Source organism: Acinetobacter sp. BD54, assembly GCF_044778325.1.
GTDB lineage: Bacteria > Pseudomonadota > Gammaproteobacteria > Pseudomonadales > Moraxellaceae > Acinetobacter > Acinetobacter baumannii.
Map to the genome: position 1 here is coordinate 345,814 of NZ_JANJEP010000001.1, position 57,671 is coordinate 403,484.

Sequence of the window (57,671 nt, forward strand, 5' to 3'; positions counted from 1 at the left end):
GATATTGTTTTATGGATGAGCAGGCTGAAAATTTAACACCTCTTGAATTGAAAATTATGCGCTGTTTACAAGAGAATGGACGTTTAAGTAATGCTGAACTGGCAAAACTTGTTGGCATTAGTACTTCGTCATGTTGGAACCATACTCAGCGTCTTTTTAAGATTGGGGCCATCTTGGATGTACGTGCTCGAATCAATCCGGGTATGGTGCAACGTGAGACTATTGTTTTGGTCGGAGTAGTGCTGGATCGCTCGACACCTGATAGCTTTCAGGCGTTTGAACAAGCAGCAGGTGATTTGGAGAATGTTCTAGAATGTTACTTGGTTGCCGGAGAAGTCGATTACTTTCTAAAAATTCGTGTTAAAGATTTGGCTGCTTTTAACCGTTTTCATAGTGAAAAAATTATTGCCTTACCTGGGGTAAGACAGGTGAGGACATTTTTTGTGCTCAATGAAGTTAAAACAGATGGCATGCTGGCATTTTAACAACTTAATAAATTCTGACTTCCTTGACTCGGCAGCTTACATTGTTGAAGTTGCCAGCTTTAAGCCAAATCCGAAAAATAAAATGCCAACTAAGAAAATTCCGCTTGCTGCAATTTTATGGTTTTGTTTGAAAAAAGTTGAAAGTTTAATTCCAGAGAAAATAAGCGCAGTTAAATAACTAAAGCTAATAATTTGCAAAATCACCGCTAAAATTAAAAAGCTTAAAGCTGGATAGGCATAATCCGGTTCAACAAACTGCACAAAGAAAGACAGGAAAAATAAAATCGCTTTAGGGTTGAGTAAACTAATACTTAAGGCTGTTTTATAAGGGTGAACTTTATCTAAAGCAGGTAAATCAGCCATTTCTGCTTGGGGTTGATTCCGTAATTTCCAGCGTTGAATGCTGCCTTGTAAAAGCTTAAAACCTAAATAAGACAAGTAAAGTGCGCCGACGAGTTTGAGTACGATAAAAACCCAAGGGAATGCTTTTAATAAAGAAGCTGCACCAAGTACAGTACAGAGCATTAAAATTAAGTCACCGGTAAAAATACCAAGTGCACCCATATATCCGGTTTTAATACCATAGCGTGAAGCAATAGACATCACATAAAGAGAATTGGGTCCTGGCAATAACACAATTAGGAATGTACCAATAATATATGTTGTTAAGTCTGTTATGCCGAACACGAGAAACCCAATAAAAAACCGATTTTTGTCATGATAACAAAAATCGGTAATTTTGTATGAAAAGTGCAGTTTTTAAGATTTAATTTCTGCATCAATTCCAAAAGATTGACGTAATAAAAGACTTAATTGATCCCGCGCTTTAATAAAGCCATCAACACCACCTTGTAAAAGTTGGAATGCCATTAAGTCATGGTTAAGTTCATCTTTAAAACTTTGCTCATTTTGAGCTGGTCTAACAATCGCTTCTGCCTGTTTTGCTTTGTTTGCATCAAGTGCTGCATCGACTGTACGCGTATCTTGCTCAAGCTGCGTTAGCAAGCTTGGAGAGATCGTAAGCAAATCACATCCTGCAAGGCCTAGCACTTGGTCGATGCTACGGAAGCTCGCACCCATGACTTGAGTTGGAATATTTTGCTGCTTGTAGTAAGTGTAGATTTTCTTAACTGAAACCACCCCTGGATCTTTCTCGATTGGGTAAGAATCTACACCTTCAGCTTTTTTGTACCAGTCTAAAATACGGCCTACAAAAGGTGAGATTAAAGTAACTTTGGCATCTGCACACGCTTGGGCTTGATGTAAACCGAAAAGGAGAGTGAGGTTACAAGCAATACCTTCAGCTTCTAACACTTTAGCCGCTTGAATACCTTCCCAAGTCGATGCAATTTTAATCAGAATACGTGACTGATCAATCCCATAACCTTTATAAAGCTCACATAATTCATGCGCTTTTTGAATGGTCGCTTCGGTGTCATATGAAAGTGCAGCATCGACTTCTGTAGAAACACGGCCTTCAATAAGTTTTAAAATTTCTACACCAAATTTTACGGTTAAAATATCAATGGTTCTTTCAATCAGTTCATCATTTTTATAGCCTTCTTCTTTGGCTTGATAATAAGCATCTTCAATGAGCTCTTTACTTTCTGGTTGTTCTGCCGCAGCGGTAATTAACGAAGGATTCGTTGTAGCATCTAAGGGACGAAATTTACGAATTGCTTCAAGGTCGCTACTGTCAGCAACAACGGTCGTTAATGTTTTTAATTGGTCAAGTGCTGTATGAGTCATTGATATTCAACATCTTCAATAAAAAATCTTATGTTTTCTTTATAGCACAAACTCTATCCATACTGTCGATATATCAATTGTTATGTTTCAAAGAAAAACGTTTAGGTTCTGCATCTAAATTGAAATGATTTTACGGAGCCGGTTGCATTCGCTTATTACGAATATAGTCAATCAAAAACCGTGCAGCAGCACCGAGTTCACTTTCGCGGCTCCAGACCAAATCAACGTAATATTCAAATCGAGGCGTAAAATCAAATACATCTAATGCTTTAAGCTTGTTGTTTAACTCAGGATTTTCTTTAAACATCTCTTGTGGCAGTACACCCCAACCTAAATTACGTAAAATCATTAAGCAAGCAGAGTGGTGGTTATCTGTACGCCAGTAATGTTTTGAAAATAATAATTCGGGTTTTAATGTTTCATCTCGACTTGCCACCACAATTTGTCTTGTACCTAAAATCTGCTCATATGAAACATGCTCTTGGCTTGCGAGCGGATGGGTTTTTGAAATAACTGGAATTAAGGCTTCACGTTTGAGTTCAACAAACTGTTCTCTATTGTCTAAATGCTCACGTTCAAACATAAGGGCCAGTTGGGCGGATCCATCTAACAACATTTGAAGCGCATCTTCTTGAGGGGCAGACACAATATTAATTTGTAGATCGGGAAAGCGACTTTCTAGCAGGCAAACATAGTCGGTCCAATTGGTATGTAGCAGCTCAGACACCACAACAATAGTAAGATTAGGTTCCAGCCCAGTACTTAATGCATGCGCGTGCTGTTTCCATTGATTCATTTCAATCAATAGTTGCGCCGTTTTTTCATATAGCACTCGTGCTTCGGCTGTAGGAGTAGGTTCGCGGCCTTTACGTTCAAATAAAGTCAGATTCAGATCAATTTCTAAATTAGCAATCGACATACTTACAGCAGAGGGGACTTTACCGAGTTTCCTTGCTGCTGCTGAAAATGAACCTGTTTCCATAACGGCTTGGAACATGAGAAGCTGTTCTTGATTAATATTCATCTGTCAAAAAAATTGAAAGAACCTGATTGGATTAATCAAAATTATAAAAATAAAATGCACATTATCCAAGTTATTATTGAGTATTTAAAAATGTTGATTTCCAAGAGAAGACTCATTCATGCAATCAGTTATGAAGGAATTTTGTTGGTCATCATTGCGATTGCATTAAGTTTTATTTTTGACATGCCGATGGAAGTGACCGGAACACTTGGTGTGTTTATGGCAGTGGTTTCAGTTTTCTGGAATATGATTTTTAACCACTATTTCGAAAAAGTAGAACATAAATTTAATTGGGAAAGAACGATCCCTGTGCGGATTTTACATGCGATTGGTTTTGAGGGTGGTTTGCTGATTGCGACTGTTCCAATGATTGCATATATGATGCAGATGACACTGATTGATGCATTTATTTTAGATATAGGTTTGACCTTATGTATTTTGGTTTATACCTTTATTTTCCAGTGGTGCTATGACCATATTGAAGATAAGTTTTTCCCAAATGCTAAAGCAGCATCACTTCATTAATTCACATAGATTGAAATGAAATAAGCACCCAGATGGGTGCTTATTTTGTTAGGTCGATAAATAGAAATTATTTTTCTACAATCGCAACCACACCTTCACCACCTGCTGTACAGATCGAGATTAATGCGCGGCCTGAACCTTTTTCATTAATTAATTTAGCTGCAGTAGCCAAGATACGACCACCAGTGGCAGCAAATGGGTGGCCCGCACCTAAAGATGAACCATTTACGTTCAGTTTAGAGCGGTCAATTGAACCTAAAGGTGCATCTAAGCCAAGACGTTCTTTACAGAATTTTTCATCTTCCCAAGCTTTTAGGGTAGAGAGTACTTGAGATGCAAATGCTTCATGGATTTCGTAGAAATCGAAGTCTTGAAGCTTAAGGTTAGCACGCTTAAGCATACGAGGTACTGCATAAGCAGGAGCCATCAATAAGCCTTCTTTAGGACCGTTCTTGCCAATGAAGTCAACAGCTGCTGTTTCAGAGAAAGAAAGATAAGCTAAAACTTCATGTCCGTTTTCTTTTGCCCATTCTTCAGAAGCAAGCAATACCACAGAAGCACCATCAGTCAACGGAGTTGAGTTACCCGCTGTCATTGTTGCAGTTTCGCCTTTACCGAAAACTGGTTTTAACTTAGCAAGTTTTTCAACTGTACTGTCAGGACGTAAGTTGTTGTCACGGTTAAGACCTAAGAATGGAGTCATTAAGTCATCAAAGAAACCACGCTCATAAGCAGCAGCAAGTTTTTGATGGCTGCTTGCAGCTAGCTCGTCTTGTGCTTCACGAGTGATACCCCATTCTAAAGCAGTGATTGCTTGGTGCTCACCCATTGAAAGGCCAGTACGTGGTTCACCATTGCTTGGAGCATCAAGAAGCTTTTTAAAATCAATCTTTGTTAGAGCTTTAAGACGGTCTTTACCTGTTTTAGCAACATTAAGCTCAAGTAAAACTTTACGTAAACCATCACCTACAGCAATCGGTGCGTCAGAAGTTGTATCTACGCCACCTGCAATACCTACGTCGATTTGACCAAGCGCAATTTTGTTAGCAACAACAAATGCTGCTTGTAAACCTGTACCACATGCAATTTGGATGTCGTAGGCAGGAGTTTCAGGAGCAAGATCTGTGCTCAATACAACTTCACGAGTCATGTTGAAATCACGGCTATGTTTTAAAACAGCGCCCGCAACAACTTCGCCAATACGCTTACCTTGTAAGTTAAAGCGCTCAACCAAACCATTCAATGCTGCTGTCAGCATGTCAGAATTAGACGCTTTAAAATAAGCAGTATTTGAACGTGCAAATGGAATACGGTTGCCACCAAGGATTGCAACGCGGCGAACAGTGTTTTGACTCATGGTTTTATCCTGTTGAACAGAAGTTTTGGTTTTTGTTGCTTTTGGTGCTGCAGCTACATTTGAAGATGTAGACGGGGTTGCTGAAGCAGCGCTCTTACTACGAGGGCTACGTGCAGGTGCAGTCGTTGAACGAGTACGTGTCGTTTTTGGTGTATTAGTTGCTGCTTTAGGAGTAGTGTTGTTACGCTTAGCCGTGTTAGAGGCCGACTTTGATGTATTTGACACTTTTTCCTGAGCAGAATTCTCGACTGCTGGATTTTCTTGAGTTGTTTTGCTCATAAGGCTTTTCCAAGCATAATAACGATATTCTTGTTAGCTACCTTAACACAATTCAAATAGACCTGTATTGACTAGAATGACATTGTAGATAGCATTCAGGTCAAGACATCCAAAGATGAACTCAAGTATGATTTGGAGTAACTCTAATGAACGACTGCTTTCATATTGTTTCTATCCATCTCATAACATAATGAAGCCTGTCGTAGAAAATTCATTTCTTTGAGAGATAATAATCATGACTGATCAATACCAAGCATTTACACAATCTCCTATTGGTAAATTCGTTGTTAAAAATCTGGGTTTACCATCGCCAGTTGTATTAGAGCGTTTTGAAAGTGCTCAGCCAGTAGTGAATGGTGCAGTATTGGTTGGCGCAGCGCCGTCAAGTGTATTGTCTGGTGCGATTGCACAAGTACTTAGCAATATTCATGCAGATAGCTATGTAGGCAATAATGTTGCGTTACAACAAGAAGCTGCAAAAGTTGGTTTAAATTTACGTCCATTCAATGCAGGCGATAAAGAATCAAAATTCAAAGCAGTTGTATTTGATGCATCTGGTATTCAAAACTCAGAACAGTTAAACGAACTTTATAAATTCTTTAATCCGATTGCACGTCAAGTTGCGACTTCTGGTCGAGTGATTGTTATTGGTACAACGCCTGAAACTGCGAAAACTGTGAAACAGGCGATTGCTCAGCGTGCACTTGAAGGTTTTATCAAATCTGTAGGTAAAGAATTTAAAAAGGGTATTACTGCTCAAGTTGTGTATGTAGACGAAGGTGCTGCTGCAAACCTTGAATCAACATTACGTTTCTTGCTTTCTCCACGTTCAGCTTATGTATCTGGTCAAGTGATTCGTGTTTCTAAAGCAGAGGTGGTTGATGTTGATTGGGCAAAACCGCTTGCTGGAAAAACTGCATTAGTAACTGGCGCAAGCCGTGGTATTGGTGAGGCAATTGCACATGTATTGGCACGTGACGGCGCGCATGTTATTTGTCTAGATGTACCACAACAACAAGCTGATCTTGACCGTGTAGCAGCTGACATTGGCGGTTCTACATTGGCAATTGACATTACAGCTGCTGATGCGGGCGAAAAAATTAAAGCTGCTGCGGCAAAACAAGGTGGTTTAGATATTATCGTTCATAACGCAGGTATTACACGTGACAAAACTTTGGCAAACATGAAGCCAGAGCTTTGGGACTTGGTCATTAACATTAACTTGTCTGCTGCTGAACGCGTAAACGACTACTTGTTAGAAAACGATGGTCTAAATGCAAATGGCCGCATTGTTTGTGTATCATCAATTAGTGGTATTGCTGGTAACCTTGGTCAAACCAACTATGCTGCATCTAAAGCAGGTGTAATTGGTCTAGTGAAATTTACTGCGCCTATTCTAAAAAATGGTATTACCATTAACGCAGTAGCACCTGGCTTTATTGAGACTCAAATGACTGCTGCGATTCCATTTGCAATTCGTGAAGCTGGTCGCCGTATGAACTCAATGCAACAAGGCGGTTTACCTGTTGATGTAGCAGAAACAATTGCATGGTTTGCATCAACTGCTTCTACAGGTGTAAATGGCAACGTTGTACGCGTGTGCGGTCAAAGCTTGTTAGGCGCTTAAGCACTTTTAGCTAAATAGGGGTGCTTGTGCATCCCTTTTTTATTCAAAAATCTATAAATTATAAAAGGTTAGGTATGAATACTCGTCATTTTAGCCAGCTACCAAAAGCGGCATTGGCTTATCCAAAAGTAGTGCAAGGTTTAATTTTTAAAAAACCGAAAGGCCCAAAAATCTTACCGCAAGTTGAATATGTGGTAGATACCCTAGAAATTGATCAGAATCATTTGAAGGCTTATAACGAAGTATGTGGCTTTCAAAATAATGGCTTTGTACCAGCAATTTATCTAGCGGTACTTTCTCAAAGCCTGCAAATGCATATGATGACGGCAGAAGCATTTCCATTTCCAATTTTAGGTTTAGTTCATATCCGTAACCAGATTAAACAAACCAGACCAATTGGTGTAACTGAAAAACTTACTTTGTCATGCAAATTTGGGGAACTAAAACCGCATGATAAAGGTGTTCAGTTTGACTTTATTACCACGGCTAAAGTTGGCAATGAAGTGGTGATGGAAGGCTTAACGACTTATTTATCTCGCCAAAAAGTCGAGAAAAGAGTGGGTGAGAAAGCCAAAGAAGAACAAGCACCAGCTTATGTTCCAAAGGCAGAGTGGAATATTTTAGAAAACACTGGTCGCCGTTATGCGAAAGTGTCTGGTGATTTTAACTTAATTCATATTCATGCCATTACTGCAAAAGCATTTGGTTTTAAGCAAGCAATTGCGCATGGTATGTGGAGCAAAGCTAAAGCATTAGCAAACCTTGAATTACCAAATGCTTATGAAGCAGATGTATGGTTTAAGCTGCCAATGTTCTTACCGTCAAAAGTTGAGTTTTTAACTGCAAATGCAGATAAAAAGACTGATTTCTTGATTCGTAATGCCAAATCACAAAAACCGCATGTTGCAGGAACTGTAAAAGCGTTATAAAAATATCAGCAGCCTGAACAGAGGTTTGGGCTGCTTTTGAGCAAAATAACAAAAAATGCAAGGAACTTCATGTGATTAAAGAGATTTTACTGGCCGATACCCATAACTATCATGGTATTTTGGATGAACGTTTTATTGATTTAGCTCACCAGTTTAGCCGTCTTCAAGATGCTAGAACCGGACAAGGTGGAGCTGCTTTAGCGGTTTATTTTAGAGGCCAAAAAGTTGTAGATATCTACACCGGTCTAAAATCACAAACTGAAGCTTGGCAACCTGACACATTGGCAGTTTGCTACTCTACGGGTAAAGGTGTACTTGCAACTTTAGCGCATATTTTGGTAAGTGAAGGGTTTTTAGAATACGACAAACCGATTGCGACCTATTGGCCTGAGTTTGCTCAAAATGGAAAAGAGCAAATGACTTTACGTCATGTGCTAAGCCATCAAAGCGGCATGTTTGATGTTCGAAATATCATCGAAAGTGCGAGAGAAATGCTCGACTGGTCACATATGTTAGAGGTGGTCGCGGCGACTAAGCCAAGATTCCTTGCAGGAGAGGGCAATGCTTATCAAGCTTTAACATTCGGTTGGCTAGTCGGTGGCGTACTTGAAAAAGCAACTGGTCAATCTCTAGATCAGCTCATGCAAAAATATCTTGTTGAGCCATTACAGTTAGATGGTGCCTATTTTGGAACGCCTGCAAGTGAGTTGGATCGTGTAGCACGTTTAATTATTCAACCAAAACCAGAAAAACCAGCATCTACTCAAGTTGAAAAACCTAAAAAGCCACAGACGCGTAAGAGTTCACTCTCTGAAAAAGTGATTACATGGACGGGTCAAGACCCGCAAGATTTTCAGGATGCCATGATTCCAAAAGGAATGAAAAATTTTAGTTTCTTTAGTGATGAGGGACTGCAAGCAGTCATTCCGGCAGCGAACGGGACATTTACTGCAAATAGCCTTGCTAAAATTTATGCGATGCTAGCAAATCAAGGTGAATGGGATGGACAGCAATTGATTCGCCCAGAAATATTTAAAGAACTTAGTACTATTCAAAGTTATGCACGTGATCGTGTCATGCCAATACCGATGAATTGGCGTTTAGGCTATCACCGCATTATTACCATGGGTAAACGAGCTAAAAATGGATTTGGGCATATTGGTTACAATGGTTCAGGAGCGTGGTGTGATCCTGAGCGTGACCTCAGCTTTGCCTATGCCCATAACTTCCAGATTGGTTCAATTACAGGCGATTATCGTTTGTGGGGGCTGACTCAAGAAGCTTTACGTTGCACCGACCAAATTTTAAAAGGCCGTAAAGGCTGGTTCTAATATTAGTATTTTAAAGCTGGTATTTTTAAGCAATGCCAGCTCAACATTTATAATAATTCTAGGCGAATAATTGCTTCGGTATGACGCTTAAAATCTTCTTCAACTAAACCTTGTAAACCAAGTTTATAAATCCCTTCTAATCCACACACAAAGGCAATGAGTCGCCACGCAATATCTGTGGAATTAGACCTATTTTTAAATTCGCCTTCTTTTTGACCGCATTCAATCGATTGCACAATAGCTTGGTGCCAACTTTGCATGGCGAGGTTATACGCTTTTTGTATTTCAATATCTTGTTCAATTAAGAGTTCAGCTTCATTCCATAATCTTAAGTAGGGCTGAAGTCTGTCTATGTTTTCTGCACCTAATAAAATGAAGAGTCTTTGAAATTGGCTAGTTGTTTTGAGAGTTTGTTCAATTTCATCAAGCTGTTCCATCAGCTTTAAAAAAGCTTCAGCTTTTAAATGAGATGCCGAAGAAAAGTGGTGGTGAACTTGTCCGGTTGATGTTTGTGCTTCTGTTGCGATTCGGCGTACCGTCATGGCTGTAAAACCTTCAGCCAAAGCAATTTGCATGGCAGCTTGCAGAATCATTTCTCTGCGTTGATCGCGATTAAGATAGGCCATGTTTTTTCACCTGACTGAATTCGACACAAATTACATTAAAACTAAAAGTTGGACAAGTGTCCAATTGTGTATATAATAACCATGATTTGAACACATGTCCAAGTTTTGGATATTGAAGAGCGTTATGCAAAAAAAATGGTTAATCCTGACAATTATCGTCCTCATTTATTTACCTGTTACGATTGATGCAACGGTGATGCATGTTGCAACACCATCTTTAAGTGCAGCATTGAATTTAACTGCCAATCAGCTTTTATGGGTCATTGATATTTATTCACTGATTATGGCGGGTTTGATTTTGCCGATGGGTGCACTCGGTGATCGTATCGGCTTTAAAAAATTATTATTTATTGGAACCGCAGTTTTTGGTGTTGGTTCTTTAGCTGCGGCTTTTTCTCCAACAGCCTATGCCTTAATTGCTTCTCGTGCTGTCTTAGGTCTAGGGGCAGCTATGCTTATTCCTGCCACTTTATCCGGTATCCGTAATGCCTTTACCGAAGAAAAGCAGAGAAATTTTGCACTTGGTCTTTGGTCTACAGTAGGTGGAGGTGGAGCAGCTTTTGGTCCATTAGTCGGTGGTTTTGTATTAGAGCATTTCCATTGGGGAGCTGTATTCCTCATTAATATCCCGATCATTTTAGTCGTTCTAGTTATGATCGTGATGATCATTCCTAAACAACAAGAGAAAACTGATCAGCCAATTAACTTAGGGCAAGCTTTAGTTTTGGTTGTAGCAATTTTAAGCCTCATCTATTCAATTAAATCGGCTATGTATAACTTCTCGGTGCTCACGGTTGTGATGTTTGTGGTGGGTATAAGCACATTAATTCACTTCATTCGAAGCCAAAAAAGAGCTATGACACCAATGATTGATCTGGAATTATTTAAACATCCAGTGATTTCTACCAGTATTGTTATGGCAGTTGTGTCCATGATTGCTTTGGTTGGCTTTGAATTATTACTGTCTCAGGAGTTGCAATTTGTACACGGGTTTTCTCCATTACAGGCGGCGATGTTTATTATTCCATTTATGATTGCAATTAGTTTAGGTGGTCCATTAGCAGGTATTTGTTTAAATAAATGGGGTTTACGTAGAGTATCGAGCCTAGGTATTTTAGTGAGCGCGCTCAGTTTATGGGGGCTTGCTCAGCTCAACTTTTCAACCGACCACTTTTTAGCATGGACGTGTATGGTCTTTTTGGGCTTTAGTATTGAGATTGCCTTACTGGCCTCAACTGCTGCCATTATGTCATCTGTGCCCCCTCAAAAGGCGAGTGCAGCAGGTGCCATTGAGGGAATGGCCTATGAACTTGGCGCTGGCTTAGGTGTCGCTATTTTTGGTTTAATGTTGTCTTGGTTTTATAGCCGCTCAATTATTTTGCCAGCCGAGCTTCCGTCAAACTTAATTGAAAAAGCGAGTATCTCGATTGGAGAAACCATGCAATTAGCCTCTAACCTTGAAAATCCTTTAGGAGGGCAATTAATTGTAGTGGCGCAGCAAGCTTTTAGCTATGCCCATAGTTGGGTACTTACCCTCTCAGCGATCTGTTTCTTCCTTTTAACTGTATTTGTCTGGTTTAGTTTTCCGAAGAAAGTAAATTAATATTTTTCACAGTATTTAAAGTTTCGGTAGAGAACCTTTTCTTCGAAACTTTAAAATTCACTGATAGTCCAGACAAATGATGTAGTTCGCAGTTTATCTGTACGGATATGAGCTTTATACGTTCACACTCTTTTAAAAACAAAGTATGCTTATGCCTGTAACAAGGAGCATACATGTATCAAGTACTTGCTAGAAAATACCGTCCACGTAATTTCAATGAGTTAGTGGGACAAAACCATGTTTCTCGTGCATTAAGTAGTGCATTGGAACGCGGTCGTCTTCACCATGCTTATTTATTTACAGGAACGCGTGGTGTAGGTAAAACTACAATTGCACGTATTTTAGCCAAGTGTTTGAACTGTGAAACAGGTGTAACTTCTACGCCATGTGAAGTTTGTGCCACTTGTAAGGCGGTAAATGAAGGCCGTTTTATTGACCTAATCGAAATCGATGCTGCTTCAAGAACAAAAGTAGAAGATACGCGTGAACTTTTAGACAACGTTCCTTATGCACCAACGCAAGGCCGTTTTAAAGTTTACCTGATTGATGAAGTACATATGCTCTCTACGCATTCTTTTAATGCGTTATTAAAAACACTAGAAGAACCACCAGAACACGTTAAGTTTTTGTTTGCTACGACAGACCCACAAAAGCTACCGATTACGGTTATTTCACGTTGTTTGCAATTTACTCTACGACCTTTAGCTGTCGATGAAATTACCAAGCACCTCGGTGCTATTCTTGAAAAAGAACAGATTGCTGCTGACCAAGATGCAATTTGGCAAATTGCCGAATCTGCTCAAGGTTCATTACGTGATGCATTATCTTTAACTGACCAAGCCATTGCTTATGGGCAAGGTGCTGTACATCATCAAGATGTTAAAGAAATGCTTGGCCTGATTGACCGTACGATCATATATGATTTGATTTTAGCGGTTCATCAAAACCAACGTGAAAAAGTGAGCCAGTTATTACTCCAATTTAGATATCAAGCCTTAGATGTCTCGTTAGTACTGGATCAGCTCATTTCAACATTGCATGAGTTGGCTTTATTACAATATTTACCAGAGCTCGGCTTAAAGTATAGTGAAGAAATTAATGCCAAAATTCTTCAGCTTTCTAAACTGATTTCTGCTCAAGATTTGCAGCTTTACTACCAAATCGCATGTAAAGGCCGTTCAGACTTGCAGCTTGCCGTAACGCAAGAGCAAGGTTTTGAAATGTGCGTTTTACGATTATTGGCATTCCGTCCTTTAGCACCAAATGAAATTTTAGTTTCAGAACCTGTTCAACAAAATGGGCAAGCAGAAGTAGGCCTAAATTCACAAGCTCAAACAGCCCAAGAGATTACTCCTGTAAGTGCTGTTCAGCCTGTTGAAGTTATTAGCCAACCCGCTATGGTTGAACCTGAACCTGAACCTGAACCTGAACCTCGGCCTAATCAGGACTTAATGGTATTTGACCCAAATCATCATGAGTTGATTGGACTTGAGTCAGCTGTTGTTCAAGATACTGTTAGTGTTCTTGAGGAAGATTTCATTCCGGTACCAGAACAAAAGTTAGTACAAGTTCAGGCTGAAACCCAAGTCAAACAAATCGAACCTGAACCAGCTTCTACTGCTGAGCCTATAGGTTTATTTGAAGCATCGAGTGCTGAATTTTCACTTGCTCAAGATATGTCAGCTTATGACTTGGTTTCTGAATCTGTTATTGAGCAACAGTCATTGGTGCAAGCTGAAATTGTTGAAACAGTTGCGGTGGTAAAAGAGCCTAACGCAACAGATAACAGCCAACTGATGCCACAAGATATTTTAAAGTTGCCATCACAAACTTTGGAAGGTGAGTGGACACTTGAAAAGTGGGAGTTTTGGTTTAGAAATAGCCAGCTTTCTCCAGCCGTTCAAGAACTTGCTCAACATGGTGTGATGACTGGGGAAATTGGTGGCAACACGGTTTTCCATATTCCTCAAGAATATGAAAATATGTTGACTCAGCTACAACAAGCCTTAATTGAAGCTTTAAAGCAGCAGTGGCCAAATACACAATTTACGGTCGAGTATGGTGCAGTCAATACTGCTACACCGTATGTTATGCAAAGCGTTCGTAAAGAAAAAGCTTTCCATCGGGCTACAGAACTATTACAGCAACAACCCGTTATTAAAAGCCTCATAGAGACTTTTGATGGTGAGCTGCAAAATATTCAATTAAAGCCTTAAGTTCAATTGAGTTTTGATCTGGTGAGAAACTTGAAAAAATAGAATTTTCATAGTTTTCACTGGATTGAAATATTCAGGTCACGCCACTGTCATTGTACTTTTCTATGTTAGCCATTTTAGATTTTAAATGGACTATATATCGTCATGAAAAGGCAATACACAGGAACAATTTCCTTTAAATATTCTTATTTTTTATTAATCGGTGCCATTCTGCTGAGTGGTTGTAACGACTCGGCAAATGATAATTCGAATACACCTGACACAGGTAAAAAGCCTGTCATGCGCTGTGCTCCATAAACTTACAATAATAAAAAGAATTTGATCATGATTACACGTCGTAAATTTTTAAATTACTCTTTAAATATGGGCTTTGGCGCTGCAGCGTTGGCGGCTTTCCCATCGAGTATTCAAAAAGCTCTAGCAATTCCTGCAAATAATAAAACGGGCACTATTCAGGATGTTGAACATGTCATCATCTTAATGCAGGAAAACCGATCTTTTGACCATTATTTTGGTACGTTAAAGGGTGTTCGAGGTTTTGCTGACCGTTTTACGATCCCTCTGCCAAATGGTCGCCGTGTATGGGAACAGCTGAGAAGTAATGGTCAGGTTTTAACCCCATTTCACTTAGATGGAACAGCCAATAATGCACAGCGTGCAGATGGTACGCCTCATACGTGGGATGACAGTCAGTTGGCGTGGGACAATGGACGTATGGCAAACTGGCCAACTCATAAAACCGATATATCTATGGGCTATTTTAAAGAAAAAGAAATCCCATATCAGTTTGCACTTGCCAATGCCTTTACGATTTGTGATGCTTACCATTGTTCCATGCACACCGGAACAGATGCGAACCGCTCTTTTCATTTAACTGGTACCAATGGTGCAACACCGACTAAGCGTTCATTTGTAAATAATGAATGGGACTGGATTGATGGTAACCCAGCGACGGCAGACCGTGGTTACACTTGGAAAACCTATGCCGAAAGATTAGAAGAAGCAGGGATAAGCTGGATTTGTTATCAGAATATGCCAGATGAATGGGGCGATAATATGTTGGGTGCATTCCGTTCTTTTAGAAAGGCCAACATTGCATCCGGTTATCCCGTTTCAAGCGGTGGGGAGCCGAATAAACCATATGCCGATACGGGTCAAAAACTACCGTATAAAGCCTATGATGCGGCTACTGATAATACCAAAAATCCACTCTATAAAGGCATTGCAAATACGCTACCGGGCAATAAACCAGAAGAATATCTCGACACTTTTAAAAGAGACATTCGTGAAGGGAAGTTACCTCAAGTTTCTTGGATTAACGCGCCATCGATATACTGCGAACATCCAGACCCTTCAAGCCCAGTTCAAGGAGCTTGGTTTATTCAAGAAATTATTGATGCATTAACTGCTGTACCAGAGGTGTGGAGTAAAACGGCTCTGCTCATCAACTTTGATGAAAATGATGGTTACTTTGACCATATGCCATCGCCATCAGCACCATCTCGACTCAAAAACGGCCAGTACGCAGGTAAATCGACACTAAGCAATGCTGATATGCAAGATGAATATTTTGATCATGCTGCACCTGAGGGGAGCCATTCACAGCCTACACCTGATGGACGAGTTTATGGTCCGGGTCCTCGTGTTCCTTTATATGTGATTTCTCCATGGAGTCGTGGCGGTTGGGTCAACTCACAAGTTTTTGATCATACTTCCGTGCTCATGTTTTTAGAAAAACGTTTTGGTGTAAAAGAGCCGAATATCAGTCCATACCGCCGTGCAGTATGTGGTGATTTAACCAGTGCATTTAACTTTAAAACACCAAATGCAGGTGTTTTACCGCAGCTGAGTGGTAAACAAACACGTGTGCAGGCAGATGCGCTAAGGGAAAACCAAGAAGCTTTGCCAGCTGTTCCTGTACCTACAGATGTAAAATTACCAATTCAGCAAAGTGGGATCCGTCTATCACGGGCGCTACCTTATGAGTTGCATACCAGTGCGCGTTGTAAAGCAGATGGTAAGGTGCAATTGATTTTTTCTAATACGGGTAAGCAGGCAGCGGTTTTCCACGTATATGACAAGCTCAATTTAGACCGTATTCCAAAGCGTTATATTGTCGAGCCGAATAAAACTTTAGATGATGAGTGGGATGCTTTAAACAATAACTTAGGCCGTTATGACCTATGGGTACTTGGTCCAAATGGCTACCATCGTCATTTTAAAGGGGATACTCAACGTATTATCGATAGTGGTGTTAAACCTGAAATTCGAGTGTGCTATGACATTGCTAATGGTGATGTTTATGTCGAACTCATGAATGAGGGAACCAAGGATACAATATTGACAATAAAACCTTGTGCATATCGACATGATGCGCCATTGCAACTGACCATAAAAGCGGGACAAGTTGTTAAGCAACATTGGTCGTTGGCTGATGTTGGGCATTGGTATGATTTTGAAGTTACGAGCCAGAGTGATCCGTATTATTACCGACGTTTTGCTGGCCGAGTCGAAACAGGTGAGGACTCCTTTAGTGATCCTGCAATGATCTAAGTTAGGATGAGGCAAAAAGAGGAACTTATTCTCTTTTTGCCTCATTTTTATAATAAGAAATTCTCTAAAACTTCACGGACTGACTCGGATATTGGAACAGTCTTGCGTGTTTCGCGATCAACAAACACATGCACAAAATGTCCTTGAGCTGACGCTTGGTTTTGACCTTGTTTAAAGATTGCCAATTCATAGCGTAAAGATGTTGTACCAATTTTACCAATCGCAACGCCTACCTGAATAACTTCTGGAAATGATAACTCTTGAAAAAAGCTACAAGCTGAGTCGACGACTAAACCAATTGATTTTGCTTCATGAATATCAAAACCTGTTTTCTGGATGAGCAATGCATTGGCTGCCGTATCAAAATAGCTATAGTAGGTCACATTATTCACATGACCGTAAATATCGTTATCTGCCCAGCGAGTTTGAATATCTAAAAAGAATTTAAATTGATCACGAGTTTTTAAAACGGGTTTAGTCATTAATAAATCGCCTGATAAATTGCTAAAGCAGCTGCTTCTGTCATGTCACGTGGATTATTTTGTAGTAATCGAGTTTGCAACATGGCATCTTGAGCAAGTATTGGTAAGCTAGACTCTTCAATACCTAACTCACTAAGTTTTAAAGTCAAACCACTACGGTCTAAGTGATTTTGCATATGGTCAATAAACAGATCACATAACCCATCGGTGCTACCGTTACTATATGGGTCTAGCCATTGCATAAGTTCTGCATAGTATTGTTTGGCATAGGGAGTATTAAATTTCAGTACTTCAACGAGCACCAAAGCATTGGTATGTCCATGCGACAAATGAAAATGTCCACCCAATGGATAGGCTAAAGCATGCACGGCAGCAACAGGTGAGTTTGCAAATGCCTGACCCGCAAGCATTGAGCCGAACAGCATGTTCTGACGTGCCTCTAAATCATTACCGTTTTTAAGAACTTTCGGTAAGTTATGGTTCAGCAGCTTCAAAGCGTGTTTCGCTAAAATATCGGTATAAATATTTTTCTTATGTTTAGAGGTATATGCCTCAATGGCATGGACCATCGCATCAATACCTGTAGCAGCCGTAATATGGGCAGGTAGATTTTGAGTAAAAGTTGCATCAAGAATTGCTGTATCGGCATAGAGTACCGGAGAGACAATTCCCATTTTTGTCGTTTCACCTGTAGTCACTATTGATATGGGCGTCACTTCCGAGCCAGTACCGGCTGTAGTGGGAATTAAAATAAGTGGAAGTCGGGCTGTTTTGACCTGATTTACCCCATACATTTCTTGTAGGTTTTGAGTTTGGTTAGGATGTGCGAGTAAGGCAATCACTTTGGCTACATCTAAAGAACTTCCGCCTCCAAAGCCGACAATAACATCTACATTTTGCTGTTTAGCATAATTCGCTGCATCTAATACCACTTGCTCTGGTGGGTCGGCCTGAACATCAGCATAAATGACATGTTCAATTTTAAGAGTATCTAAAATTTGAAGAATAGGCCGGTGTAACTGATTTTTAATCATACCTGCATCTGTTACCAGTAATAACTTGCGGTAAGTTTTTGATGCCAACACATTCTGTAATTCTTGTATAGAACCGAGTCCTGAAATAATGTTGGGAACGGTCTGAAACTGAAAATGGCTCATATACATTATTTCCTTATTTTTGAAAATTATTATAGATGCATTCTATAGGATTCATTCTGCAAATTCTCTTAAAAGTAGCTGTGCTTTTAAGCTGCATTTAGTTAAAGAAAATTCACTTGAAAATTGGCATTTTATAAACTAATTTTCAAAATCATTAAATGAAATTAGATTGTGAATACCTTATTGGTAAATGCAAATAAGGTAAATTTTTTTAAGGATATGCATGTGAAAATAGATACTGATGTCAAAACTGGATACGGCAAGGATACCGACAAAAATGGATATGCAAATATTAAGTATCGTGAGCTAATTCAAAGATTAACAGCAACATTATCATTGACGCTTTTGTCATTTGGATGGGGCTCTACAGTAAACGCAGCACAACAACAAATCGCTTTAGTAGGAACCTGGACATCTATCCCAGATGCACCGCTTGTGCAAAAACCAGAAAAAGCCAGTGAAGGTTTGTACCAGCTACAAGTTAATGCTGACGGGACCTTAACTCCTGTTAAGGTATTGCAAATGAAAAGTCCATCTTGGGTTGTAAAATCGAAAGATGGCCGTTTTGCATATACCACTAATGAAGAAAATGAAGGGGCGGTAACGGCATTATCGGTTCAAAATGGAAAGGTAGAGGTATTGAATACGGTAAATAGTCATGGCGGGCATCCAACACATGCATCCATCAGTTTAGATGGTAAATTCCTATTTGTGTCGAATTATTCTGCATTTGATAAAGGACGTGGCGGTGTCGCTGTTTTGCCAATTTTACCAAATGGACATTTGGGTGAAATGGTACAAAATATTGTTTTTTCGGAGGGTTCTGGTCATGTTAAAGGGCGTCAGGATAGTGGCCATGCCCATTCGACAACTTTTAGCCCAGATGGTAAGTATTTATATGCAAGTGATCTTGGAAATGACAAAGTCTATGCTTTTCGTTACAACCCAAGTAAGCCTCAACCACTTGAAGCGGACAAGAGCCGAGATGTGAGTTTTAAGCATGGTTCTGGTCCACGTCATATGGTCTTTTCACCAAATGGTAAACAGGCATACATTACCGCGGAAATGCGAAGTGAAATTGTGACGTTTAACGTACAAGATGGCCATTTGAAAAAAGTCGCTGAGCTAAAACTGGTTCACGAAGACAAAACACCTGAATTCAAGAGTGCAAGTGGAATTATTCTTAGTCCAAATGGTAAGTATGTGATCGCTGCAAATCGTGGTGCGGACAACAAACTTTTGGTATTTAAAATCCAACAGAATGGGCTTTTAGGTCAACCACAAGTTTATAAGGCCAATGGTATTGAACCACGTGCTTTTTCATTTGATGAGTCAGGTAAATATCTGTATGTGACGAATGTTTATAGTAATAACATTAGTTTATTCCGTTTTGATACCAAAAATGGCTCATTAAAACCTTTAGGCGATGCAGCTAAAATATCGACTCCAACTGATATCAAATTCTTTTAATAATTTTTTCTCACACTGATCCTGCAATATTTATAAGCTATTACATTTTTCAGTGTTCATTGCTACAGATACTCAATCTTGAAAGACAATCAAGATTGAGTTGAGGATTGAGCACATAGAAAATTCCTTTAAAATTTCTCATTTTACTTTTCAAGCCGCGTGAGTTTTGAGAAAATGAGGGCTTGTCACAATGGTCAATTCAAACCTGATAATAATGAATAATTTTGTCGGGTTTTTGCAGATTTTTGCGTGTAAAATACTTATTTATTTTTTAGTTTAAGTGGTTGGAATAAATTTCTAATGGAAGCACAGTATAAGGTGTTATGTGTCTGTTTAGGAAATATTTGCCGTTCTCCCACGGCTGAAGTGGTTTTTAGACATTATTGTGATCAGCATCAACTCAATATCATTGTCGATTCAGCTGGAACAAGTAACTATCATCCAAATAAAGCACCTGATCAGCGTAGCCAATTGCATGCAAAAAAAAGAGGCTATGACTTATCTTCTTTGCGGGCAAGACAACTTTCAACTCAAGACTTTTTAGATTTTGATTTGATTTTGGCAATGGATCATCAAAACTTTGATGATATTCACGACTTGCTACAAAGAGCTATCTTCCAATTTGGCAGTCATCAAATTCGGGCAAAAGTGGCATTAATGAGTGAACATGATCCTCAATATCCACAACAAGCTCTGCCTGACCCTTACTATGGTGGAGATGAGGGCTTTGAACGTGTACTCGACCAATGTGAATCAAGTGCGTTGGCGTGGATTAATATCCTAAAAAAACAATTAAATGTTTAAAAACAGGTTTTTCAATACAATGCAAATTCAAAATCAAGTACAGCTTAAGCCATTCAATACTTTAAGTTTAGATGTTACAGCTTCTCATTACACTAAGGTCAAATCTATTGAAGATATTGAAGAAGCTTTAGCTTTTGCTAAAGAGCATGAGCTAAATGTACTTGTATTATCTGGCGGTAGTAACATGCTATTACCGCAACAAATTAATGCTTTAGTTATTCATCTTGATATTCAGGGCATAGACGTTTTATCTGAAGATCAGGATTTTATTCGAGTTAAAGTCGGTGCAGGACAGGTTTGGCACGATTTCGTTTTATATACTACAAAACAAAATTGGTTTGGCTTACAGAACTTGGCACTTATTCCGGGCTTGGTTGGTGCTTCACCAGTGCAAAATATTGGTGCTTATGGTGTTGAGGTTGGTGAGTTTATTGAGTCGGTACAAGTCTATGACCGTCTATTAAAACAAACCGGATCAATTTCGGCAGCAGATTGTCATTTTTCTTATCGACATAGCATTTTTAAAGATGACCCAGCTCGTTACATCATTACTCATGTCACCTTTAAGCTGCTTAAACAAGCCAACCTAAAGCTAAATTACGGCGATTTAAAACAGGCAGTAGGAGATAACCTGACTGCTGAAAATTTACAAAATCAGGTCATTCATATTCGTCAAAGTAAATTACCTGATCCAAAAGAATATCCGAATGTAGGAAGTTTCTTTAAAAATCCGATTGTAAATACTCAAGAATTTGAACGATTAATCGCACAATTCTCAACAATTCCACATTATCCTCAGGCTAATGGTAACGTTAAAATTGCTGCTGGTTGGTTAATTGATCAGGCTGGATGGAAAGGTAAACAGCTCGGTGTAGTGGGAATGTTCCATAAGCAAGCCTTGGTTTTGGTGAATTATGCCAATGCATCTCTTGCGGATGTAAAGAAAACTTATCAAGCTGTACAACATGATGTTGAACAGCGTTTCCAAATTATGTTAGAACCAGAGCCTGTGCTTTATAACAATTTAGGTTTAATTGAAAATCATACGGAATAGTTTTATGCCAAAAGTACACTTGATGGTACGTTTTGTACAAGTAGTTACTGTACTATTTGTACTATTAGGCTGTTTCGTGATTTTTTTGTATTCGCCGTTTTATTCAAAACTTATTGTAGCTGGACTTAACTATTTTGTTCCGGTAGATGTTAATGAGGTGGCTGCGGAAAGCCAGCGAAAAGCAGCATTAAGTGAACATGATAACTTAGAGCCGGGGTCAAATTTATGGATTGCTCGTCAGGCTTATTTGAAGTTAACAGAAGATGCTTTACGTGAAAATAAGACAGCAGATTTGGGTTACATACAAGAAAACTATAAGGCTTTGCAGCAAATTATTCTTTTAGAAGAAAAAGAACAAGAACTACAGGAAGAGAAAGAAACGACGGCTGTGAGTGTTCCTTTGGTTGCGAAAAACTCAGAAATTGATGCGGCCGATGAAGCAAGTAGCCCTATTGATGCAGCACTTTCTATTAATAGTTCTGAAAATAAAGCCCTTACAGAACAATATACGGAGTTTTTAGCAAGAAAACCTGTAGTGCCAGAGCATCAAAAAGCGGCGAGTGAGCCTGAGCAGAAAGTTGAATATGTTCGTAAAAACCCTCTGCCTGCTCAACCTAAAAAGTTATCAGAGCCTTATGCGATTGTAGTATTGGGCGGTGGTTTAACTTTAGATAAAAATGGCAAAGATATTGTAGTTAACAGCTATACGCGGTTAAGACTAGAAAAAACCTTAGAAGTTGAAAAGAAAAACCATCTACCTATCGTATTAAGTGGAGTTGAAGCCCCTTATATGCAAGCATGGTTGAAAGCACGTGGAGTAGATGCAAAATTATTAGAAAAGCGCAGTATGAATACCTGTGAGAATACTCGCTTTAGTTCATTGTTACTTCAAAAGAAAGGTGGTGCGCCTACAGTTATGTTGGTCACAGATGAATATCATATGCCACGTACGCGCCGTTTATTTGCTTTAAATGGGATAGAAACTATTCCTGTTACCGCTCCAATGCCAACCCCGCTTACACGTTGGCAACCGAGTACACAAAACTACGATCATAGTCGTCGTGCAAATTATGAATTACTTGCGACAATTCGTGACATGTTATTTGGTTCAAGTGATTGTCGAGAGGTGCCTTAATGTCTGAGATTCCATTTCTCAATCCTGCCGTATTAAAACAATTAGATTTACCGGTTCCGAACCGTGAACTCACTCCGCAAGTTTTAAGCCCACTCAATTTAAATACCTTAGAAGAACCTTCTCGTGAGCTTTTAGCATACCGTAAATTATACGGTTTACATTTACTGGACTGTGAGCATTGGCAAGGCTATGTCCAAATGCCTTTATTTCGTCTGCATGTCCAAGTTTTTAAACCTAAATTAGACAAAATCCAAGGAACCGTATGTTTATTGCATGGTTATCTGGAGCATAGCGGAATTTATCAGCCCATTATTCGCGAAATACTTGAACAAGGCTTTAGTGTTATTACCTACGACTTACCTGGTCATGGTTTGAGTAATGGTTCACCTGCAAGTATTCAAAATTTTGACCATTATCAACAAGTTTTGATGGCGGTTTATCAATATGTCAAACATGCTGATCAATTACCGAAACCATGGGTAGGTATTGGTCAAAGTACGGGTGGGGCAATCTGGATGCATCACTTGCTTGAGTATGCAGAAAAAAGACAAGACCCAATCGTCGATAGGGTTTTATTGCTTTCACCATTAATTCGACCTGCTAAAACAGCATGGTGGCATAATCCGGTAGGTCTAGGCATTATTCGTCGTATTAAGCGTCAAGTGCCTCGACACTTTAGACGGAATAACCATAATCCTGAATTTTTAAGATTTATTCGTTTAAAAGATCCATTGCAGCCACGCATGATGGGCATGGACTGGATTTTGGCAATGTCAAAATGGATGCAGGAAATGGAAGAGCGACCTGCTTGTCGTATTCCTGTCTGGCTTGCACAAGGGGCATTAGATCAAACAGTAGACTGGCGTTACAACATCGAGTTTATTCGCCGTAAGTTTAGGCTTCAAACCTTATTGATGCTGGAAGAGGGTTCCCATCAATTAATTAACGAACGTGCAGATATTCGTGCGGCTTTAACAGGTTTAATTCCAGCCTTTTTACATGCAAAGCCGAAACATTTTTATTATTAAAGTTTGAAGCTGCCTATAGAGGCAGCTTCAGTTTTAACTATTTAAAAATGATTGGCGTCAGCCATATTCCACATACGATAATAGAAATTATCATCATCATTTTTCAGTTCAGATTGTAAAAGCTCACCTTCTTCTAAGAAGAAGTGTAATTGAGCATAGTTTTTAATTTCACGGTCATTAATCCGTTGAGCTAAATGATGAGCTTTAATATCCGATGGATGACGTAAACCTGCCGCAGCAATCATTTCTGATAATGCATGTAATGTATTTTTGTGGAAATTAAATACGCGTTCTGCTTTGGTCGGTACATGGAGTGCTTTCTGGCGATCTTTATCTTGGGTTGCAACGCCTACAGGACATTGGTTTGTATGGCAACTTTGCGCTTGAATACATCCAACTGCAAACATAAAGCCACGTGCTGAGTTCACCCAATCTGCACCGAGTGCAAATGTGCTGGCAATATCAAATGCACTAATAATTTTACCGCTTGCACCAATTTTAACTTGATCTCTTAGGCCAGCACCTACAAGTGTGTTATGCACAAAACGTAGGCCTTCACGTAATGGTGTTCCGATATAGTCACTAAACTCAATAGGGGCTGCGCCAGTGCCACCTTCAGAACCATCAACTACAATAAAATCAGGCACAATTTTTGTTTCAAGCATTGCTTTTACAATACTCATAAACTGCCAAGGTTGACCAATACACAGTTTGAAACCTACCGGTTTACCACCAGATAAAGTTCGTAACTTCTGTAAGAAATGCATCATTTCAATTGGTGTCGAAAAGCTTGAATGCTTCGCAGGAGAGATACAATCATGGTCACGGGAAACACCACGGATCTCGGCAATTTCAGCAGTAATCTTATGTTTAGGTAAAATACCGCCATGGCCCGGTTTAGCCCCTTGCGAAAGCTTAAGCTCAATCATTTTGATTTGTGGCAATTGAGACTGCTTAGCAAACTTCTGTTCATCAAATTTTCCGTCTAAAGTTCGGCAGCCAAAATATCCACTGGCAATTTGCCAAACAATATCACCACCATTTTCTAAATGATAAGGGCTGAGACTACCTTCACCGGTATCGTGATAAAAACCGCCTAATTGTGCTCCTTTGTTTAATGCACGTATTGCATTCGCACTTAAACTACCAAAGCTCATGGCAGAGATATTCATAATGGATGCACTATAAGGTTGAAGGCATTGGGCATTACCAATTTGGATACGGAAACTCTTAGGATCCGCTGGTGGACATGGACTAATGGAATGAACAATAAAGCGATAATCTTCTTGGTAGACATCAATAATTGATCCAAAAGGTTTATCTGCATTCTCATTTTTAGCACGTTGATAAACCAAACTTCTTTGCATACGCGAGAAAGGAAGGGCATCTTGATCCGCTTCAATAAAGTATTGGCGAATTTCAGGGCGTATATCTTCAAATAAAAAACGGAAATGGCCCATAATCGGGTAATTTCTTAAGATTGAATGTCTATTTTGTAGGACATCATATAGACCTAATAAGCTTAATGCGCTACTGACGACCCATAAACCGTTGAGTAAAGTATCCGAAATAAAATAATAAATACTATGAGGTGTATATACGGTTCTAAACCACGTGATTGTGAGTGCAGTAAAAATACACAAGAACCAAATAGAGTGGCGTGAAAAGAATGTATTGAGAAATTTATGTCGAATGATTTGTGCCGGACTCGCCATATGTGAACAAATTCCTAATGTTTTACTGGCACATACCTTGCCAAGAAGCAGCCAAAACTACAAGTAGGGAATTGTTTAACCGGTATTTTATTCATTTAATCTTTTACCAACTGATCATCTCTCTAATACGAGAAGCTGATGAGTTGGCAAAGACCAGAGCTTTATTAAGCTTTAAGAGGGAGCTGTTTTTTTATGAGCAAAATAAATAAGGTGATGACTAAGCTAAATCCAAAAATAGGTAAACTCAGCCCTAGAATAGCAAGCATTAATGTCGTAATTATTCTTTGTTGTGTAGTTGCATGTTTCCATACGAACAAAGTTTGGTTAATAAAATGATGGGTCGTAAGTTTTACATTGGAGGTTTTAAACCAAGCTTTATACGCATAAACAATCATTACACATAGCCCGAGCACATACAGAACCAGAATTAATTGATTGACCCAACCGAATAGTACCCCAATATGTGCATCAACTCCCCAGCGTGTAAGTTTTGCAACTAATGAATAATCTTTAAAAGCGAGTTTATCGATTACCTTGTGTTCATGCATATCAATCGCAATACTATCTGCTTGTGTGGGCCATTTACGCTGTATTTCCGCAACAGTCCAAGCTTGGTTCTCAGCAACTGGCGGTTTGATTTGTATTTCTGTTGAATTAATCCCATTTGCTCGAGCAATTGCTAATACAGAATCGAATTCAGCTGGCATGATGTCTAAATTTGGCGTTTTCATGATCATTTCGTGATGTTCATGATGAGCCATTTCTGGCAATGAAATCTGATTTAGTGAGGTGGTCAATGTTGGTGTTTGCCAGTTTAACCATTGACGGGCAATACGAATATTATCACCAGCCCATTGAGACCATGTAAGACCAGTAATCGCAATGAACAATAAAAGTGGTAGTAAAGCTAACCCAATAGAACTATGCCATTTTAATAAGTGATTTTTATTTGTTTGTCTGTTTTTGAAGTTTGAGCGACGCTTCCACCAACTGTATAGCCCACTTAAAGTTAAAAAACCAAGCCAACTTGCAGCAAGTTCACTATAAAAACGTCCCCATTTTCCTAATAATAAATTGCTGTGTAATTGATCTAAGAATGTACGTAACGGTAATACGCCACTGGTTCCATACACAGCAAGTTGTCCTTTTACAGAAAGCGTATAAGGATCAATAAAAATGGCTTCATTATTTAGATGGTGTGTATGATCGGAAAAAATAACCCGCGTAGTTTGCACAGGGCTTGGTGATGGTCTGACTTCTGTAATTTTTGCAGTTGCAGGCATGACCTCTCTTGCGCTTTCAATCTGCTGGCTTAGAGGGTGTATCTCCTTATTTAAAGGCTGAACGTATAATACATCTTTATAGATGAATTGCTCTAGCTGAGGCGTAATTGCATATAGTAAGCCAGTAAATGCGGCAACAAATATAAATGGGGCAATAAAAATACCAGCATAAATATGTATGAGACGGAACAGACTACGCCAAAAGCTAGAAGTAGGGGACATTTTAAAGTGATATCGAGCAAACTTTGTCGTGAAGTATATCTACTTTAAATTGTATTTTGAAATTGCACTTTTCATTGGCCAGCTTGATTGTAGATTTTCTAAAGTATCATTGTGCTAAATTGCTAGCAATGCTGGTGCTTGGTGTTATGAAATATCTCGTAAATTTTGCTCTCTGAATACACAGCTCATATGATCAATACAATATTTAGTATAGATATTTATGAAAAAGCACTTTATAGAAAAATTTTTATTGTTAAGTTTGTTTTAAATATTATTCTTTTAATTTATCTAGAGAAACTAAATAGCCTATGATTTATTTCTTAATAATTATAATTTCTTAATTTATTCTAGTACCAATAGATTTATGATGTTGGTTTGAGTGAATACAGCTAATGAGTAAGAACTCTTTTATGGATATTAATGGTTTATGTCTAAGCTTTTTGAGAGAGTTTTATATTGTTACTAATTCTATTGGTTAATATTTTAAGAAAAATTATCTTATTAATTTTTATAATATTTACTGCTTAATAAAATTTTTAAATGAAGCTTTTAGACTAAAAAACAAAAGTATACACTCTTGTTTTTTAGTCTAGTATTTCAATGTTATTAAATTAAATAGCGACTAATTCCTCAATTTTCTCAAGATCGATTATTTTTTTAATATAAGACCAAGTTTTTTCAGCATTAATTAAATTTTTATCAATTGTTCCATCATTAATAACTCCATCGAGGATATTAAGAAATAGATTGGTTAATGCAGCGGCGTCTTCTACCTGAATTTTAATTAAAATAGAAAAAACAAGCTCATAGAGCCATTCTCTATATTCATTAATAGGATTTTTAACGGATGGGTAAAGTTGTACTACTTCCATAGTTGCCTTTTTAAATAAGCATCCATTAAAGTCTTCTGTGTAAATCCAGTCAATATACCAATTAAATAAGCTTCTGAGTTGAACTAAAGGTAGGTCATTGGTATTGATTCTTTCTAATATAGCAGACTGTATATCAGAATTCCTTTTGTAAAGGCATGATTCTATTAGCTTTTCCTTTGAAGGAAAATACTTGTAGAATGTCATCTTTGCAACATTGGATTCAGCAATAATTCTGTCCACTCCAATAGAGTTATAGCTTTTTTCATTAAAAAGGGCAGTTGCTGTTTTTATAATAGTGTCTCTTTTTGACATCGATTTCCCCGTAGTAAATCTTTTGAAATCCGTTTCTTTTTTAAGGCTAGTGCTCTGGCAAAAGTCAGTTTAATCATATTGAAAACGCTAATGTAATACAACATGTGAGAGCCTAAAAAAATAGTATTTTTCGATATTAATTGTTATTTGATTCATTAAAAAAATTCATTAAATTATCCATTGATTTGTAGTAATAATAAACCTAATATCAAATTGTTTAGGGATGAGTATACAATTTTATTTAGTAGCAAATGAATGCACGATTAAAATAATGGGGAACTCATAACCTAACTATAAGAATTAATTTGTTATTGAGAATGATTATGTCAAAAAAATTTGAAGATTTCGATAATCCAAGACAAAAGGCATTACTGGGGATGAAGAATAGTATTCCTACAGAACAGTGGGAAGAAAATCTAAAATTTCTCAAACAATTAAGAGCGAGAATTGCTGAATTACCAGTATGTAAACATCCGGCGATCGAAGTTTTAAATAATGGATTGCTTGATAAATTCACTTTAACAAGAATTCATTTAGAATATCGTCATGCGATTGTTCAGATCTTTACTGATGCCTTATTAATGGCCCAGTTCCAGACAAAACAATTGGAGCCTAAACTCCATTCTGGAGCTAAAATGTTTCCACGTGTTTTATTAAGTTTAAATGTACTTGATGAATTTGGTTTTAGACCAGGAACAGACCCAGACAATTATTATCTAGGTAATCCGGAGTATGCACATTATCCTTTATATGAAGATTTATTAAATGATTATGGTTTGAGTGAGAAGGACCGTAGAGAGTATCAACCTTCAAAAATTGCAGATCAGGTAAGAAATTTTCTAGAATCATCTTATGATAGTTATATTAAAGTAGTTGCTTTACTTGCAGTGGCGGAAGAAGAAGTGATTCTTTTTAGCCCACCACTTCGTGAAGCGACTAAAGCCATTGGTGTAGATGTTGAAGGTGGCGGCTATTACCATGTTCATGGGGTATCTACTGACGAAACCTCAGAAGCAGCAGATGATGATCATGAAGATGATCTCTGGTTTGCGTTAGCGCAAGCAATAACTAAAGAAGACTATGAAAGCTTAACAACGCTTTGTATGGATTATTGTGCTTTATGGAATGAGTTTTGGGATGCACAAATTGCTGATATTCACTACTTAGAAGCAAAGAAGTTAGCATAACTTGTATTCATAGTAAGACGAATAATTGATAAAAACTAAAAAGCCTATTCACATATGAATAGGCTTTTTTAATACTTTAAATCCAGCCCATCTATAAACTAATAACCTGAAGTATTTCATTTAATACATTATTTGCATCTGTGGGAAATGATAGAATTACGAAAGTCAGTAAGTTGATATGTATGGGGCTTAAAAACATGCATCCTATAAGTGTGAGCAAATGAATACATTCATATACAGCTATCTAAAATTTTTAACCTATTGAAAGTACAAAGGTTTACGTCTTGTTCCCACCATTTACAATCCAAACCAGATTAGGCGGATTCTACTTCTTTTATTATTCCATTGTTGGCACATTTATGCCGTATTGGAACTTATATCTCCAAGATCAGGGATTTGATTATCAAGAGATAGGTATTTTATCTTCTATTGCTATTGTGACGCGCTTCTTTGCCCCTTTGGTTTGGGGCTGGATCGCCGATAAATCCGGTAAAAGAATGCTATTAGTGCGGATTGCCACATGGATGGAGGCATGTATATGGTTGGCTATTTTTATAATTCCTAATACCTTTCAGTCCGTCGCTTTACTGATGCTTATTTTTAGTTTTTTCCAAAACGCTATTTTAGCTCAATTTGAAGGAGTAACTTTATTTTGGTTAGGAGACCAAAGGGCGAAACTTTATGGCAAGATTCGAAAATGGGGATCAGTTGGGTTTATTGTAGGTGTATTTACAATAGGGGCAATTTTAGAAATCATTCCGATTTCAATGTTGCCTATATTATTGCTTATCATTGCCTCATTAGCATTTATTTGGGCATTTACGATACGTGAACCAGAAGGGGCCCCAACTTCACAAAAGCATTTAGAACCTTTATTGCCCGTGCTGAAACGTCCTGAAGTTGCTGCTTTTTTCACAATTGAGTTTATTCTTCTTTTTTCACATGCACCTTTTTATAGCTTCTATAGCAATTTTCTGAAATCGTTAAATTTTAGTACGACGGAAATTGGTTTTTTATGGGCTATGGGCGTGGTTTCTGAAATTGTGATGTTTGCATATGCAACTACGTTTTTTAAATATTTTTCTTGGCGTAGCCTTGTAGCAGTATGTTTGATTTTGACAAGTATACGCTGGTTATTAGTTGCTATTTTCTCTCACTATTTCATAGGTCAGTTATTTGCACAGTGCCTACACGCTTTTAGTTTTGGCTTATTTCATCTCATCGCAATGAGGCTTATCTTTCAAAACTTTTCAATAGGGCAACAAGGTCGAGGTCAGGCTTTTTATAGCACCATGTGGGGGCTTGGAGTGGCGTTTGGGAGCATTTTGGCTGGTCATTACTGGAAAATTCTTACGGGCGAGCATATTTTTATGATCGCTGCTTTAGTGGTTCTATTTGGTATGTGCTTTGTCTATTGGTTACCTAAACAAATCGAAAAGTCAGTTTCTTAGATTAAATAGTGATAAAAATTGTTAGGAATACAGAGTTAAAGATAGAAATTGTTTGATGAGAAGTATCGGTTCGTTACGGTTGAAAAATATTGTTTTTATATGGTTATGAAACAATGTTTTTCTAAAAAAATGTGCTAACTTAAACCCATGCGTTTAATGATTAATAAATCTATGAAAAATATTTATATTATGGGATTATTATTGGCTTGTTCTGGTTTTGCTATGGCTGAGACAGTGACTCAACAGCCAACAGAACAACCTGTTCGCACTGCAAGTAATCCTAATGCTATACGTATTGTTACGCGTCCTGAAATTATGGGATTATGGGGAATGGAGATTCCAAATAATAAAAAATGTGTAGAGTATTATAATTTCCGCAGTAGTAACGATGTGGTGATTAAAAGTGGTGAAGAGTGGTCATACGGTATTTATGAATATCAGCCATCTGATGACCCTAAAGAGCAGCTATCGGCTTTAGTAATGCAAATTAAGTTTGATAATAATAAAGTAGATTGTTCTGGTCAGAAGCAAGATCAGACAGGTGATATTTCTCAATATTTCGTGCAATGGAAAAATGACCATACTATTAATTTCTGCTCAACGGCTAAGGGTGAGCAATGTTTCGCAACTTTACGCCGTATGTTGCCATAAACAAGTAGATATAAAAAAGCCTCTTATTTAAGAGGCTTTTTTATATGAAGCAGATTAAGCAGTTTCAGCTTTCTTTTCTTCTTCCACTTGCTTTAACAAGTGTTTTTCAAGGTAATGGATGTCCATTGCTTGAGAACAGAAGTTTTTATCCTGCAAAATAAGATCTTTATGTAAAGGAATATTGGTTTTAATTCCTGTAAGAATCATTTCATCTAACGCTTGACGCATGCGGGCAAGTGAAGTTTCACGATCTTTACCATGAGCAATCAATTTTGCAATCATTGAATCGTAATATGGCGGAATGCTATATCCAGGATAGATATGAGAATCTAAACGAATACCCGCACCACCTGGTGCATAGAAACTTTCAATTTTACCTGGTGAAGGTAAGAATGTTGTTGGATCTTCGGCATTGATACGACATTCAATGGCATGACCACGAACTTCAATATCTTCTTGTTGAAGCTCTAAGCCTAAACCAGCTGCAATACGTAATTGCTGTTCAATAATGTCAACCCCAGTTACCATTTCAGTTACAGGGTGCTCAACCTGAACACGAGTATTCATTTCAATGAAGAAGAATTCACCATCTTCAAATAAGAATTCAAACGTACCAGCACCACGATATTGCATTAACTGACATGCGTGTACACAGGCTTGTAAAATATCAGCACGTGCTTGTTCCGGTAGATTTGGAGCAGGAGCTTCTTCTAACACTTTTTGGTGACGACGTTGTAATGAACAGTCACGGTCATATAAATGAATCGCGTGGCCATTACCATCACCCAAAACTTGAACTTCGACATGGCGAGGTTTTTGTAAGAAGCGTTCCATATACACGGTATCATCGCCGAACCACATTTCTGCATCACGTTGAGCCGCTTGAACTGACTCAAGTAGTGTGTCTACACGTTCAACAATACGCATACCACGGCCACCACCACCAGCTGCCGCTTTAACAATAAGCGGGAAACCGATTTCTTTCGCTTCAGCTAATGCGTTATGGATAGTTACAGCATGGTCGCAGCCAGGTACCGTAGGTACGCCAGCTTTTTTCATTGCAACAATTGCAGAAACCTTGTTACCCATTAAACGAATATGTTCTGGGCGAGGGCCAATAAATGTGAAACCTGAGCTTTCTACAATTTCAGCAAACTCGGCATTTTCCGAAAGGAAGCCATAACCTGGATGAATTGCATCGGCACCAGTAATTTCTGCAGCAGTAATAATTGCCGGGATGTTTAAATAGCTATCACTACTTGCACCCGGACCAATACATACTGCTTCATCAACGAAACGTAAATGCATCAAATCTTTATCGGCATCTGAATAGATACCAACAGTTTTGATTCCTAATGTTTTGCAAGCCCGGGTAATTCGTAAAGCGATTTCACCACGGTTTGCAATTAAAACTTTTTGCAACATAGATGTCCCCGGGGTATTACGCGCGATAACGGAATAAAGGTTGACCGAATTGGATCACTTCACCATTTTTCACTAAAATTTCTTCAATCACACCGCTTTGAGTTGCTTCAATCGGGTTCATGATTTTCATTGCTTCAATAATACCCAAAGTCTCACCAGCAGATACTGTTTGACCTACTTTAACAAATGGTGCTTCGCCTGGGCTTGGAGCAGCATAGAACACACCAACCATAGGAGAAGTTTCAACTGCTCCACGTGGTGTTTTTGCAACAGGTGCTTCAGCAACAGGAGCTGCCGGAAGTGCTACACCAGCCGCAGCAACGACAGGATTGCGACGAGTTAAAGCGATCGATTGATCACCTTCTTTAACTTCAATCGCTTGCAAGTCAGACTCAATCATTAAATCGATGAGTTTCTTAATTTTGCGGATATCCATGGGCGACTATTCCTGAACTAGTTTGGGTTAGATGGTTGAATTTTTTCAATAGCGTAATCGAGTGCAAAGCTATAACCTTTTGCGCCTAGACCACAAATCACGCCAATTGCTTTGTCTGATAAATAAGAGTGATGTCTGAAAGTTTCACGTGCGTGAACATTTGATAAATGTACTTCAATAAAGGGAATGGCAACGCCAAGTAAGGCATCGCGTAAAGCAACTGAAGTGTGAGTGAGGGCAGCAGGGTTAATAATAATCAGTTTTACGCCTTCTGTTTGTGCCTGATGAATACGGTCAACAATGGCACCTTCCCAGTTGCTTTGAAAAGTATCTAGTGTAATTGAGGCTTGTTCAGCTTGAGCAATAAGTTGTTGGTTGATATTGTCTAGGGTAAGATGACCATATACTTCTGGTTCGCGTTTTCCCAGCAAATTCAAATTCGGTCCATGAATTACCAAAATGGTCGAACTCATTCAGATTGCTCCAGCTCTAAAGTTGCAAATAATCTTTGCAAGATGTCTGCAAAGTTTGCTTATTATGGCATATGTTTCTACAAGTTTTTTATAATTTCTTTTAATTGTCGCAGAAAGGGTACACCAAATTCGGCTTATATATTGTAAATTTTGCGACGAATTAGCAATGTTAAAAAATGACAAAATTTCAAGTAATTTAACGGAGCTTATTTTAAACCGAATTGACAAAAACAGTTCATGTATTTTGTGTAACGGGGGTATAAGCATCTTCAATCGTTAACATTTCATTCCAGCGTGTTAGGTAATTTTTTGAGCGATGACATTGTTTCATTTGCCAAGATGGATTACGTGAGTGATATCCAACTTGTAAATAGTGGCTACCAAAGCGCTTACGGACTGTACCTAAAGTTTCCATCAATTGTCGTCTTTGATGAATAAGTTCCAGAGGCTGCCATAAATCATCAATATGTTGCTGACGTGCGTGTAGAGCACAAAATAATACTCCAATTTTTATGTAACTTTTATTTTCTTTATATAAAACATCAATTTGCTGCATAGCTGCTTTAGTAAGTATGCATAAATCATCTGTTGCATAATGAAGACCAATTGCTTGAGATGTGGCTTTTTTATAGGGCGGTTTGTCGGTTTTTTCATAAAGCATAACTTGAACACAGGCACAAAGTTGTTCTTGTTTCATTAAACGGCGATGTGCCCGGTTAAGGTGAAAGATAAGTGCTTGTTTAATAATCTCAATACTGGATAAAGCTTGAGCAAAACTTCGTGATGCTAAAATCCGTTTCGTTGGAATAGCTGGATCATCAAGTTCAATACATGATTGGCCTTTTAGCTCACGAATAGTGCGTGCCATGACCACAGAAAATGCCTTTGCCATATGGTGTTCATTGGCAAAAGTTAAGTCTAGGCATGTGTACACCTCATAACTTTGTAGCTGTTTGACTAATTGATAGCCGATTCCCCATACCTCTTTGACTGATGTCTGTTGCATGAGGTCTTCCATAATTAATGGATCTAAGGTGATGAAATTACATACTCCTTTAAAACTTTTAATTTTCTTAGCATAGTGATTGGCAAGTTTTGCTTGTGTCTTTGAATATCCAATTCCAATGCAACAAGGTAAGCCTAACCATTTTAGGAGAGTGCTTCTCACTTTATTGCAGTAGTCAGAGATATCGATAGATTGGAGGTAAGGGGTGAGATGAATAAAGCATTCATCTATAGAGTAGGCTTCTAAATCATCTGGAGAGAAAAACTCACCGAGAACAGCAAAAAAACGGCGGGACATCTCGGCATATAAAGTGTAGTTGCTTGAATAGACTTGAACGCCTGCTTGTAAAGCATCTTTTTCAATTTGGAACCAAGGTACTCCCATTTTTATTCCTAAAAGTTTTGCCTCTTCACTACGTGAGACCACACATCCATCGTTATTAGATAAAACAACTACAGGTTTATCATTGAGTTTAGGGTTGAAAAGACGCTCACAGCTGACATAGCAATTATTAATATCAACCAGTGCATAAACTTCACGGTGTGAGATATCTTTCATGATTTCATTCCCTTACTCATTAACTGAAATCTGCATTTTGAATTTGTAACATAATCAAGTTAACAAAATTACGGGCTGATATCTAGGGGAGTTTCAGTTGTTCGTCGAAATTATAGATAGGAGATAAAATCTATGAAATGTCAGTTATTGATATGGAAATGTCTGAAAATGATAAGTTTTAATTGGTTATGATCGGAAACATAAGAGCTATATTTAATCGATGAGTTGAGTCTTTTAAATGTAGTAATGCGTATAACGCATTTGTCTTATGGGTCTTTCAAGCTGTCTTTGTTAATAAAGACAGCTTTTTTTTATAATGTGTTTAAGTATTTTTTAGAGTTTGGCTTGATTGTAGCACTCGAGATTAATGCATTGTGCACTCAGTTCTATGATTTGATCAGGGGCTAATTGAAGTTTTTCCCATTTTTGCATTTGCTGAAATAACCAATGGAAATCTTCAGGTTGGGGAGCCGCATTTTCTTTAACCAAGTACTTTACAATATTTTGAATCATATAATATTTATCGACATGTACTTCTTCAGAACAGTGAAATCGGACAATCCCAAACTCGACCAATAACTTTAAGACAGGTGCAAAATCTTTTAAATTACTCAATTCTTTTTGAGCTTTCATAATTGCCGTTGTAAGGGCAACTAAGGTTTGAGGATGTTGTTCAGCCCATTCTTGAGTTACTGCGAGAACTTTATCTGCCACATTGGGAATAATGTCTTGACTTGAGCAGACGATTTTACTTAAGCCTAAAAGTTCTCCTTGAGTATTCCAAGGCTCTCCCACACAAAAACCATCAATCACATGGTTATCTAAAGCTTCGACCATATACGGTGGCGGAAGTGCTTTGAGTTTGAGCATTTGAGCTATTCTAGAGTCTGCCAACGCAAGCCATTCTCTTAAACAATAATGATGGATTGAATGTTTAAATACATGGGCTAGAGAAAGAGTATGATCTTGCTCAATGTATTGAGTAACTTTTTGGGCGGTAGTTTGTGCATTATCGTTTTCTTGAATAGCCAATTGATGAATTAATTTTTGGCTTAAGCTGATAAAAGCACGGTTTTTACTTAAAACGAGCGGGGTTTGCAGTGCAATACCAATTTGATCTGCACCCATTGCTGCTGCAGGGAGCATTGCAGATAAACAATGTGCAGCATCTAATAAACCAAAAGCTAAACGGTCGCGTAGACTTGCCCATGATGCTTCTTTGACTAAAGTAACATCTAAATCGACTTCTTCGAAGAAACCTTGCTGCTTTGCCCAAAGTAAAGCGATGCAATCAAGTAAAGGAATATAGCCGAGTTGCAATTGAGTCTTTTCTAATTTGCTCATTTATTCATCCTTTAGTTGATCATTTAGTAATTTTTGAGCGTCAAGTAAACGCCGTGCCATTTCTCCAATCGTTATACGGTGACTCATGGCATTTTTTCTGAGTAATTGAAAAGCTGTGTCTTCAGGTAAGCCATGCAGTTGCATGAGTAGCACTTTGGCCTTTTCAACATCTTTACGATCGGCCAGTTTGGTTTGAGCTTCTTTTAAGTCACCTTCGAGCTTTTTATGTTTTTTATATTGCTCAATTGAAATCTCTAAAATGGTATGTAAGCGGGCGGGGTCTATGCCATCTACAATATAAGCCGTTACGCCTGCATCTATAGCTTGTTTGATGGTGTCTTTATCTGAATTTTTAGTGAATAGAACAGTTGGTAGGTCATAGCTACTCACACAACTTTCAATAATGTCACGATGGGGATGATCCATATCGAGCAAGATGACATCGGCTTGTAAATCTTCAAGACGAAAAATATTTAAGTGGTCCAAAGTAAGGCAGGCAACCACTTCAAAGTCATTTTCAAGCAGACTATTTTTTATATAGTCGGCCCGCGCATGATCATCATCGATAAGAGCTATTTTGAGTTTTGGCATAAGTTCAGAAAATCAGGCTAAGAAAATGCGCCAATTCGACGCGTTTTTTGTTATCAATTTTTAAGCAAGATTAGTGCCATCCAAAATTAAACAAAAAATTAGGCATGAGTGGTCCTTTACTATGCTAATGCATTGTTTTGATCAATATTGGTGCAAAAAAGCGATTCATTTTGTGGCAAGACTTATTTTTGTTTAAACCATATAGACGAGCAGCAATAGTGCAGGGAAAATTAAATATTCTTTTTGGATAAAAATGGGTTTTGTATTAAGTATTTGAAAATAAAAATAAAAAATTATTAATATTAATTTTAAAAAGAATTGGCATGCAAAATGCTTAGTTAATTACAGGTCGAAGACGACCATAAGTTTTAAAGACGGCCAACGATGTCCGTTCTGATCGAATTTGTGAGTGCAACTGTACACACAGAAAATTTACGTTCAGTCGGAGTGAAGGTTATGTCTTTATTTTTATTGCATAAAAAAGTTACATCTGAATTAACTAATTTTTCAGTTTCAGCGATGCGAGCTTTCCGTATGAGGGGGCTCGCTTTTTTTATTTGTTTTTATGACTTTGCTATGCATTGGGTGTCGTCAACGAGTGGAAAAAATGGGTTCCAAGCAGCTATACGCTTTGTGATGTTGATACGTTTCTCGGTAGAGCACAAGGCAAAACAACAATGTCTATTTGAGAACGCAAGAACGCAGCTTAAAAGCAACGTGATTTGAGGAGAAACACTATGAAATTGGTAATGATTGGTCATGGTATGGTGGGCCACAAATTCATCGAAGCCATTTTAGAAAAAGCAGATGATGAACTGGAAATCACGATTCTTGCAGAAGAACCTCGTATCGCATATGACCGCGTGCATTTGACTGAATACTTCTCAGGGAAATCGGCAAAAGATTTATCTTTAGCACGCTTTGATTTTGCTGATGCGTATGGCATTGACCTGCGTTTAAATACTAAAGCAGTGGCGATTGATACAGCTGCACAAACCGTAACAACCAATCATGGTGATGTGATTAGCTATGACAAGTTGGTGCTGGCGACCGGTTCATATGCATTTGTTCCGCCAATTCCGGGTAATGACCGCGAGAACTGTTTTGTTTACCGTACCATTGAAGATCTAGATGCCATTCGTGCAGCAAGTTTAAAGGCTAAAACAGGCGTAGTAATTGGCGGTGGTTTACTTGGACTTGAGGCAGCCAAAGCATTACGTGATTTAGATTTAGAAACACACGTTGTTGAGTTTGCACCACGTTTGATGGCAGTTCAAATTGATGACTTAGGGGGCAAGGTTTTACGCCGTAAAATTGAAGATTTAGGTGTAAAAGTCCATACACAAAAAGCGACTCAGTCTATTGAGTCTGGGGTAAATACCACTCATGTGATGAAGTTTGCCGACGGTAGTGAACTCGAAACTGATGTGATCTTATTCTCTGCGGGGATCCGCCCACGGGATGAATTAGCGCGTAATAGCGGACTTGCGATTGGTGAGCGTGGCGGTATTGTAATTAATGATTATTGCCAAACATCAGATCAAAACATTTATGCCATTGGTGAATGTGCGCTTTGGCAAAATAAAATTTATGGCTTGGTTGCACCGGGCTATGACATGGCGCGTATTGCAGCAAAACACATTTTAGATGAAGAGTGTCATTGCTTCGCTGGCGCAGACATGAGCACCAAGTTGAAGTTGATGGGCGTTGATGTTGCTTCTGTTGGTGATGCACATGCCATGACCCCAGGTGCATTAAGCTATTTCTATGCAGATGAACATGCACTGGTTTATAAAAAGATTGTTGTAAATGCCGACAAAACCAAATTGCTTGGCGCGGTTTTAGTGGGTGATGCCAAAGAATACAACGACCTTTTACAAATGATGTTGAATGGTCTGGCTTTACCGGAAGTGCCTGAAAGTTTAATCATGCCGGGTTTTGAGCAATCAGCAGCAAAATCTGGTGGCAGCGGAGTCGATTTGCTGCCAGACAGCGCGACTATTTGTTCATGTAACAACGTATCAAAAGCAGACATCTGCCAAGCAATTAGTGATGGTTCGACCTCTTTAGGTGCATTAAAGAAATGCACCAAAGCAGCAACAGCATGTGGTGGTTGTGCACCATTAGTGACTCAAGTATTGAAGTCAGAGTTACAACGTCAAGGTGTGACTGTTAACAATCACATTTGCGAACACTTCCCGTACTCGCGTCAAGAGTTGTATCACTTGGTTCGTGTCAATGAAATCAAGACATTTGATGATTTGATTCATCAACATGGTCATGGTTTAGGTTGTGATATTTGTAAACCGGCGGCAGCAAATATTTTGGCCTCTTGCTGGAATGATTTCGTACTTAAGCCAAGTCATGCAGGCCTGCAAGACAGTAACGACTACTACCTAGGTAACATTCAAAAAGATGGCTCTTACTCAATTGTACCGCGTATGGCAGGCGGGGAAGTCACTCCGGATGGCTTAATTGCGATTGGTCAAATTGCGAAGAAATATAACTTGTACACCAAAATTACTGGTGGTCAACGTGTTGATATGTTTGGTGCGCAAGTTCATGAACTTCCATTTATTTGGGAAGAGTTAAATGCTGCGGGCTTCGAGTCTGGTCATGCCTATGGTAAGTCGTTACGTACAGTGAAATCTTGTGTGGGTAGCACTTGGTGCCGTTACGGGGTAGATAACTCGGTTGGTTTAGCGATTGAACTTGAAAACCGCTACAAAGGTTTGCGTTCACCGCATAAATTGAAAATGGCAGTGTCTGGCTGTACACGTGAGTGTGCGGAAGCGCAAGGTAAAGATGTAGGCGTGATTGCCACTGAAAAGGGTTGGAACCTTTATGTATGTGGTAACGGTGGTATGAAACCACGTCATGCAGAATTACTCGCATCTGACCTCGATAAAGAAACACTCATTCGTTATATCGACCGTTTCTTTATGTTCTACATTCAAACGGCAGACCGTTTACAACGTACCAGTGTATGGCGTGACAACATGGAAGGCGGTCTAGACTACCTTAAATCTGTGATCGTTGATGATTCTCTTGGTTTAGCTGCCGAGCTTGAGCGCCGTATGGAACACATTATTGGTACATATCAAGACGAGTGGCGTACAGCTGTCGAAAACCCAGAAGTTCGTAAACGCTTCCAGACCTATATCAATGCAGGAGCGAATGAACAAGCTGATCCGCACATTCAATTTACAACTGAACGTGGTCAAATCCGCCCATTAACTGAAGCTGAACGTTCAGAAGACCGCATTCCAATGGTTGAAGCATAAAGGAGAACTTATATGAATATTGTACAAGACAAAAATATGCTTCCTGATGATCAATGGATTGACGTTTGTGCCCTCGATGATTTAACCCCAAACACGGGTGCAGGAGCGCTAGTGGGCGGTCAAGCGGTTGCAATCTTCCGTGTGGGGCATGAAAAACGTGTTTATGTACTGAGCAATAAAGATCCGTTTAGCCAAGCGAATGTGATGAGCCGCGGGATTATTGGTGATTTACAAGGCGAACGCGTCGTTGCATCACCAATTTATAAACAACATTTCAGTTTAGCTACGGGCCGTTGTTTAGAAGATAAAGACCAAAAATTGGCGGTTTATCCGAGCAAAATTGTTGATGGTCGTGTTTGGGTCAATGCGGTGCCGCAAAAAACTTATATTACCAATACAGGTGTATCACAAGACAAACTTAGACTGGTGCTGATCGGGAATGGTTTGGCAGGGATGCGTTGTCTGGAAGATTTGCTTGATATGGCCCCAGACCGTTATGAAGTTACGGTGATTGGTGAAGAACCATGGGGTAACTATAACCGTATTATGTTGTCTCCGGTTTTATCGGGTGAGAAAACCATTGAAGACATTATGTTGCATCCACCGAAGTGGTACGACGATAAAGGCATTAAATTTATTGCTGGTGATAAAGCCGTAAAAATTGATCGTCCGCGTAAAGTGGTTTACACCGAAAAAGGCCAGACAGTTGATTATGACCGTTTGATTCTGGCAACAGGCTCGGCACCATTTATTCCACCAGTTCAAGGTGTTGACCTAAAAGGGGTGTTAACTTTCCGCGATATTTATGATGTTAACACCATGATTGAATACTGTGGTTCAAAAACTAATGCAGTCGTGATTGGCGGCGGTTTGCTGGGTTTAGAAGCTGCCTATGGTTTAAAGCAACGTGGTATGAACGTCACGGTATTGCATTTAATGGACCGTATTATGGAACGCCAACTTGATGGGCGTGCGAGTCAATTACTTCGTCATAGTATTGAGCAAAAAGGCATTCAAATTATTACCGAAGCCAATACCGAAGCGTTAATCGGTGATGAAAATGGTCATGTCAAACAAATCCGTTTGAAAGATGGCACAGTGTTAGATGCTGACCTTGTGGTGTTTGCTGTAGGTATCCGTCCGAATATTGCTTTGGCGCAAAGTGCTGGTCTACGTTGCAATCGAGGGGTGTTGGTGAATGACACCATGCAAACATTTGACCCAAGTATTTATGCGGTGGGTGAGTGTATCGAACATCGTGGACAGACCTTTGGTTTAGTTGAGCCACTATGGGGGCAAGCTTTTATTTGCGCGACCCATTTAGCAGAGCACGGCAGCTTAACTTTTAAAGCACCGACCGTACCGACTCAGTTAAAAGTCAGTGGAGTCGATGTATTCTCGGCGGGCAATTTTGAACCGAAAGATGATTATGAAGACATTATTCTGAACGATGAAAAACGCCAGATTTATAAACGCATTATCATTCAAAACGATCGGGTAATCGGTGCAGTACTGTTCGGTGATACTGAAGATGGCATGTGGTATGCAGAGTTAATTGCAGATCAAACTCCTGTTTCTTCATTTAGAAATAAGCTGCTATTTGGTCGAGATTTTGCATTAAAAAATGCAGGCTAAATAGGGAAAGGAGCAGTTATGAATAGTATTCCAAGCGTTGAAATCGATAGCTCCGACCATGTTGCAAAAACAACTAAAACAACATGTCCATATTGCGGTGTAGGTTGTGGTGTTAGTGTAAACGTTCAACAAAAACCTCAAGGACCTGTGGTGCAAGTTGAGGGGGATGCTGAGCATCCTTCCAACTTTGGGCGCTTATGCATTAAAGGTAGCCGACTTGCGGATACTTTGGGGTTAGAAACACGTCTACTTCAACCGATGTTTGGTCGTAAGCCACTTCGGACTGTAACCACATGGGATGCAGCAATCAATAAAATTGCCGATAAATTCCAGTCTTGTATCGACAAATATGGTCGTGACAGCATTGCATTTTATGTTTCAGGTCAGCTTTTGACTGAAGACTATTATGTGGTGAACAAGTTTGTAAAAGGCTATTTGGGCACTGCAAATATCGATACCAACTCACGCCTTTGCATGTCATCTGCAGTGGCAGGTCACAAACGTAGTTTCGGTGAAGATATTGTGCCTGCAAGTTATGAAGATTTTGAACATGCAGATATGGTGGTTTTGGTTGGTTCCAATACCGCATGGTGCCATCCTGTGCTGTATCAGCGGATTATGCAGGCTAAAAGCCACAATCCAGATATGTTTGTTGTGGTGATTGACCCACGTTTTACCAGTACTTGTGAGCAAGCGGATTTACATTTACCGATTTTACCGGGCCAAGATGTCGCATTGTTTAACGGACTATTCCAATATCTATATCAAAATGGTCATGCCGATCAGGCCTTTGTGGATGCCTATACTGAAGGTTTGCAAGAGGTTTTGGCAAGCAGCGAGCCAGAAGCTAATGTGGAATATGTGGCAAAGCGTACAGGAATTGCACTCGATAAGATGCAACAGTTCTTTAAGAAATTTGCGCAGACTGAAAAGGTAATCACGCTATTTTCAATGGGTGTGAACCAATCAAGTCAGGGTGTGAATAAGGCCAACAGCATTATTAATTGCCACTTACTAACAGGTAAAATTGGAAAGCTCGGTGCTGCACCATTTTCAATGACAGGCCAGCCCAATGCTATGGGTGGTCGAGAAGTGGGTGGCTTAGCCAACATGCTAGCGGCACACATGGACTTAGATAGCCCTTTACATCAAAAAGTAGTGCAAACCTTTTGGGACAGCCCATTTATTGCAACTCAAGCTGGCTTAAAAGCTGTTGATTTGTTCCGTGCTGTTGAAGCTGGAAAAATTAAAGCCATCTGGATTATGGCAACCAATCCGGTGGTAAGTTTACCAGATGCCGATCAGGTGAAACGTGCTTTAGAGAAATGCGAATTGGTCGTTGTGTCAGATATCTGTGCCGATACGGATACTACGGCTTACGCTGATGTGTTACTTCCAGCTTTAGGTTGGGGTGAAAAGGACGGTACAGTAACCAACTCCGAACGCCGTATTTCACGTCAACGTGCTTTTTTACCTGCGCCGGGTGAAGCAAAGGCGGATTGGTGGTCAGTGAGTCAAGTTGCGAAAAAATTAGGCTTTAAAGGTTTTGACTTTAATAGTGCTGTTGATATTTTTAATGAACATGCGGCTTTGTCAGCACAAGATAATGCGGACATTGAAGCACGTGAGCAAACTTATACGTTCCGTTATTTCAACTTAAAAGGTTTAATGAACCTAAGTACTGCTGAGTATGATGCTCTACAACCAGTGCAATGGCCAGTATGGGATAAAAAACAAGACGCTAAAGCCGTTCAACAACTGTTTGGCAAGGGCCAGTTTAGCCATAAAAATGCTAAGGCAAAATTGATTCCGACTGTTGCTATTAATCCGGTACATGCAATTTCAGAAGATTATCCGCTCATTTTGAATACGGGGCGTATTCGTGATCAATGGCATACCATGACCCGTACTGGTTTGTCGCCAAATTTAACCAGTCACCGTGCTGAACCATTCTGTGAGATTCATCCAAGTGATGCATTGAAGTTTGGTGTACGTGATCAAGGTTTGGTAGAAGTTCGTTCGAAATGGGGCAGTTGTGTACTGCGCGTGACATTCTCATCAGGTGTCCGTCGTGGGCAAATTTTTGCACCGATTCACTGGACTGAACAGGTCGCATCCGACGCCCGTATTGGTAAAGTCGTGAATCCGGAAGTTGATGCAATTTCAGGTGAGCCCGAGTTCAAACATACGCCTGTAACTATTCAGCCGTTCTATACCACTTGGCAAGGCGTGCTCTATATTCGTGAAGGATACGATTCGCACATTCAAGAATCGCTACATCACTGTGCATGGTGGACTAAAGTCAAAATGGTGAAAACCAATCGCTATGAACTTGCAGACCGCCAAACTTTTCATGATACTCAAAAGAATCTGAAAAGATTTTTGCCATTTGCTGATGAAACCTTTGAATGGTTAAGCATAGAAGATATTTCTTCACAGCTGAGCCATAGCGTTATTTTGAAAGATGGCATTGTAATTGCAAGTCTATATATTGCACCGCCAGATTTATTGCCAGACCGTGACTGGGTAGCAAGTCTGTTTAAACGAGAACGTTTGAGCGCCTTGCACCGTAAAGCTTTACTAGCAGGTATGCCAATGTCGGCTACCAATAATGATGGGCCTTTGGTGTGTAGTTGTTTTAAAGTAGGTAAGAATAAAATTATCGAAGCAATAAAAACACAAAACATTACCCATGAAAAACAGGTCACTGCTTGTTTAAAAGCTGGTGGCAATTGTGGATCATGTTTACCTGAAATCCGTGGCTTAATTAAAGCTTGCCAGCAAGAGGTAGAAGTGTGAATAAGGGATATCCCATAACTGATCTGGTCATTCTGGCGGGTGGACAAGCCCGCCGTATGAATGGTTTAAATAAGCTGTTGCAGCAATTCGATGGCGATACGCAACTTCTTAAGATTCACCAAAAGCTAAAATCTTCAGTATCTGAAATTTGGGTGAATAGTCATCGAGACTATTCAATCTATCAAAGTATTGTGCCAGATATTAAATGTTTTCAAGATGATGCTTCTGGTTTTTTTGGTCCGCTTATGGGGATGAAAAGCACATGGTCTCATGTACGAGCAGATTATGTTTTGTTTATTCCTTGTGATGTGACCTACATACCTACGCAAGTCGTTGCGAAATTACACAGCGCACTTCGCAAAAATAAACAGGCTCAGGCAGCTTACGTTTCAATTAACGGAGATGCTTTATACCCATTTTGTTTGTTAAAACGTGAAAGTCTAGAAGTTTTAGAGCAGCAAATTGATAAGCAACAATTGAGTTTAAAAAATTGCTTTAAACTTTTACATGCACAAGTAGCCATTTTTCAAAAGCAGAACTTATTTTTCCATAGCATTAATTCTTTAGATGAACTTCAACAATACAAACAAATTAAAGCATTTAAAGAGATTTTTTCGACAAATTAGAACTTCAATCATATCGATTTAAAATTTACATTGATAATCTGAAATCATTTTTTAAATTTTGAGTTATTGACTGTTTAGAATTTAAGTTCTATTTTGGAACTTGTTATTTTCATTCTAGCCAGATGTATAAAAATAAACGGAGCCAGAAAAATGATGGACGCAGCTCAGCAAAGTAAAACAGATGTGACCGCATGTATTTTATGTTCAAGAAACTGCGGTTTGAGCGTAGAAATTAAAGATAACCAATTTGTCAAAATTAAAGGTAATCCTGAGCATCCATTTTCTCAAGGTTACATTTGCCAAAAAGCCGCAAGATTACAGCATTACCAGAAACATGCAGACCGTTTGACCGCACCTTTAAAACGCCAACCAGATGGTTCATTTCAAGAAATTAGTTGGGATGTAGCGATACAAGAAATTGCCGATCAATTGGTTCAGATTAGAGATAAATTTGGCGGCACTGCTTTTGCTTCGGTTGGGGGCGGTGGACAGGGTAACCACCTCGGTGCAGCTTATGGCCGACAACTTTTATTGGCTATGAAAAGTTATTATGCATATAACTCACTTGCCCAAGAAAAAACAGGTGATTTTTGGCTCAATGGCCGCCTGTTCGGTAGTCAGGCCTGCCATACTACAGAAGATGTTGAACATGCAGATTACGTACTTTTTATTGGAACGAACCCGTTTCAGGCACATGGTATTCCCAACGCACGAGACACGCTAAAACATATTAAGAAAGATCCGAACCGAACCATGGTAGTGTTCGACCCGCGTGTTACCGAAACGGCAAAACAAGCAGACATTCACGTGCAGCTAAAACCGGGAACAGATGCTTTTTTAATGTCAGCCATGATTGCGATCATTATTAAAGAAAAGCTTTATGATGCAGCATTTATTGAGCAGCACACACATGGGTTTGAAGAAGTAAAAGCTGCATTTAACCATGTCCCGATTGAAGACTATATTGCTAAAGCTGATGTACCTATCGATTTGATTTATCAAGTGGTTCGAGATTTTGCCAAGGCAAAAAGAGGCTGTGTACGTATCGATTTAGGTATTCAACATACTTTGAATACAACATTAAATGGTTATTTAGAAAAGCTTTTATACTTACTGACAGGAAACTTTGGAAAACAGGGTACCAATAATTTGCATACCATGTTTATTCCAATTTTGACCGATACGGATGAAAGAAAACCAAAATATCGACGTAGCGTTTATCATAAAATGTTCCCGATTTCCGGGTTTTTTCCGCCTAATATTTTACCCGATGAAATCCTAAAAGCAGGGGAAAAGCGAATTCGTGCTGTGTTTGTAGATAGTTGTAATCCACTATTAACTTACCCTGACACACCTGCCTTTGAGGAAGCCTTTAAAGCCTTAGATTTGCTGGTGGTAGTTGATGTTGCGATGACAGAAACCGCGAGACTCGCCGACTATATTTTGCCTGCTCATACTCAGTTTGAAAAATGGGAATTTACTGGTTTTAACTTGGAATTTCCTAAGAATGGTTTTCACCTGCGTCATCCCGTATTGGCTGCTCAAGCAAACACTTTACCGGAAGCCGAAATTTATACTCGATTACTGGAAGCTATGAATGCTATTCCGAAGAATTTTCCAATTCTAGAAAAAATAGCTGCGGTCGACTCGAAAAAAACAGCCTATTTACCCTACTTGTCGGCGCTAGGACTTACCTTGGCACGCCATAAAAAATATATCCCTTTTGCTGCCTCTATCATTTATCGAACTCTTGGCAAACGACTTGGAAATTCAGCAGATTCAGTTGCTTTTTTATTGCCGCTCTCTATTCAATATGCTGTTTTACATACCAAAGCGGTACGCCGTGCGGGTTATAAAGGTAATCCATTAACACAAGGTGTCAAACTATTTGAGCAGATATTAAAGCAACGTTCAGGTATGGTTTTATCGCAACATGAATATGACGAAGTCTGGAAACTGGTAGCTTATAAAGATAAGAAAATACGTCTTGCAATTCCCGAGATGTTAAGTGAACTCGCAAGCTTGAAAAGCCATAACGTTAATGTTGAAGAGTTTCCTTTCATCCTTTTGTCAGGTGAACGCCGTAGTTACAATGCCAACCAAATTTACCGTGACCCTGCTTGGCGAAAAGTAGATGCAGAAGGTGCACTGCGTATTCATCCTGAAGATGCAAGACACTTAAATGTAGATGCAGGAGGGCAGCTTAAATGTATCTCAGCGCATGGAGAAATTCAGGTAGCTATTGAGTTGGATGATGGGATGAGAAGAGGTGTCGTATCACTTCCACATGGCTATGGTATGCGATTTCAAAATGGTGAACCAATTGGACCACAATTAAACTTACTTATTTCTGCTGAACATTGTGATCCATTGTCGAAAACGCCGTACCATAAATATGTACCCATCCGTTTAGAAAAGTGTTAGAAATAGAATCAAGTAAAACATAGATTTTACCGCGCTAACTCGAGATTTATTTTTAAATTGTTCTCGAGAAGGCGCGGTGAAAAACCGATAAAAAGTTAAATATTATGGAAGATAAGTAGAGCTGGAACAAATTTTGCATAAAAAGCAAAGCACTATTTAGGCGCAATTTTTTGTATTTGATTGTTCATAATCGGTGCTCGCAATATTTGAACTGTTCTCGATATGAGTGCAAATGATGAAACAATATCACTCTGAAACTGCGCCAAGCCTTCTGCAAGATCAATATGGGCGTATCAAGCGTAAGTTACGAATTTCTGTAACTGATCGCTGTAATTTTAAGTGTGTATATTGCATGCCTGAGCATCCAGAATGGTTAAATAAACAAGATTTGCTTAGTTTTGAAGCGCTCTTTCAATTTTGTCATTTTATGGTGCAGCAAGGTATCGAAAGTATTCGCATTACGGGTGGTGAACCATTAATGCGTCAAGGTATTGTTCATTTCATTCGAGATCTACAGTCTTTAAAAAGTTTAGGTTTAAAACGTATATCGATGACTACCAATGGTCATTACCTTGCTAAACATGCCAAGCAGCTAAAAGACGCTGGATTAGATGATTTAAACATTAGTTTAGATAGTTTAGATCCTGTTCAGTTTAAAGAGTTGACCAAGAAAAAATTGGAGCCTGTTTTAGAGGGGATACAAGCTGCAAAAGAAGTAGGATTACCTTTTAAAATTAACTGCGTGTTAATGAAAGATAGAAATGATGATCAAATCTTACCTATGGTGAAATGGTCAATTGCTCATCATATTCCTTTGCGTTTTATCGAGTTTATGCCGCTTGATGGTGATGCACTTTGGTCAAATAAAGATGTGGTAAGTGAGGCTGAAATTTTACAGGTATTGCAACCGTATTATTCGGTACAAGTCATCGAGCAGCTACATGAGCCAGCGCGTCAATATCTAATTAACGGTAGCTACCATTTAGGAATTATTTCCACAATTACGCATTCATTTTGCCACCAATGTGACCGTATACGGCTTACCGCAAAAGGCGAACTATATAGCTGTTTATTTGCGCCGCAAGGCTTAAATATTAAACCTCAGCTTCAAACGCTGGTAAGCAAACAACATACTCCAGAATACGGTATATATATCCAAAATTTAAAGAATTTGGTTCATCCTTATATCTGGCATAAAGCCAAAGGTTTCCATGCCTTACAACATCAACAAACCCGTAAAATCAGCATGCATATGCTTGGGGGATAAATGCAACAATCTATCCAAATTAAAGTCGAAGCATTTGGTGCAATTGAAAAATTGCTTCCTGAAAATCTTTTGCTAGTTTGTCCTAACCATAGTCTGGTTAAAGATGTATTAGATGAAATTGTTTTATTACATCCGGAATCTACAAAAGCCATGGAAAAATGTGCATGTGCGATTGGTGACAATGTCATAACCAGACAAACTGTCTTAAGTGAGCCATGCACTTTGGTTTTATTATCACCCGTTGCCGGAGGATGAGTCATGAAAGAGTTCGCAAGAATACAAGAGCAGGCTTTAAGCTTGGATACTTTTGATCCGATTCAGTCTTTTCCTGAATGTGGCGGTATCGATATTTTTATGGGTACGGTTCGTAATCACCACGAAGGTAAAGCGGTAAAGGCGCTGAAATATACATCGTATAAACCGCTTGCAGAAAAAATGATACGTGAAATTGAACTAGAAATTGAGAAAAAGTATCAGGTATCTTATGTGCGAGTGGTTCATCGAATTGGATATCTGGATGTCGGTGAAACAGCCATTATTGCGATTGCGTATGCAGCCCATCGCCGTGAAGCTTTTCAGGCATGTGAGGAAGCGGTCGAACGGGTAAAGCATGAAGTACCTGTCTTTAAAGAAGAGTTTTTTACAGATGGCACAAGTCATTATGTAGAGGGCTGTTGTATTCGTAAGGATGCACCGCACGACCACAAACATCACCATCATCATGCCGGCCATGAGCACTCACACTGAAATATGTAATACTAGGATAAATAATGAAAAACGTAGGAATGAAGCCGGAAAGTTATCGTGTTGCTGAAGCACAAGCGATTTTATATGCACCACCGCACTGTATTGAACTATTAAGACAAGGAAACACGGAAAAAGGTGATGCATTAAAAACAGCACGTGTTGCAGGAATTTTGGCAGCAAAACGAACTGATGAGCTGATTCCACTATGTCATCCACTACCGATTTATCGGGCAGATGTAGAATATGAATTGGAACATGACTTTGTAAAAATTATTGCTGTCGTTGAGACCATTGGACCAACTGGTGTAGAAATGGAAGCTTTGACGGCGGCAAGCCTTGCAGGTTTAACTATTTACGATATGTTAAAGCCTCATTGTGAACCAGAAGAACTCTGGATGGATCAATGTAAACTACTTAAGAAAAAAGGCGGAAAATCCCATTTTAAACGGGTATTGCGTCAGCCTGTTTCGGCTGCGGTTATTGTATTGTCAGATACCGTAGCAGCGGGTAGAAAGCCGGATACGGCCGGAAAATCTGTAGTTGAAACTTTAACTGAAGCTGGATTTGATCCGATCCATTACCAAATTTTGCCTGATGAAGCAGATGATCTCAAAGAATTGGTTCTAGAACTCACCAAATCGTATGCTTGTATTATGACCGTGGGTGGGACAGGAATTGGTAAGCGTGACATTACAGTTGATACGCTAGAGCCTCTTTTAGAACGTAAATTAGATGGCTTAATGGAAGCTGCTCGCTCATTTGGACAAAAACGCACGCCATACGCTGCTATGTCACGCGGAGTAGCAGGGTTTATTGACCGTTCGTTAGTAGTGACGTTACCAGGAAGCCGTGGTGGAGCAAGCGAATCAATGGCCGCTATTTTACCCGCATTAGTCCATATTTTTGATGTTTGCCGTGATTTACCACATCCAGGAGGCTATGAATAATGTCAGGTTGTGGTGCTGAGCGTGGATTAATCAGTATAGATGAAGCGCTAGATTTAGTTATTAATAAGCCTAAAAACTTAAGCTCTATTCAAAAGACTCTAACAAATAGCCTAAGTAGTTATCTTGCCAAAGATATTTACTCTGAAATTAATTTACCAAGTTTCTCTCAAAGTGCGGTAGACGGTTATGCACTTTGTAGCCATACAGAAGATTTAAATAATCAAAAGTTCCAAGTCACAGGTGAAATTCGTGCCGGAAGTGAGAGTCACGATATACTCGGTGAAGGTCAGGCGATTCGTATATTTACGGGTGGTAAAATTCCTGAAGGGACAACGCATGTAGCACGGCAAGAAATCGTATCGGTTATTTCGGCCCAAGAAATTTGTTTAACGGAACATATACGCCCTCAAGCTGATATCCGTTTTACTGGTGAAGAAATCCAGCAGGGGCAGTTGCTTGCTCAAGTAGGACAGTTTCTAAATATTGGAAGTTTGGCTGCTTTAAGTATGGCGGGAGTGCAAGAGCTTACTGTTTACTGCAGACCAAAAGTTGCAGTTTTAGTCACAGGTGATGAAGTTGCTCAAACGGCAGAAGATTTAATCGATGGAAAAGTCTTTGATGCAAATGGTCCATTACTAAAAGCTTGGTTTGAAGATTATGGTTTAGATATCGAACTCATTCATGTGGCAGATGAAGCAGAGCAGGTCACCCATTACTTTAACCAGCTAAAAGACAGCCATGATGTTGTTATAACGACTGGCGGAGTTTCGGTAGGAGACTATGACTTTGTTCGGCCCTGTGCTTTCGAAGTTGGATTTGAACAAATCTTTTGGAAAGTTAAACAAAAACCGGGTAAACCTTTATTCTTTGCCGAATACCATAATTCACAAACCCGCCATTCCTGTTATTTGTTAGGCTTACCGGGCAATCCGGCTGCGGTATATGTTGCAATGCAAGTTTATGGTAAATCTTTATTGGATGCCTTGCAGGGCAATAGACAGGGACCAGAATGGTTTACCGCAATTTTAGAGCATGATTTAAAAGAAGATGCACGTGAGCGTTTTTTACGAATGTATGCTTATTTTGATGCAGGGCAACTTAAAGTAAAAAGTTTGGCCAAGCAGCAGTCCCATATGCTGAGTAACCTTATGCAAGCCAATAGTTTAGTCCGTATTCCTGCGAATACAAAACTAGCATCAGGAACTGTGCTAAAGGGACTCTTTATTTCAAATTAACTTATAAATAAGCTGTATATAATTAATCCATACTGATGGATTAATTATATTTTATAACTATTTTTAGTGACTGTTATTTTAAAAAATAACCTTTATAAATATACTAAAAACTTATTTCTAAGCTGAATATTGCATATAACATATTAAGTGGTTTAGGGTATAAATAATAAGGCAAGTAGGCCAGTTTTATATTGAGGAAAGCATAAAGATGAAATGGGATGACATCGGTGATCAGCCTTGTTCTGTTGCCCGTATGCTATCAGTGATTGGTGATCGATGGACGATGCTAATATTACGTAATGCTTTTATGGGAATTCGTCGTTTTGATGACTTTCAAAAATCATTAGGTGTCACTCGTCATGTCCTTTCTGATCGCTTAAAACGGTTGGTTGAATACGAAATTTTAGTGAAAGCGCCTTATTTTGACCGTCAGGAACGCTTTGAATATCGTCTCACGGATAAAGGCTTTGAGCTTTATCCAATTATCTTATCTATGGCGAACTGGGCAGATAAATGGATGGACCAAGGTTTAGGTAAACCTTTGGAATATCGTCACAAAGCATGTGGACATAAATTTGAACCTGTTATGGTGTGTTCAGTATGTCGTGAACCATTACATGCAAAACAAGTTCAGGTTTCTGCTGGGCCGGGCTATTTTGCTTATATGGAACAAAAGCAAAAACAGGCTTAAACTTGTTTCTCTAATGACTCTTGTAGAAGCGCTTCTGCAAGAGTCTTATAAATATAATCATGATTTGATTGTGTAATATTAAAACGGATAAATTGACCTGCCGATTGTGCTTGGCTAAAGGCATTACCCGGGGCGAGAATCACTTGCCGATTCAGGCAAAACTGAGCAATCTTCGCTGCATCTACACCTTCCGGTAGACGACACCACACAAAAATTCCGGCCTTGGGCTCAATCCACGGTTCTATCCCAATCGATTTAAGCTTCGCGATTGTTTCTTGCATGGCTTGAGCTAAACGAACTTTTAATAAATCTAGATGCTTACGATATGAACCATCGGTTAAAGCTGTGTGTAAAATCTTGGCTGAGAGTCCATTGTGAGAAAAACTGGTGGCTATTTTTAAATCGGCAATCTGATCAATCCATTCTGGTTTCGCAACAATATAGCCGCAGCGAATAGAAGCAGAGAGCGTTTTAGAAAAACTTCCAATAAAAATCACGCGTGAAAGGTTGTCTAGGGCTGCAAGTCGTGGAGCGGGAGTATATTCAAAATCTGAGAAGATATCGTCTTCAATCACAATTAAATTAGACTGATCAATCAACTTTAATAATTGATGAGCTGTCGAGAGTGAGAGTGTTGCACCAGTTGGGTTGTGTATTCCGGAATTTGTAATATAAAGCCGAGGGTTATAGCTCTCGATAGCTTCTTTAAATGCCTCTAAGTCCGGGCCATTTGGAGTGTAGGGAATACCAACAACTTTAACTTGATGAACTTTAAGTAGAGCATGAAAGTTAAAGTAGCAAGGGTCATCAATTAGAACCACATCATCTGGTTTAAGTAAAAAACGACAAACCAGATCAATAGCTTGAGTGCCTGAATCGGTTAGAAGAACTTGATTAAGGTTTGCCTCTATACCTTTACTTTGTGCCCGTCTAGCCAGTAGATCTCTTAATGCGGGCAGCCCCAACGGTGAAGAATAACCCAATAAACTATCGTCTTCGCTACGTGTGGCTGACCTTAATGCTTTGCGGATACTTTCAAGTGGCATCCAATCATTTGGTAACCAACCACAACCGGGTTTAAACGCATTAGGTTCTGCTTCTAAAGACTGACGTGAAATCCATAACGGATCTATAGAGCGATCTAATTTGGGTCCTAATTCACTTAAGGCTAAAGGTGCAAGGGGTGCTACTACATAAAAGCCGGAACCACTACGTGATTCAATTTTACCTAGGGCAATTAATCGCTCATAAGCTTCGACAATAGTAGAAACAGAAAAACCTAAATCTTTGGCTAATTTACGTACAGAGGGAAGTCGAGTTCCTGGAGTTAAAGAACGATTCTTAATTTGTTGTTCAATCTGTGAAATAACAAACTCGATTTTTGTTTTGGTCTGGTTCACACTAATTATCTCTAACTGTACTGTTTGTTTATACATAACAGTTTTTTAAAATTGTACTGATTTGTATCTGGTTTTGACACCATATCACAGCTTAAATTCTTCGTATAGTTGCGGAGAATAATATGCAAAAGTTTATAAACGGTTGGGTGAATGGTTTTATTGGGGTGGCAATTTTTGCCGGTTCATTACCGGCTACCCGTATTGCGGTAACAGGTTTTGAGCCTGGTTTTCTAACAGCAGCAAGAGCTGTCATTGCAGGAGTTTTGGGTTTAATTCTTATCTTTTTGCTTAAGGAAAAAAAGCCTGCTAAACAAGATTGGTGGCCACTCGCTATTGTGGCTTTAGGCGTTGTAGTTGGGTTTCCCTTATTTACTGCGCTTGCTCTACAGTATATGAACGCAGCCCACTCGATTGTCTTTGTTAGTCTTCTGCCATTAGCTACAGCCATATTTGCAGTAGTGAGAGGTGGAGAAAAACCAAATTTATTTTTTTGGATATTTGCAATTTTAGGCAGTCTGGTTGTTTTTACCTATATGTTTTTCTTATCGGGTGAAGCTTCTTTTGGCATCGGCGATTTATACATGCTTATTGCAATTATTTTGTGTGGATTTGGCTATGCCGAAGGCGGAGTACTTTCGAAAAAAATAGGTGGATGGCAGGTGATCTGTTGGGCGCTTATTTTAGCTTTACCGATTATGCTGCTTGCTACTCTTTTTTATATGCCCGTTTCCTTTCAAGATGTATCTCCATCAGCGGTAGCAGGGCTGGTTTACGTATCTTTATTTAGTATGCTCATCGGGTTCTTTTTTTGGTACAAAGGGCTTGCACAAGGTGGTATTGCTGCAATTAGCCAGCTACAGCTTTTACAGCCTTTAATGGGACTTGCGATTGCCGCACTTTTATTACATGAACACGTAAGTTGGTCGATGTTAATGGTAACGGCAGTAACAATTTTATGTGTCGCTGCCGCTAAAAAATTCGCATAAAAATCTATAAACAATTTGCCGGTTTAGGAATACCTGCCAAGCGACTGAGATGGCGAGCAACTAAACCGGTATTAAATTTTTGCTGTAAAACAGCATTATTAATATCTGGACTGACGGTTTTCATTAAAAACTTAATCAAAGGACGTGTTGCAGGAGAATGCCCAAATTGCTGATAAAATTGGCGAACCGCAGCTAAAACTTCAAAATGCCAATCTGTTAATTCAAGATCGAGAGATTTGGCGAGTTCCTGTGCTACTTCGGGATTCCAAATCGTATAGTCGACTAAATGACCATCTTGATCTAATTCTAAATTCATAAAAATGAGCCTAACTATATTATTTCAAAGAAATGCATCGATTAAATTGTAAAACCAGATCCGCAAACTGATCATAGTTCAATACCTTAACCTGAGCCAAGGTTTCTGCATCAATTAAATCTTTTTCATGAGACAAACAAGAAACTGAGCCAAACTGCTGACAAATATTTACCGAAAGTTGAGCAGTTGAGTCACCCATAAAAACAATTTGATCATCTTTATGAAATAGCTTTGCAAGTTCTTCAATAATGCGAGGAGTATGGTGATAAGAAGCTTGCACAAGATAAAGAGTTGATTGCGTCATTAAAATTACACCTTTATCTACCAATATAAGACATGATCGAAAGACTGGATGAGTTCAGTATCTAACTGAACAAATTCTAGTTCCTGCTCGCTGTTTTGAACAAATGGATGCTGTTTGTTTTTGGCTTCAACAAGGATTGGACTTAAGTCATAAAACTCAAAGCTATCCACCATGTTTGAAGCAATTTTAAAAGCATGCTGCAATTGGTCGAAGTTACGTTCATTTTGTAAAAGACTAAGAGCCGCATCTTTTAATAATACTTTGACTGGTGAGCCAAAGGTTGCTAAAACCATAGTAGCGGCGAGGCTTTCATTGACTTGTAGGCTGGTTAGATTGGCTTGGGTCAAAATAACGAGTACAGTTTTCACACAATATACCTTTTAAAAGCAACAATCTAAGTTAACAAAGTAACTTAAAATTGAAGAAGACGAGAGGCTGACTGTACTGCATCAGCAAGTTCACCTAGACCAACCAACTCAAAGTTGTTCGCTAGGTTGTGATGACTAAGTTGATGGCGACTCGCATTTTCTGCATCGGTAATCCCGCGTGCAAGAGCAGCGCTAACGCAAACAGGAAGTCTGATCGCGAGCTTTTGCCATTCATGCGTTAAATTACGCTGGTCGTCAGGAACCCACTGAAAATCATTCGCAACTTGAACGCCATCTTGGTAAAAGAATACACGAAAGTCTTCATTTTTACTTTTGAGTGCCTGAGCTAGGCCCAGCGCATGCCAAGCATGGATCGAAGTAGGAGCAGAGGTTATTAGTAGTAATGTACTCATTGAGAATTCACTATGGTCATACGTCTAAATGGGCGTAGATACATTAAGAGAAAGGTAAGTATACAATGATTTTAGTGACAGGTGGTTTAGGCTTTATCGGTTCACATATTGCATTGAGTCTCATGGCTCAAGGCCAAGAAGTGGTTCTTGTCGATAATTTGGCTAACTCGACCTTGCAAACGCTTGAGCGGTTAGAATACATCTCTGGTATGTACGTTCCGTTTGTTAAACTTGATGTACGTAACACGCCTGCATTGAACAAAGTATTTGAACAGTACTCAATTGATGCAGTCATTCATACGGCTGGTTTTAAATCTATTGAAGAGTCTAATTTAAAACCGCTTGAATATTATAATGATAATGTCAGTTGTATCATGAGCCTATTGCGTGCAATGCAACGTACAGGCGTCCGTCATTTTATTCATTTATCTAGTTTGGCAGTCTATGGAAAATCTGGTTCACAGTTAAGTGAAACAGATGATTTCAACTATGCTTATCCTAACCCTTATATTAAGTCGCAACAGATGATTGAAGAAATCATCCGTGATACTTACAAAATTGATCATGAATGGAAAATTGCAATTTTACGTCTATCAAATATTGTAGGTGCTTTTGAGCATGGCGTATTAGGCGAGTATGTAGCCCAGCTCCCTAAAAATATTGTACCGCTTGCCATGCAAGTTGCAGCGATGCAACGTGATTTAATTGAGTTACAGGATCAGTCTTCTACCGAGGACCATACCGTAGAACGTAGCTTTTTACATGTATTAGATGTATGTGAGGCAGTAAGCTCAACTTTACATTGGTTACGTGATCAAAGCCATTGCTGTGAAGCTTTTAATATTGCTCATGAGCAAGTGCATTCGATTCGTCAATTATTAGATGAAATTTCACAGGTTACCCAAGCCGAAATTCCGACACAATCTGCGATTTATAAGCATGAAGAGTTAGCGCAGATTGGTGCAAATATAGGAAAAGCAAAAACTTTATTACAATGGGCACCTAAGCGAACTTTAAAACAAATGATTGAAGATGAATGGAGATTTTATCAAAATACATTAAATGGAAGATAAGATAATGATTCTTATTTACAATAATGGAATGCTTGAGTACGATACTAAAATTAACTAGCCAAAGCATAAATTGCTTCAGCCCGTGAGTTCTTTAACCAGATAACCGAGGTTTCTATGCAAACACGAATTGAACATGACACAATGGGTGAGATTGAAGTTCCGAATGAAGCGCTGTGGGGTGCACAAACCCAACGTA

Annotated in this window: 53 protein-coding genes and 1 pseudogene (1 of these 54 running past the window's edge); 33 read left to right on the top strand and 21 right to left on the bottom strand. The window is 39.0% G+C overall.

Annotated features, from left to right (window positions below; translation table 11 throughout):
- Positions 1-11 precede the first annotated feature (11 nt).
- Positions 12-485: an Lrp/AsnC family transcriptional regulator gene (locus NQ782_RS01700; protein WP_000344223.1), complete on the top strand. Its 474-nt coding sequence runs from the start codon at positions 12-14 to the stop codon at positions 483-485.
- 36 nt (positions 486-521) lie between these two features.
- Here NQ782_RS01700 and leuE read toward each other — a convergent pair whose 3' ends face one another.
- The 3 genes from leuE to NQ782_RS01715 all read right to left on the bottom strand — a co-directional run bounded on the left by leuE (position 522) and on the right by NQ782_RS01715 (position 3,258).
- Positions 522-1,172, bottom strand: coding sequence for a leucine efflux protein LeuE (gene leuE, locus NQ782_RS01705; RefSeq protein ID WP_000467074.1), 651 nt, complete (start codon positions 1,170-1,172; stop codon positions 522-524).
- 72 nt (positions 1,173-1,244) lie between these two features.
- On the bottom strand, positions 1,245-2,234 hold the full coding sequence (gene tal, locus NQ782_RS01710) for a transaldolase (RefSeq protein ID WP_005123786.1): 990 nt from the start codon (positions 2,232-2,234) through the stop codon (positions 1,245-1,247).
- Between the two features lie 130 nt (positions 2,235-2,364).
- Positions 2,365-3,258, bottom strand: a complete 894-nt coding sequence (locus NQ782_RS01715; protein WP_001024733.1) for a LysR family transcriptional regulator — start codon at positions 3,256-3,258, stop codon at positions 2,365-2,367.
- A gap of 90 nt (positions 3,259-3,348) precedes the next feature.
- Between NQ782_RS01715 and aceI the strand changes: the two genes are divergently transcribed.
- On the top strand, positions 3,349-3,783 hold the full coding sequence (gene aceI / locus NQ782_RS01720) for a chlorhexidine efflux PACE transporter AceI (protein ID WP_057093131.1): 435 nt from the start codon (positions 3,349-3,351) through the stop codon (positions 3,781-3,783).
- Positions 3,784-3,850: 67 nt separating this feature from the next.
- Here the strand turns inward: aceI and NQ782_RS01725 are convergent, their stop codons facing one another.
- Positions 3,851-5,419: an acetyl-CoA C-acetyltransferase gene (locus NQ782_RS01725; protein ID WP_000047933.1), complete on the bottom strand. Its 1,569-nt coding sequence runs from the start codon at positions 5,417-5,419 to the stop codon at positions 3,851-3,853.
- Positions 5,420-5,654: 235 nt separating this feature from the next.
- On the opposite strand from NQ782_RS01725, the gene NQ782_RS01730 reads away from it, so the two are divergent.
- The 3 genes from NQ782_RS01730 to NQ782_RS01740 all read left to right on the top strand — a co-directional run bounded on the left by NQ782_RS01730 (position 5,655) and on the right by NQ782_RS01740 (position 9,306).
- Positions 5,655-7,046, top strand: coding sequence for a 3-oxoacyl-ACP reductase (locus NQ782_RS01730; protein ID WP_000132124.1), 1,392 nt, complete (start codon positions 5,655-5,657; stop codon positions 7,044-7,046).
- 74 nt (positions 7,047-7,120) lie between these two features.
- Positions 7,121-7,975: a MaoC/PaaZ C-terminal domain-containing protein gene (locus tag NQ782_RS01735; RefSeq protein WP_001097350.1), complete on the top strand. Its 855-nt coding sequence runs from the start codon at positions 7,121-7,123 to the stop codon at positions 7,973-7,975.
- Positions 7,976-8,046: 71 nt separating this feature from the next.
- Entirely contained in the window at positions 8,047-9,306 is a 1,260-nt protein-coding gene (locus NQ782_RS01740; RefSeq protein WP_057093124.1) for a serine hydrolase, read from the top strand.
- 47 nt (positions 9,307-9,353) lie between these two features.
- Here the strand turns inward: NQ782_RS01740 and NQ782_RS01745 are convergent, their stop codons facing one another.
- On the bottom strand, positions 9,354-9,932 hold the full coding sequence (locus tag NQ782_RS01745; protein WP_002046935.1) for a TetR family transcriptional regulator: 579 nt from the start codon (positions 9,930-9,932) through the stop codon (positions 9,354-9,356).
- A 124-nt stretch (positions 9,933-10,056) separates the two neighbouring features.
- Between NQ782_RS01745 and amvA the strand changes: the two genes are divergently transcribed.
- The 4 genes from amvA (at position 10,057) to NQ782_RS01765 (ending at position 16,304) form a co-directional block, all read left to right on the top strand.
- Positions 10,057-11,535, top strand: coding sequence for a multidrug efflux MFS transporter AmvA (gene amvA / locus NQ782_RS01750; RefSeq protein WP_057093121.1), 1,479 nt, complete (start codon positions 10,057-10,059; stop codon positions 11,533-11,535).
- 173 nt (positions 11,536-11,708) lie between these two features.
- On the top strand, positions 11,709-13,751 hold the full coding sequence (locus NQ782_RS01755; RefSeq protein WP_267581171.1) for a DNA polymerase III subunit gamma/tau: 2,043 nt from the start codon (positions 11,709-11,711) through the stop codon (positions 13,749-13,751).
- Positions 13,752-13,895: 144 nt separating this feature from the next.
- On the top strand, positions 13,896-14,048 hold the full coding sequence (locus NQ782_RS01760; RefSeq protein WP_002011867.1) for a hypothetical protein: 153 nt from the start codon (positions 13,896-13,898) through the stop codon (positions 14,046-14,048).
- A gap of 27 nt (positions 14,049-14,075) precedes the next feature.
- Positions 14,076-16,304, top strand: coding sequence for a phosphocholine-specific phospholipase C (locus NQ782_RS01765; RefSeq protein WP_086231115.1), 2,229 nt, complete (start codon positions 14,076-14,078; stop codon positions 16,302-16,304).
- Positions 16,305-16,351: 47 nt separating this feature from the next.
- Here NQ782_RS01765 and NQ782_RS01770 read toward each other — a convergent pair whose 3' ends face one another.
- Both NQ782_RS01770 and NQ782_RS01775 read right to left on the bottom strand, forming a co-directional pair.
- On the bottom strand, positions 16,352-16,786 hold the full coding sequence (locus NQ782_RS01770; RefSeq protein WP_086231114.1) for a thioesterase family protein: 435 nt from the start codon (positions 16,784-16,786) through the stop codon (positions 16,352-16,354).
- Complete coding sequence (locus tag NQ782_RS01775) at positions 16,786-17,943, bottom strand: iron-containing alcohol dehydrogenase (RefSeq protein ID WP_086231113.1); 1,158 nt, start codon at positions 17,941-17,943, stop codon at positions 16,786-16,788. Before NQ782_RS01775 ends, NQ782_RS01770 begins: the two co-directional genes overlap by 1 nt.
- Before the next feature lie 225 nt (positions 17,944-18,168).
- Here NQ782_RS01775 and NQ782_RS01780 point away from each other — a divergent pair, with 225 nt between their 5' ends.
- The 5 genes from NQ782_RS01780 (at position 18,169) to NQ782_RS01800 (ending at position 23,434) form a co-directional block, all read left to right on the top strand.
- Positions 18,169-19,413, top strand: a complete 1,245-nt coding sequence (locus NQ782_RS01780; RefSeq protein ID WP_086231120.1) for a lactonase family protein — start codon at positions 18,169-18,171, stop codon at positions 19,411-19,413.
- A gap of 300 nt (positions 19,414-19,713) precedes the next feature.
- On the top strand, positions 19,714-20,217 hold the full coding sequence (locus NQ782_RS01785; RefSeq protein WP_000388070.1) for a low molecular weight protein-tyrosine-phosphatase: 504 nt from the start codon (positions 19,714-19,716) through the stop codon (positions 20,215-20,217).
- Positions 20,218-20,236: 19 nt separating this feature from the next.
- A complete protein-coding gene (gene murB / locus NQ782_RS01790) occupies positions 20,237-21,271 on the top strand; it encodes a UDP-N-acetylmuramate dehydrogenase (RefSeq protein WP_001166920.1) in 1,035 nt (344 codons plus the stop codon).
- 4 nt (positions 21,272-21,275) lie between these two features.
- The gene (locus tag NQ782_RS01795; RefSeq protein WP_001127152.1) at positions 21,276-22,406 is read left to right on the top strand and encodes a YdcF family protein; all 1,131 of its coding nucleotides are present in this window, start codon (positions 21,276-21,278) and stop codon (positions 22,404-22,406) included.
- Positions 22,406-23,434: an alpha/beta hydrolase gene (locus NQ782_RS01800; RefSeq protein WP_001290023.1), complete on the top strand. Its 1,029-nt coding sequence runs from the start codon at positions 22,406-22,408 to the stop codon at positions 23,432-23,434. Before NQ782_RS01795 ends, NQ782_RS01800 begins: the two co-directional genes overlap by 1 nt.
- A gap of 41 nt (positions 23,435-23,475) precedes the next feature.
- Here the strand turns inward: NQ782_RS01800 and NQ782_RS01805 are convergent, their stop codons facing one another.
- The 3 genes from NQ782_RS01805 to NQ782_RS01815 form a co-directional block, all read right to left on the bottom strand.
- Positions 23,476-25,149, bottom strand: coding sequence for an FMN-binding glutamate synthase family protein (locus tag NQ782_RS01805; RefSeq protein WP_086231112.1), 1,674 nt, complete (start codon positions 25,147-25,149; stop codon positions 23,476-23,478).
- Between the two features lie 164 nt (positions 25,150-25,313).
- Positions 25,314-26,654: a PepSY domain-containing protein gene (locus NQ782_RS01810; RefSeq protein ID WP_086231111.1), complete on the bottom strand. Its 1,341-nt coding sequence runs from the start codon at positions 26,652-26,654 to the stop codon at positions 25,314-25,316.
- Positions 26,655-27,265: 611 nt separating this feature from the next.
- Positions 27,266-27,838 carry a TetR/AcrR family transcriptional regulator gene (locus NQ782_RS01815; protein ID WP_000043926.1) on the bottom strand — a complete coding sequence of 191 codons (573 nt, stop codon included), beginning with the start codon at positions 27,836-27,838 and terminating at the stop codon, positions 27,266-27,268.
- A gap of 323 nt (positions 27,839-28,161) precedes the next feature.
- Between NQ782_RS01815 and NQ782_RS01820 the strand changes: the two genes are divergently transcribed.
- From NQ782_RS01820 to NQ782_RS01830, 3 genes are all read left to right on the top strand, one after another.
- Positions 28,162-29,025 (top strand): iron-containing redox enzyme family protein, encoded by an 864-nt coding sequence (locus NQ782_RS01820; protein WP_000037356.1) that lies wholly within the window; start codon positions 28,162-28,164, stop codon positions 29,023-29,025.
- 284 nt (positions 29,026-29,309) lie between these two features.
- The gene (locus tag NQ782_RS01825; protein ID WP_199983518.1) at positions 29,310-30,476 is read left to right on the top strand and encodes an MFS transporter; all 1,167 of its coding nucleotides are present in this window, start codon (positions 29,310-29,312) and stop codon (positions 30,474-30,476) included.
- Positions 30,477-30,623: 147 nt separating this feature from the next.
- The gene (locus tag NQ782_RS01830; RefSeq protein ID WP_001238663.1) at positions 30,624-31,127 is read left to right on the top strand and encodes a hypothetical protein; all 504 of its coding nucleotides are present in this window, start codon (positions 30,624-30,626) and stop codon (positions 31,125-31,127) included.
- Between the two features lie 54 nt (positions 31,128-31,181).
- On the opposite strand, the gene accC is transcribed toward NQ782_RS01830, so the two are convergent.
- The 4 genes from accC to NQ782_RS01850 form a co-directional block, all read right to left on the bottom strand.
- Positions 31,182-32,552 (bottom strand): acetyl-CoA carboxylase biotin carboxylase subunit, encoded by a 1,371-nt coding sequence (gene accC / locus NQ782_RS01835; RefSeq protein WP_000939648.1) that lies wholly within the window; start codon positions 32,550-32,552, stop codon positions 31,182-31,184.
- Between the two features lie 16 nt (positions 32,553-32,568).
- Entirely contained in the window at positions 32,569-32,988 is a 420-nt protein-coding gene (gene accB, locus NQ782_RS01840; protein WP_000354611.1) for an acetyl-CoA carboxylase biotin carboxyl carrier protein, read from the bottom strand.
- 17 nt (positions 32,989-33,005) lie between these two features.
- Positions 33,006-33,461 (bottom strand): type II 3-dehydroquinate dehydratase, encoded by a 456-nt coding sequence (aroQ, locus tag NQ782_RS01845; protein ID WP_000099414.1) that lies wholly within the window; start codon positions 33,459-33,461, stop codon positions 33,006-33,008.
- A 235-nt stretch (positions 33,462-33,696) separates the two neighbouring features.
- A complete protein-coding gene (locus NQ782_RS01850) occupies positions 33,697-35,025 on the bottom strand; it encodes a Y-family DNA polymerase (protein ID WP_057093879.1) in 1,329 nt (442 codons plus the stop codon).
- A gap of 216 nt (positions 35,026-35,241) precedes the next feature.
- Here NQ782_RS01850 and NQ782_RS01855 point away from each other — a divergent pair.
- Positions 35,242-35,342: pseudogene (locus NQ782_RS01855) on the top strand (hypothetical protein).
- A 16-nt stretch (positions 35,343-35,358) separates the two neighbouring features.
- On the opposite strand, the gene NQ782_RS01860 reads toward NQ782_RS01855, so the two are convergent.
- Both NQ782_RS01860 and NQ782_RS01865 read right to left on the bottom strand, forming a co-directional pair.
- Complete coding sequence (locus NQ782_RS01860) at positions 35,359-36,369, bottom strand: ABC transporter substrate-binding protein (protein ID WP_049068583.1); 1,011 nt, start codon at positions 36,367-36,369, stop codon at positions 35,359-35,361.
- The gene (locus tag NQ782_RS01865) at positions 36,370-36,960 is read right to left on the bottom strand and encodes an ANTAR domain-containing response regulator (RefSeq protein WP_001125253.1); all 591 of its coding nucleotides are present in this window, start codon (positions 36,958-36,960) and stop codon (positions 36,370-36,372) included.
- 384 nt (positions 36,961-37,344) lie between these two features.
- On the opposite strand from NQ782_RS01865, the gene NQ782_RS01870 reads away from it, so the two are divergent.
- The 12 genes from NQ782_RS01870 (at position 37,345) to NQ782_RS01925 (ending at position 52,615) form a co-directional block, all read left to right on the top strand.
- Entirely contained in the window at positions 37,345-37,686 is a 342-nt protein-coding gene (locus NQ782_RS01870; RefSeq protein ID WP_000114559.1) for a hypothetical protein, read from the top strand.
- Positions 37,687-37,697: 11 nt separating this feature from the next.
- Positions 37,698-40,244: a nitrite reductase large subunit NirB gene (nirB, locus tag NQ782_RS01875; RefSeq protein ID WP_000780171.1), complete on the top strand. Its 2,547-nt coding sequence runs from the start codon at positions 37,698-37,700 to the stop codon at positions 40,242-40,244.
- 12 nt (positions 40,245-40,256) lie between these two features.
- Positions 40,257-41,879 carry a nitrite reductase small subunit NirD gene (gene nirD / locus NQ782_RS01880; RefSeq protein WP_001028494.1) on the top strand — a complete coding sequence of 541 codons (1,623 nt, stop codon included), beginning with the start codon at positions 40,257-40,259 and terminating at the stop codon, positions 41,877-41,879.
- An 18-nt stretch (positions 41,880-41,897) separates the two neighbouring features.
- On the top strand, positions 41,898-44,678 hold the full coding sequence (locus tag NQ782_RS01885; RefSeq protein WP_057093881.1) for a nitrate reductase: 2,781 nt from the start codon (positions 41,898-41,900) through the stop codon (positions 44,676-44,678).
- Complete coding sequence (locus NQ782_RS01890) at positions 44,675-45,304, top strand: molybdenum cofactor guanylyltransferase (protein WP_001032655.1); 630 nt, start codon at positions 44,675-44,677, stop codon at positions 45,302-45,304. The genes NQ782_RS01885 and NQ782_RS01890 overlap by 4 nt, the downstream gene beginning before the upstream one ends.
- Positions 45,305-45,454: 150 nt before the next feature.
- Positions 45,455-47,728, top strand: coding sequence for a molybdopterin-dependent oxidoreductase (locus NQ782_RS01895; RefSeq protein WP_000968535.1), 2,274 nt, complete (start codon positions 45,455-45,457; stop codon positions 47,726-47,728).
- Between the two features lie 226 nt (positions 47,729-47,954).
- Entirely contained in the window at positions 47,955-48,995 is a 1,041-nt protein-coding gene (gene moaA / locus NQ782_RS01900; RefSeq protein ID WP_086231110.1) for a GTP 3',8-cyclase MoaA, read from the top strand.
- Positions 48,996-49,250 (top strand): MoaD/ThiS family protein, encoded by a 255-nt coding sequence (locus NQ782_RS01905; RefSeq protein ID WP_001187656.1) that lies wholly within the window; start codon positions 48,996-48,998, stop codon positions 49,248-49,250.
- Between the two features lie 3 nt (positions 49,251-49,253).
- On the top strand, positions 49,254-49,742 hold the full coding sequence (locus tag NQ782_RS01910) for a molybdenum cofactor biosynthesis protein MoaE (RefSeq protein ID WP_000657202.1): 489 nt from the start codon (positions 49,254-49,256) through the stop codon (positions 49,740-49,742).
- 23 nt (positions 49,743-49,765) lie between these two features.
- Positions 49,766-50,689 (top strand): bifunctional molybdenum cofactor biosynthesis protein MoaC/MoaB, encoded by a 924-nt coding sequence (gene moaCB / locus NQ782_RS01915; RefSeq protein WP_000799981.1) that lies wholly within the window; start codon positions 49,766-49,768, stop codon positions 50,687-50,689.
- On the top strand, positions 50,689-51,924 hold the full coding sequence (locus NQ782_RS01920; RefSeq protein WP_000012065.1) for a molybdopterin molybdotransferase MoeA: 1,236 nt from the start codon (positions 50,689-50,691) through the stop codon (positions 51,922-51,924). Before moaCB ends, NQ782_RS01920 begins: the two co-directional genes overlap by 1 nt.
- 208 nt (positions 51,925-52,132) lie before the next feature.
- On the top strand, positions 52,133-52,615 hold the full coding sequence (locus NQ782_RS01925; protein ID WP_000870671.1) for a helix-turn-helix domain-containing protein: 483 nt from the start codon (positions 52,133-52,135) through the stop codon (positions 52,613-52,615).
- On the opposite strand, the gene NQ782_RS01930 is transcribed toward NQ782_RS01925, so the two are convergent.
- Positions 52,612-54,015 (bottom strand): PLP-dependent aminotransferase family protein, encoded by a 1,404-nt coding sequence (locus NQ782_RS01930; protein WP_171071835.1) that lies wholly within the window; start codon positions 54,013-54,015, stop codon positions 52,612-52,614. The genes NQ782_RS01925 and NQ782_RS01930 overlap by 4 nt on opposite strands.
- Before the next feature lie 122 nt (positions 54,016-54,137).
- Here NQ782_RS01930 and NQ782_RS01935 point away from each other — a divergent pair, with 122 nt between their 5' ends.
- A complete protein-coding gene (locus NQ782_RS01935) occupies positions 54,138-55,001 on the top strand; it encodes a DMT family transporter (protein ID WP_039208805.1) in 864 nt (287 codons plus the stop codon).
- Positions 55,002-55,005: 4 nt separating this feature from the next.
- On the opposite strand, the gene NQ782_RS01940 is transcribed toward NQ782_RS01935, so the two are convergent.
- The 4 genes from NQ782_RS01940 to tusD are packed head-to-tail and all read right to left on the bottom strand — an operon-like array spanning position 55,006 to position 56,402.
- Positions 55,006-55,317 (bottom strand): TusE/DsrC/DsvC family sulfur relay protein, encoded by a 312-nt coding sequence (locus NQ782_RS01940; protein WP_001047539.1) that lies wholly within the window; start codon positions 55,315-55,317, stop codon positions 55,006-55,008.
- Positions 55,318-55,336: 19 nt separating this feature from the next.
- Positions 55,337-55,621 (bottom strand): hypothetical protein, encoded by a 285-nt coding sequence (locus tag NQ782_RS01945; RefSeq protein WP_000194629.1) that lies wholly within the window; start codon positions 55,619-55,621, stop codon positions 55,337-55,339.
- A 17-nt stretch (positions 55,622-55,638) separates the two neighbouring features.
- A complete protein-coding gene (locus tag NQ782_RS01950) occupies positions 55,639-55,989 on the bottom strand; it encodes a hypothetical protein (protein ID WP_000859779.1) in 351 nt (116 codons plus the stop codon).
- 44 nt (positions 55,990-56,033) lie between these two features.
- On the bottom strand, positions 56,034-56,402 hold the full coding sequence (gene tusD, locus NQ782_RS01955) for a sulfurtransferase complex subunit TusD (RefSeq protein WP_000105718.1): 369 nt from the start codon (positions 56,400-56,402) through the stop codon (positions 56,034-56,036).
- Between the two features lie 65 nt (positions 56,403-56,467).
- On the opposite strand from tusD, the gene galE reads away from it, so the two are divergent.
- Both galE and fumC read left to right on the top strand, forming a co-directional pair.
- On the top strand, positions 56,468-57,475 hold the full coding sequence (galE, locus tag NQ782_RS01960) for a UDP-glucose 4-epimerase GalE (RefSeq protein ID WP_000604788.1): 1,008 nt from the start codon (positions 56,468-56,470) through the stop codon (positions 57,473-57,475).
- A gap of 114 nt (positions 57,476-57,589) precedes the next feature.
- Positions 57,590-57,671: the start of a class II fumarate hydratase gene (gene fumC / locus NQ782_RS01965; protein WP_001194768.1), read on the top strand. It continues 1,313 nt past the right edge of the window; only the first 82 of its 1,395 coding nucleotides appear in the window; it begins with the start codon at positions 57,590-57,592; its stop codon lies beyond the right edge, outside the window.

Coding starts and splice junctions, on each gene's coding strand:
- NQ782_RS01700 (WP_000344223.1), top strand. CDS start 12: ATGGATGAGCAGGCTGAAAATTTAACACCTCTTGAATTGAAAATTATG.
- tal (WP_005123786.1), bottom strand. CDS start 2,234: ATGACTCATACAGCACTTGACCAATTAAAAACATTAACGACCGTTGTT.
- NQ782_RS01715 (WP_001024733.1), bottom strand. CDS start 3,258: ATGAATATTAATCAAGAACAGCTTCTCATGTTCCAAGCCGTTATGGAA.
- aceI (WP_057093131.1), top strand. CDS start 3,349: ATGTTGATTTCCAAGAGAAGACTCATTCATGCAATCAGTTATGAAGGA.
- NQ782_RS01725 (WP_000047933.1), bottom strand. CDS start 5,419: ATGAGCAAAACAACTCAAGAAAATCCAGCAGTCGAGAATTCTGCTCAG.
- NQ782_RS01730 (WP_000132124.1), top strand. CDS start 5,655: ATGACTGATCAATACCAAGCATTTACACAATCTCCTATTGGTAAATTC.
- NQ782_RS01735 (WP_001097350.1), top strand. CDS start 7,121: ATGAATACTCGTCATTTTAGCCAGCTACCAAAAGCGGCATTGGCTTAT.
- NQ782_RS01745 (WP_002046935.1), bottom strand. CDS start 9,932: ATGGCCTATCTTAATCGCGATCAACGCAGAGAAATGATTCTGCAAGCT.
- amvA (WP_057093121.1), top strand. CDS start 10,057: ATGCAAAAAAAATGGTTAATCCTGACAATTATCGTCCTCATTTATTTA.
- NQ782_RS01755 (WP_267581171.1), top strand. CDS start 11,709: ATGTATCAAGTACTTGCTAGAAAATACCGTCCACGTAATTTCAATGAG.
- NQ782_RS01760 (WP_002011867.1), top strand. CDS start 13,896: ATGAAAAGGCAATACACAGGAACAATTTCCTTTAAATATTCTTATTTT.
- NQ782_RS01765 (WP_086231115.1), top strand. CDS start 14,076: ATGATTACACGTCGTAAATTTTTAAATTACTCTTTAAATATGGGCTTT.
- NQ782_RS01770 (WP_086231114.1), bottom strand. CDS start 16,786: ATGACTAAACCCGTTTTAAAAACTCGTGATCAATTTAAATTCTTTTTA.
- NQ782_RS01775 (WP_086231113.1), bottom strand. CDS start 17,943: ATGAGCCATTTTCAGTTTCAGACCGTTCCCAACATTATTTCAGGACTC.
- NQ782_RS01785 (WP_000388070.1), top strand. CDS start 19,714: ATGGAAGCACAGTATAAGGTGTTATGTGTCTGTTTAGGAAATATTTGC.
- murB (WP_001166920.1), top strand. CDS start 20,237: ATGCAAATTCAAAATCAAGTACAGCTTAAGCCATTCAATACTTTAAGT.
- NQ782_RS01795 (WP_001127152.1), top strand. CDS start 21,276: ATGCCAAAAGTACACTTGATGGTACGTTTTGTACAAGTAGTTACTGTA.
- NQ782_RS01800 (WP_001290023.1), top strand. CDS start 22,406: ATGTCTGAGATTCCATTTCTCAATCCTGCCGTATTAAAACAATTAGAT.
- NQ782_RS01805 (WP_086231112.1), bottom strand. CDS start 25,149: ATGGCGAGTCCGGCACAAATCATTCGACATAAATTTCTCAATACATTC.
- NQ782_RS01810 (WP_086231111.1), bottom strand. CDS start 26,654: ATGTCCCCTACTTCTAGCTTTTGGCGTAGTCTGTTCCGTCTCATACAT.
- NQ782_RS01815 (WP_000043926.1), bottom strand. CDS start 27,838: ATGTCAAAAAGAGACACTATTATAAAAACAGCAACTGCCCTTTTTAAT.
- NQ782_RS01820 (WP_000037356.1), top strand. CDS start 28,162: ATGTCAAAAAAATTTGAAGATTTCGATAATCCAAGACAAAAGGCATTA.
- NQ782_RS01830 (WP_001238663.1), top strand. CDS start 30,624: ATGCGTTTAATGATTAATAAATCTATGAAAAATATTTATATTATGGGA.
- accC (WP_000939648.1), bottom strand. CDS start 32,552: ATGTTGCAAAAAGTTTTAATTGCAAACCGTGGTGAAATCGCTTTACGA.
- accB (WP_000354611.1), bottom strand. CDS start 32,988: ATGGATATCCGCAAAATTAAGAAACTCATCGATTTAATGATTGAGTCT.
- aroQ (WP_000099414.1), bottom strand. CDS start 33,461: ATGAGTTCGACCATTTTGGTAATTCATGGACCGAATTTGAATTTGCTG.
- NQ782_RS01850 (WP_057093879.1), bottom strand. CDS start 35,025: ATGAAAGATATCTCACACCGTGAAGTTTATGCACTGGTTGATATTAAT.
- NQ782_RS01860 (WP_049068583.1), bottom strand. CDS start 36,369: ATGAGCAAATTAGAAAAGACTCAATTGCAACTCGGCTATATTCCTTTA.
- NQ782_RS01865 (WP_001125253.1), bottom strand. CDS start 36,960: ATGCCAAAACTCAAAATAGCTCTTATCGATGATGATCATGCGCGGGCC.
- NQ782_RS01870 (WP_000114559.1), top strand. CDS start 37,345: ATGTCCGTTCTGATCGAATTTGTGAGTGCAACTGTACACACAGAAAAT.
- nirB (WP_000780171.1), top strand. CDS start 37,698: ATGAAATTGGTAATGATTGGTCATGGTATGGTGGGCCACAAATTCATC.
- nirD (WP_001028494.1), top strand. CDS start 40,257: ATGAATATTGTACAAGACAAAAATATGCTTCCTGATGATCAATGGATT.
- NQ782_RS01885 (WP_057093881.1), top strand. CDS start 41,898: ATGAATAGTATTCCAAGCGTTGAAATCGATAGCTCCGACCATGTTGCA.
- NQ782_RS01895 (WP_000968535.1), top strand. CDS start 45,455: ATGATGGACGCAGCTCAGCAAAGTAAAACAGATGTGACCGCATGTATT.
- NQ782_RS01905 (WP_001187656.1), top strand. CDS start 48,996: ATGCAACAATCTATCCAAATTAAAGTCGAAGCATTTGGTGCAATTGAA.
- NQ782_RS01910 (WP_000657202.1), top strand. CDS start 49,254: ATGAAAGAGTTCGCAAGAATACAAGAGCAGGCTTTAAGCTTGGATACT.
- moaCB (WP_000799981.1), top strand. CDS start 49,766: ATGAAAAACGTAGGAATGAAGCCGGAAAGTTATCGTGTTGCTGAAGCA.
- NQ782_RS01920 (WP_000012065.1), top strand. CDS start 50,689: ATGTCAGGTTGTGGTGCTGAGCGTGGATTAATCAGTATAGATGAAGCG.
- NQ782_RS01925 (WP_000870671.1), top strand. CDS start 52,133: ATGAAATGGGATGACATCGGTGATCAGCCTTGTTCTGTTGCCCGTATG.
- NQ782_RS01935 (WP_039208805.1), top strand. CDS start 54,138: ATGCAAAAGTTTATAAACGGTTGGGTGAATGGTTTTATTGGGGTGGCA.
- NQ782_RS01940 (WP_001047539.1), bottom strand. CDS start 55,317: ATGAATTTAGAATTAGATCAAGATGGTCATTTAGTCGACTATACGATT.
- NQ782_RS01945 (WP_000194629.1), bottom strand. CDS start 55,621: ATGACGCAATCAACTCTTTATCTTGTGCAAGCTTCTTATCACCATACT.
- tusD (WP_000105718.1), bottom strand. CDS start 56,402: ATGAGTACATTACTACTAATAACCTCTGCTCCTACTTCGATCCATGCT.
- galE (WP_000604788.1), top strand. CDS start 56,468: ATGATTTTAGTGACAGGTGGTTTAGGCTTTATCGGTTCACATATTGCA.